Origin of the sequence: Trichococcus patagoniensis (genome assembly GCF_003051085.1) — a bacterium.
In the GTDB taxonomy this organism is placed as follows: Bacteria; Bacillota; Bacilli; order Lactobacillales; family Aerococcaceae; genus Trichococcus; species Trichococcus patagoniensis.
On sequence record NZ_QAOM01000019.1, the window covers coordinates 1 to 57671 of the forward strand.

47 protein-coding genes and 1 CRISPR repeat array (1 of these 48 running past the window's edge) are annotated in these 57671 nt (G+C 48.5%); of the genes, 24 read left to right on the top strand and 23 right to left on the bottom strand.

Translation table 11 applies throughout. The annotated features are described in order from the left end of the window. Window positions 1-180: 180 nt before the first annotated feature. A CRISPR array of direct repeats spans window positions 181-3117; the repeat unit is 36 nt; unit sequence ATTTTAGTTTAGCCGATTTTGTAAGGAAACTATAGC. A gap of 169 nt (window positions 3118-3286) precedes the next feature. Then, window positions 3287-4525, bottom strand: coding sequence for a dicarboxylate/amino acid:cation symporter (locus tag C8U37_RS11700; RefSeq protein ID WP_108033407.1), 1239 nt, complete (start codon window positions 4523-4525; stop codon window positions 3287-3289). A 158-nt stretch (window positions 4526-4683) separates the two neighbouring features. Continuing rightward, complete coding sequence (locus tag C8U37_RS11705) at window positions 4684-4839, bottom strand: type II toxin-antitoxin system CcdA family antitoxin (RefSeq protein WP_425445666.1); 156 nt, start codon at window positions 4837-4839, stop codon at window positions 4684-4686. A gap of 267 nt (window positions 4840-5106) precedes the next feature. On the opposite strand from C8U37_RS11705, the gene C8U37_RS11710 reads away from it, so the two are divergent. The 3 genes from C8U37_RS11710 to C8U37_RS11720 are packed head-to-tail and all read left to right on the top strand — an operon-like array spanning window position 5107 to window position 10296. Next, the gene (locus C8U37_RS11710) at window positions 5107-6900 is read left to right on the top strand and encodes a tellurite resistance TerB C-terminal domain-containing protein (RefSeq protein WP_108033408.1); all 1794 of its coding nucleotides are present in this window, start codon (window positions 5107-5109) and stop codon (window positions 6898-6900) included. Continuing rightward, on the top strand, window positions 6893-8221 hold the full coding sequence (locus tag C8U37_RS11715; protein ID WP_108033409.1) for a BREX system ATP-binding domain-containing protein: 1329 nt from the start codon (window positions 6893-6895) through the stop codon (window positions 8219-8221). Before C8U37_RS11710 ends, C8U37_RS11715 begins: the two co-directional genes overlap by 8 nt. Then, the gene (locus C8U37_RS11720) at window positions 8221-10296 is read left to right on the top strand and encodes a DEAD/DEAH box helicase (protein WP_108033410.1); all 2076 of its coding nucleotides are present in this window, start codon (window positions 8221-8223) and stop codon (window positions 10294-10296) included. Before C8U37_RS11715 ends, C8U37_RS11720 begins: the two co-directional genes overlap by 1 nt. A gap of 292 nt (window positions 10297-10588) precedes the next feature. On the opposite strand, the gene C8U37_RS11725 is transcribed toward C8U37_RS11720, so the two are convergent. After that, window positions 10589-11110 carry a type II toxin-antitoxin system HicB family antitoxin gene (locus tag C8U37_RS11725; protein ID WP_108033411.1) on the bottom strand — a complete coding sequence of 174 codons (522 nt, stop codon included), beginning with the start codon at window positions 11108-11110 and terminating at the stop codon, window positions 10589-10591. 257 nt (window positions 11111-11367) lie between these two features. On the opposite strand from C8U37_RS11725, the gene C8U37_RS11730 reads away from it, so the two are divergent. After that, the gene (locus tag C8U37_RS11730) at window positions 11368-12081 is read left to right on the top strand and encodes a GntR family transcriptional regulator (protein ID WP_108033412.1); all 714 of its coding nucleotides are present in this window, start codon (window positions 11368-11370) and stop codon (window positions 12079-12081) included. Between the two features lie 297 nt (window positions 12082-12378). On the opposite strand, the gene C8U37_RS11735 is transcribed toward C8U37_RS11730, so the two are convergent. Beyond that, complete coding sequence (locus C8U37_RS11735) at window positions 12379-12795, bottom strand: bis(5'-nucleosyl)-tetraphosphatase (protein WP_108033413.1); 417 nt, start codon at window positions 12793-12795, stop codon at window positions 12379-12381. 330 nt (window positions 12796-13125) lie between these two features. On the opposite strand from C8U37_RS11735, the gene C8U37_RS11740 reads away from it, so the two are divergent. Further along, window positions 13126-14439: a uracil-xanthine permease family protein gene (locus C8U37_RS11740; RefSeq protein ID WP_108033414.1), complete on the top strand. Its 1314-nt coding sequence runs from the start codon at window positions 13126-13128 to the stop codon at window positions 14437-14439. A 104-nt stretch (window positions 14440-14543) separates the two neighbouring features. Here C8U37_RS11740 and gloA read toward each other — a convergent pair whose 3' ends face one another. Continuing rightward, window positions 14544-14924 carry a lactoylglutathione lyase gene (gene gloA / locus C8U37_RS11745; protein WP_108033415.1) on the bottom strand — a complete coding sequence of 127 codons (381 nt, stop codon included), beginning with the start codon at window positions 14922-14924 and terminating at the stop codon, window positions 14544-14546. A gap of 207 nt (window positions 14925-15131) precedes the next feature. Continuing rightward, complete coding sequence (guaD, locus tag C8U37_RS11750) at window positions 15132-16502, bottom strand: guanine deaminase (protein ID WP_108033416.1); 1371 nt, start codon at window positions 16500-16502, stop codon at window positions 15132-15134. A 143-nt stretch (window positions 16503-16645) separates the two neighbouring features. On the opposite strand from guaD, the gene C8U37_RS11755 reads away from it, so the two are divergent. From C8U37_RS11755 to C8U37_RS11780, 6 genes are all read left to right on the top strand, one after another. Next, the gene (locus tag C8U37_RS11755) at window positions 16646-17287 is read left to right on the top strand and encodes a pentapeptide repeat-containing protein (protein ID WP_170100282.1); all 642 of its coding nucleotides are present in this window, start codon (window positions 16646-16648) and stop codon (window positions 17285-17287) included. 31 nt (window positions 17288-17318) lie between these two features. Continuing rightward, the gene (locus C8U37_RS11760) at window positions 17319-17978 is read left to right on the top strand and encodes a DUF6198 family protein (RefSeq protein ID WP_108033418.1); all 660 of its coding nucleotides are present in this window, start codon (window positions 17319-17321) and stop codon (window positions 17976-17978) included. 357 nt (window positions 17979-18335) lie between these two features. Then, entirely contained in the window at window positions 18336-19175 is an 840-nt protein-coding gene (gene licT / locus C8U37_RS11765) for a BglG family transcription antiterminator LicT (RefSeq protein ID WP_108033419.1), read from the top strand. 132 nt (window positions 19176-19307) lie between these two features. After that, window positions 19308-21272: a beta-glucoside-specific PTS transporter subunit IIABC gene (locus tag C8U37_RS11770; RefSeq protein WP_108033420.1), complete on the top strand. Its 1965-nt coding sequence runs from the start codon at window positions 19308-19310 to the stop codon at window positions 21270-21272. Between the two features lie 292 nt (window positions 21273-21564). After that, the gene (locus C8U37_RS11775; RefSeq protein WP_108033421.1) at window positions 21565-22983 is read left to right on the top strand and encodes a glycoside hydrolase family 1 protein; all 1419 of its coding nucleotides are present in this window, start codon (window positions 21565-21567) and stop codon (window positions 22981-22983) included. 11 nt (window positions 22984-22994) lie between these two features. Then, a complete protein-coding gene (locus tag C8U37_RS11780) occupies window positions 22995-24404 on the top strand; it encodes a 6-phospho-beta-glucosidase (protein ID WP_108033422.1) in 1410 nt (469 codons plus the stop codon). Between the two features lie 515 nt (window positions 24405-24919). Here C8U37_RS11780 and pdxT read toward each other — a convergent pair. Both pdxT and pdxS read right to left on the bottom strand, forming a co-directional pair. Continuing rightward, a complete protein-coding gene (gene pdxT, locus C8U37_RS11785; protein WP_108033423.1) occupies window positions 24920-25492 on the bottom strand; it encodes a pyridoxal 5'-phosphate synthase glutaminase subunit PdxT in 573 nt (190 codons plus the stop codon). 2 nt (window positions 25493-25494) lie between these two features. After that, window positions 25495-26385: a pyridoxal 5'-phosphate synthase lyase subunit PdxS gene (pdxS, locus tag C8U37_RS11790; RefSeq protein ID WP_108033424.1), complete on the bottom strand. Its 891-nt coding sequence runs from the start codon at window positions 26383-26385 to the stop codon at window positions 25495-25497. 147 nt (window positions 26386-26532) lie between these two features. Here pdxS and C8U37_RS11795 point away from each other — a divergent pair, with 147 nt between their 5' ends. The 4 genes from C8U37_RS11795 (at window position 26533) to C8U37_RS11810 (ending at window position 32237) form a co-directional block, all read left to right on the top strand. Next, window positions 26533-27948 (top strand): aminotransferase-like domain-containing protein, encoded by a 1416-nt coding sequence (locus tag C8U37_RS11795; protein WP_108033425.1) that lies wholly within the window; start codon window positions 26533-26535, stop codon window positions 27946-27948. Between the two features lie 338 nt (window positions 27949-28286). After that, window positions 28287-29681, top strand: coding sequence for an aspartate aminotransferase family protein (locus C8U37_RS11800; RefSeq protein WP_108033426.1), 1395 nt, complete (start codon window positions 28287-28289; stop codon window positions 29679-29681). A gap of 117 nt (window positions 29682-29798) precedes the next feature. Beyond that, complete coding sequence (locus C8U37_RS11805; protein WP_108033427.1) at window positions 29799-30896, top strand: RNA-guided endonuclease InsQ/TnpB family protein; 1098 nt, start codon at window positions 29799-29801, stop codon at window positions 30894-30896. A gap of 174 nt (window positions 30897-31070) precedes the next feature. Continuing rightward, window positions 31071-32237: an iron-containing alcohol dehydrogenase gene (locus tag C8U37_RS11810; RefSeq protein WP_245879833.1), complete on the top strand. Its 1167-nt coding sequence runs from the start codon at window positions 31071-31073 to the stop codon at window positions 32235-32237. A gap of 293 nt (window positions 32238-32530) precedes the next feature. Here C8U37_RS11810 and C8U37_RS11820 read toward each other — a convergent pair whose 3' ends face one another. The 4 genes from C8U37_RS11820 to C8U37_RS11835 all read right to left on the bottom strand — a co-directional run bounded on the left by C8U37_RS11820 (window position 32531) and on the right by C8U37_RS11835 (window position 36805). Beyond that, window positions 32531-33151 carry an HD domain-containing protein gene (locus C8U37_RS11820; RefSeq protein ID WP_108033430.1) on the bottom strand — a complete coding sequence of 207 codons (621 nt, stop codon included), beginning with the start codon at window positions 33149-33151 and terminating at the stop codon, window positions 32531-32533. Window positions 33152-33188: 37 nt separating this feature from the next. Next, on the bottom strand, window positions 33189-33632 hold the full coding sequence (locus tag C8U37_RS11825) for a YaiI/YqxD family protein (protein ID WP_108033431.1): 444 nt from the start codon (window positions 33630-33632) through the stop codon (window positions 33189-33191). Between the two features lie 322 nt (window positions 33633-33954). Further along, window positions 33955-35442 (bottom strand): threonine synthase, encoded by a 1488-nt coding sequence (thrC, locus tag C8U37_RS11830; RefSeq protein ID WP_108033432.1) that lies wholly within the window; start codon window positions 35440-35442, stop codon window positions 33955-33957. Between the two features lie 181 nt (window positions 35443-35623). Continuing rightward, window positions 35624-36805, bottom strand: coding sequence for an acetyl-CoA C-acetyltransferase (locus C8U37_RS11835; protein WP_108033433.1), 1182 nt, complete (start codon window positions 36803-36805; stop codon window positions 35624-35626). A gap of 260 nt (window positions 36806-37065) precedes the next feature. On the opposite strand from C8U37_RS11835, the gene C8U37_RS11840 reads away from it, so the two are divergent. Next, on the top strand, window positions 37066-38238 hold the full coding sequence (locus C8U37_RS11840; protein ID WP_108033452.1) for a hydroxymethylglutaryl-CoA synthase: 1173 nt from the start codon (window positions 37066-37068) through the stop codon (window positions 38236-38238). A gap of 309 nt (window positions 38239-38547) precedes the next feature. On the opposite strand, the gene C8U37_RS11845 is transcribed toward C8U37_RS11840, so the two are convergent. Continuing rightward, window positions 38548-39852, bottom strand: coding sequence for a hydroxymethylglutaryl-CoA reductase, degradative (locus tag C8U37_RS11845; protein WP_108033453.1), 1305 nt, complete (start codon window positions 39850-39852; stop codon window positions 38548-38550). A 144-nt stretch (window positions 39853-39996) separates the two neighbouring features. On the opposite strand from C8U37_RS11845, the gene C8U37_RS11850 reads away from it, so the two are divergent. The 4 genes from C8U37_RS11850 (at window position 39997) to C8U37_RS11865 (ending at window position 43410) form a co-directional block, all read left to right on the top strand. Continuing rightward, a complete protein-coding gene (locus tag C8U37_RS11850) occupies window positions 39997-40533 on the top strand; it encodes an AI-2E family transporter (RefSeq protein WP_245879834.1) in 537 nt (178 codons plus the stop codon). A 229-nt stretch (window positions 40534-40762) separates the two neighbouring features. After that, complete coding sequence (locus C8U37_RS11855; RefSeq protein ID WP_211306227.1) at window positions 40763-40999, top strand: FeoA family protein; 237 nt, start codon at window positions 40763-40765, stop codon at window positions 40997-40999. After that, window positions 40999-43128 (top strand): ferrous iron transport protein B, encoded by a 2130-nt coding sequence (gene feoB / locus C8U37_RS11860; protein ID WP_108033435.1) that lies wholly within the window; start codon window positions 40999-41001, stop codon window positions 43126-43128. The genes C8U37_RS11855 and feoB overlap by 1 nt, the downstream gene beginning before the upstream one ends. Before the next feature lie 18 nt (window positions 43129-43146). After that, window positions 43147-43410: a hypothetical protein gene (locus C8U37_RS11865; RefSeq protein WP_108033436.1), complete on the top strand. Its 264-nt coding sequence runs from the start codon at window positions 43147-43149 to the stop codon at window positions 43408-43410. Between the two features lie 223 nt (window positions 43411-43633). Here the strand turns inward: C8U37_RS11865 and C8U37_RS11870 are convergent, their stop codons facing one another. Next, entirely contained in the window at window positions 43634-44866 is a 1233-nt protein-coding gene (locus tag C8U37_RS11870) for a DUF438 domain-containing protein (RefSeq protein WP_245879835.1), read from the bottom strand. 386 nt (window positions 44867-45252) lie between these two features. Here C8U37_RS11870 and C8U37_RS11880 point away from each other — a divergent pair, with 386 nt between their 5' ends. Then, window positions 45253-45696, top strand: coding sequence for an SRPBCC family protein (locus tag C8U37_RS11880; RefSeq protein WP_170100283.1), 444 nt, complete (start codon window positions 45253-45255; stop codon window positions 45694-45696). Window positions 45697-45901: 205 nt separating this feature from the next. Beyond that, window positions 45902-46414 carry an NAD(+) diphosphatase gene (locus tag C8U37_RS11885; RefSeq protein WP_108033439.1) on the top strand — a complete coding sequence of 171 codons (513 nt, stop codon included), beginning with the start codon at window positions 45902-45904 and terminating at the stop codon, window positions 46412-46414. A 128-nt stretch (window positions 46415-46542) separates the two neighbouring features. On the opposite strand, the gene C8U37_RS11890 is transcribed toward C8U37_RS11885, so the two are convergent. From C8U37_RS11890 to C8U37_RS11920, 7 genes are all read right to left on the bottom strand, one after another. Beyond that, a complete protein-coding gene (locus C8U37_RS11890) occupies window positions 46543-47139 on the bottom strand; it encodes a 50S ribosomal protein L25 (RefSeq protein WP_108033440.1) in 597 nt (198 codons plus the stop codon). Between the two features lie 470 nt (window positions 47140-47609). Further along, entirely contained in the window at window positions 47610-48578 is a 969-nt protein-coding gene (locus C8U37_RS11895; protein WP_108033441.1) for a serine hydrolase, read from the bottom strand. 125 nt (window positions 48579-48703) lie between these two features. Then, a complete protein-coding gene (locus C8U37_RS11900) occupies window positions 48704-50545 on the bottom strand; it encodes a carbohydrate-binding domain-containing protein (protein WP_108033442.1) in 1842 nt (613 codons plus the stop codon). 74 nt (window positions 50546-50619) lie between these two features. After that, the gene (locus tag C8U37_RS11905; RefSeq protein WP_108033443.1) at window positions 50620-51294 is read right to left on the bottom strand and encodes a DUF4956 domain-containing protein; all 675 of its coding nucleotides are present in this window, start codon (window positions 51292-51294) and stop codon (window positions 50620-50622) included. A 25-nt stretch (window positions 51295-51319) separates the two neighbouring features. After that, window positions 51320-52006, bottom strand: a complete 687-nt coding sequence (locus C8U37_RS11910; RefSeq protein WP_108033444.1) for a polyphosphate polymerase domain-containing protein — start codon at window positions 52004-52006, stop codon at window positions 51320-51322. A gap of 434 nt (window positions 52007-52440) precedes the next feature. Continuing rightward, complete coding sequence (locus C8U37_RS11915) at window positions 52441-53859, bottom strand: sensor histidine kinase (RefSeq protein WP_108033445.1); 1419 nt, start codon at window positions 53857-53859, stop codon at window positions 52441-52443. Further along, window positions 53856-54557 carry a response regulator transcription factor gene (locus C8U37_RS11920; RefSeq protein ID WP_108033456.1) on the bottom strand — a complete coding sequence of 234 codons (702 nt, stop codon included), beginning with the start codon at window positions 54555-54557 and terminating at the stop codon, window positions 53856-53858. Before C8U37_RS11920 ends, C8U37_RS11915 begins: the two co-directional genes overlap by 4 nt. A gap of 191 nt (window positions 54558-54748) precedes the next feature. Here C8U37_RS11920 and C8U37_RS11925 point away from each other — a divergent pair, with 191 nt between their 5' ends. Next, entirely contained in the window at window positions 54749-55249 is a 501-nt protein-coding gene (locus C8U37_RS11925; protein ID WP_108033446.1) for a GNAT family N-acetyltransferase, read from the top strand. A 309-nt stretch (window positions 55250-55558) separates the two neighbouring features. Here C8U37_RS11925 and C8U37_RS11930 read toward each other — a convergent pair whose 3' ends face one another. Beyond that, a complete protein-coding gene (locus C8U37_RS11930) occupies window positions 55559-57073 on the bottom strand; it encodes a transposase (RefSeq protein ID WP_108033447.1) in 1515 nt (504 codons plus the stop codon). A gap of 34 nt (window positions 57074-57107) precedes the next feature. Further along, window positions 57108-57518, bottom strand: coding sequence for an IS200/IS605 family transposase (gene tnpA, locus C8U37_RS11935; protein ID WP_108033457.1), 411 nt, complete (start codon window positions 57516-57518; stop codon window positions 57108-57110). A gap of 137 nt (window positions 57519-57655) precedes the next feature. Here tnpA and C8U37_RS11940 point away from each other — a divergent pair, with 137 nt between their 5' ends. Beyond that, window positions 57656-57671, top strand: the 5' end (the start) of a protein-coding gene (locus tag C8U37_RS11940; protein WP_108033448.1) for an EamA family transporter. Its footprint extends 878 nt past the window's final position; 16 of the gene's 894 nt are visible here — the first part of the coding sequence; the start codon lies at window positions 57656-57658; its stop codon lies off the right edge, out of view.

Sequence of the window (57671 nt, forward strand, 5' to 3'; positions counted from 1 at the left end):
GACAAATGAAATCACTCCTTAAAATATCTGGCTTAGTCACCTTTATTTTAACAGAGTATTTCATTTGTCCTTTTTTTTGCACTTTTCACAAAAAAGGTGTTGATGAAATTTACTTCATCAACACCATTTATTATAGAACCAAACTATAGCGATATATGGATGACATGGTTATTTTCGGGCATTTTAGTTTAGCCGATTTTGTAAGGAAACTATAGCTATTAATAATCACTCAAGATCTGTAACTGAATTTTAGTTTAGCCGATTTTGTAAGGAAACTATAGCAAACCATTTAGTATAATAATCCAAAAAAAGATTTTAGTTTAGCCGATTTTGTAAGGAAACTATAGCGCACATTGAATGGCATGGCTGATATTTTTGATTTTAGTTTAGCCGATTTTGTAAGGAAACTATAGCTCTCAATGACTTGGCGCGTCGAATCGGAAGATTTTAGTTTAGCCGATTTTGTAAGGAAACTATAGCGGGTACACCGGGTGAGCAACCCGAGAAAATATTTTAGTTTAGCCGATTTTGTAAGGAAACTATAGCTCGTTAACCGCGCTGCATTGACTAAGCTTGATTTTAGTTTAGCCGATTTTGTAAGGAAACTATAGCTTCGCTTTTGACGCAGAATCAGATATTGTCATTTTAGTTTAGCCGATTTTGTAAGGAAACTATAGCGACCTTGGAACGCGCCTACAGCACGCAGAAATTTTAGTTTAGCCGATTTTGTAAGGAAACTATAGCGTTTGGGGATGTGGACGCGTGGCACTACGGATTTTAGTTTAGCCGATTTTGTAAGGAAACTATAGCACTTAAGGTATAAAAGGTTCTAACACTTTAATTTTAGTTTAGCCGATTTTGTAAGGAAACTATAGCTACAACTCAATGCTTCTAATTACACAACTTATTTTAGTTTAGCCGATTTTGTAAGGAAACTATAGCGATTTGAGTTGCTAGGAAATCCAGCACGCTATTTTAGTTTAGCCGATTTTGTAAGGAAACTATAGCAATGTTGCTGCTGGTGAGCGAGTTGAAATAATTTTAGTTTAGCCGATTTTGTAAGGAAACTATAGCACTGAGACTGCGTACCGTATATTTGATATATTTTAGTTTAGCCGATTTTGTAAGGAAACTATAGCTTTGAATATTAACAAGGCTGTCAGCCATGCATTTTAGTTTAGCCGATTTTGTAAGGAAACTATAGCCCATGATGCAATAACATGATACTCCTGAAAATTTTAGTTTAGCCGATTTTGTAAGGAAACTATAGCCTGGGAGCTGGTCTGCGTTCAGTGAATTGATTTTAGTTTAGCCGATTTTGTAAGGAAACTATAGCCATGGAAAGACAAGTAGGCTATGATGCCAAATTTTAGTTTAGCCGATTTTGTAAGGAAACTATAGCATATCAGAACGTCTCGAAGTCTGAGTATGCATTTTAGTTTAGCCGATTTTGTAAGGAAACTATAGCTAGCACTCACGCTTCCTTTTCTTTGTTTGTATTTTAGTTTAGCCGATTTTGTAAGGAAACTATAGCTGATATCTACAGTATAATATACATTGTCATATTTTAGTTTAGCCGATTTTGTAAGGAAACTATAGCATCTGAAAATGGTGAAGGTTCAGAATTTGCATTTTAGTTTAGCCGATTTTGTAAGGAAACTATAGCAGATATGCCTGTTACTATTAAAGCTCAAAGATTTTAGTTTAGCCGATTTTGTAAGGAAACTATAGCGGGAGTTCCTTGATAAAGAAGAGGCAAGCAATTTTAGTTTAGCCGATTTTGTAAGGAAACTATAGCGCGGATATCTAATAGGAATTCATCCAGAGAATTTTAGTTTAGCCGATTTTGTAAGGAAACTATAGCGCTTAAGCATGAGAACGTTATAAGGCCGTTATTTTAGTTTAGCCGATTTTGTAAGGAAACTATAGCAGAAACGGGCGGCGAGATACTACAGGGGTTATTTTAGTTTAGCCGATTTTGTAAGGAAACTATAGCTGGCAGACCCGGGTACCTGGGGAGAACGGGATTTTAGTTTAGCCGATTTTGTAAGGAAACTATAGCATGATAAAACATTATACAAAATTCCGTATTATTTTAGTTTAGCCGATTTTGTAAGGAAACTATAGCGCGACTACTCGCCTTAGCACTTGCGTTTGTATTTTAGTTTAGCCGATTTTGTAAGGAAACTATAGCCGTCTGCGGTACCAAAGCAGTTGTCGCTGTATTTTAGTTTAGCCGATTTTGTAAGGAAACTATAGCTGCCGATAGCTTCTATCCATTGGGTAGTGAATTTTAGTTTAGCCGATTTTGTAAGGAAACTATAGCCCATCTTTAAAACGTACGGCATATTGATACATTTTAGTTTAGCCGATTTTGTAAGGAAACTATAGCTACGCCTCCTCACTTGTAGCTGACCAGTCATTTTAGTTTAGCCGATTTTGTAAGGAAACTATAGCGGGAGAACGCGGTAGTAGATCACGGCGGGCATTTTAGTTTAGCCGATTTTGTAAGGAAACTATAGCGTAGGCGTTTATCCGTAATCGCCAACACATATTTTAGTTTAGCCGATTTTGTAAGGAAACTATAGCACAAACGCAATTCTTCGTTAGCCACGTCTGATTTTAGTTTAGCCGATTTTGTAAGGAAACTATAGCCGAAGCAACCGGCTCAAGTGTTACTGAACCATTTTAGTTTAGCCGATTTTGTAAGGAAACTATAGCAGCGTCGGCACCAACTCGGATATCGGTTGTATTTTAGTTTAGCCGATTTTGTAAGGAAACTATAGCCCCTACAGGTGTGAAGGTACCTTTGGGGAAATTTTAGTTTAGCCGATTTTGTAAGGAAACTATAGCGTCAATGAAGCGGAACCCGTTTATGATGACATTTTAGTTTAGCCGATTTTGTAAGGAAACTATAGCACGCCTTTATCCTTCAGCTGCGCAATCTGCATTTTAGTTTAGCCGATTTTGTAAGGAAACTATAGCTATGGGTGCGCTTAGAAACCATATCATTTGATTTTAGTTTAGCTGATTTTGTAAGGAAACTATAGCGGTTCATCCGCATAGTACATGTCCAGCCTCATTTTAGTTTAGCCGATTTTGTAAGGAAACTATAGCCTGCATTCTGCATTGCGGCCGATACAGCATCAAGTCTAGAAGTGGGGATATTAAAGAGACCATCCGGACCTCCATCCGCAATACCAAAAACGATAAAGCAGCTCGAAAAAACTAGCCCAATCAAAAAGCCGCCGTGCACATGATGATATGCAAGGCGGCTTTTACTTTATCATACTTCTTGAATGATCCCATGGTTGAAAATATCATAATCGATTGCATCTTCAGTTTTAGCGACAATCAGCGCTGTTGTTGTATCAGCAGTCACATTCAGGATTGTTCTCAACATTCCCACGAACCATTCTACCCCGGCAAAAAGGGCGATACTTTCAATCGGCAAGTTCATTTGCGGAACTACGATAGCCAAAGATACCAAGCCAGCTCCTGGAACAACGGCATTTGCCAAAGAAGCAAGCGCAGCCAAGAATGCAATATAGATGTAGTTCGTCATTGAGTATTCCACACCATAAATCTGAGAGATTGTGATGACGGTGATCGCCATATGCATAGCAGAACCGTTACTGTTAAGGGTCATACCCAAAGGCAATACCAGTTTTGATACACGCTCTTCAATTCCCAATTTTTCACGGGCATCCTTCAACTCAGTCGGCAACGTAACCGCTGAAGATGTTGTAACGAGTGCCATGATTGCGATTTGCGTCATGTTGTATATCAGACGGAAAAAGCTGACCCGGCAGAAAAATGATGTTAATAAGAACCATACAACGAGATAAACTAAAGTTCCTAATGCATAAACGCCTAAGTATTTTAACAATGGTAAGATAACTTGCAATCCCATATTTGCAATTGTCGAAGCGATAAGAGCAAATATACCGACTGGAGCAATAATCATAACCATGCTGATCAAACGCAAAATGATTTTATTGAAACGTTTAACAATGTCTAAAATCGTGTTCTCTTCATCCTCTACTCTCACGTAGCTCAAAGCCGAACCAAATAAAATTGAGAATACAATGACATGAACAATATTTCCTTCAGCCAAAGCTTGCATGATATTCGTAGGGAAGAAATTCAAAATTGTTTCTCCAAATGACATTGCTGCTACTTCAGCCATTTTGAAACCTTCTCCGGAAATCGAAGCACTGTCGATACCTGTACCTGGTTGGAACAACACACCGAACAGTACACCCATCCCACCAGCTAAAACGGAGGATATCAAAAAGATAGTAAATGTTTTAACCCCCATCGTTCCCAGTGTTTTTGGATTTAATTCGCCAACAGCTTCAATAATCTGTCCCATTACCAACAATACAATGGACATTTGGATGAGACGTAGGAACAATGTCCCGATGACGCTTAAAAAGCCGACGTTTTCACCGAAAAGCGAGCCAACCACGACACCCATAATAGTCATGATGACGATTTGGGTTAATAAACTCATTTTCTTCATACTTGCAACCCCTTTTATACGTGATAACATTATTATAAACTTTTTTCAAGCGTTTACATTATATGTCGCGGATAAAATAATAGAAATGTTTAGCCACATTGTACCCTAGTCAAGGGGTTGACTTCTTGTTCATTTTAGAGGTTTTATTTTACCGGTGCTTATCCAGATGCCGTATGCAAAAAGAGTCCAACGAACTGGACTCTTAATTTTTCTTTCAAGGCTTCGGTTAATGTTGCAGAGAAATTGATGCCCGCTTCTTCAGCTTTTTCAGCTAGGTCGACGGGAATCGTGGTGTTCTTTCTGACAACATTCAATTTGTCGATTCATCGAACTACATTTATTTTTCATGTCTTTTCCTTCACACCAATCCTCTAAAATATACGGGAATTTACTCTGAATACTTTTAAATCTCTTCTTTTTGTGACTTATTTCGGACCATATTTTTACGGCTCTTATTTGAACGCAAGGAGAAGTACTCTTAATCTAGCCTGTATAGAACACGCGTTCTTGAATATGCGCGCCATCCGACGTATACTAAGAGGGTATCCTGCACAGTGACTTGGAAAGGGGGAACGTCCAAGATGTTTGAATTCGTAAATAAAATATTCAGAAATAAGCAAATGAGCGACGAGGAAAAATTGTCGATCATCGAATTGGTTAAGAACGAGGAATCTTTCATCAATCCGAGAGATCTCATCGCAAAGCAGACTGCTCCAAAAAAAGCTGTAACGGAAGCAAAAACAGAATTATGGATCAGCTATGTTTCGCCACCCGTGAGATTGAATGACAATTTGACAGGGCAAGTGGAGGAGGCGGTGGGTACTTTATTTGAAAGCCTATGCGCTTTCGTCGACGTCGAACTGAAGAAAAAGCGTAAAAACATCAAGCATGTGAAGCACGATCGTTACTATTATCATGTTTCCGTTTTTGATGAAATCCATCGGCTGGCCAGAGAAGTGGTTTTCTCGTTTTACAGACAGGACAATATGCACCCGGATGCTTATTTTTCCTACGATCTGAAAGCCATGTTGTCCCGGGATATCCAAAAAATCCTTATCCGTGAGGTTGAGGCGTACCGCAATTATTTGCCATCTCCGGATGAGGAGACCAGAAAACGGTTCGGATTGACGCCATTCGGCACCCGAATCGTCTGGTGGGATCCGTCGGGAAGCGTGCGTGACAAGCAGATTTTCGACAGCACCGAAATGGAGCATTTTAATCAGCTTTCGAAAAGAGCGACGCGGTTCACGGAAGTGCCGTCCGTCATGATCCTTTGCTTGTCGAAATACGTGGATCTTTTGCAGATCGTATTGCGTGATCTGGAGGATGGATCCATCAAATGGAAGATTAAACCGAATAATTATTTCCGGAAATATTTCCGACTGCCGTTGGAAGATTGCCGAGTCTGGACGGAAACGTTCCGGCTGCCAATGGATCTGTACATCCTGACTGAAAACACGGTCCGTCGCGAGGTCGAGGGACTTCGCGTGCTGCCTGATGAGGAAAGTCTGCAGACCCTGAAACAATATTTTCCGGATGAAACGTTCCTGAAGATTCAAGATTCTCTGAGCCAGAAAGTTGAGATCGAGCTGGATTATCCGACCATAACAGCCTTGCGGAACGTGAACAAGACCGTCTGGCATGAGGCTGCCAATCTGTTTATCCACCAACCGGTCGAGCAGTTCAGTGGGCTGCTTGGGGAAGTTGCGGATGATCCAGATCTGAAAAAGATTGCCTCGAAGGTGATCAAACAGATCGAGGATCCGGATAAGCGCATGCTGTTTATTTGCTTGATGGAAAAGCAGGCGTTGCCGCTATCAAAAGCGCTGCAAAAAGAACGGGATGTCTTCATTCATCCAACCAGAAAGGCCGATTATCAGCGTTATCTGAGTGACGAAGATCTGTCTATCGAAAGTTTGCCGGAACTTTTGAAGGCATGTGCGCAACCGGCACGCAGAGAAATCAAACTGGACACAGCCTTGATCAGCGCATCGCATTCGGCCCTCGATACGATCATTGATATGGTAGACACTTACCTTAGCGATGAGGAATCTGTAGAGGGGTTGGGTTCGGCCTTCGAGCTGGATTTTGTTGCCGAAATCGAGCTGTCGCCGGCAGTGGCGGAAGAGCCGGAAACCGATCAGGAATCTGAGCATCTGGCATTCCTCAAACATTTGGTGGCAAGCGACGGGATATCTTTGGATGATTTCAAAGAACAGGCAAAAAATAAAGGGAAACTCCATCAGGCATACCTCACTGAGTTGAATGATGTGCTGTATGAAATATTTGATGATCAAGTGCTGGTGGTCAGCCAACAACAGGTCATCATTGAGGAAGATTTTATGGAAGAAATGAGGGAATGGCTCTATGGCTGAAGCTAAGCTGAGAAAGAAGGATGCCCAAACGATTATTGCCTCGCTTGAGGCCGGCGTCGTGCCGGTAAAAGGGGTACAGCACGTTTTGGTGGGCAGAAGCAACGAAGTCAAGGAAATCATCGACACGTTGCAAAATTTGGAAGACGGCAACAGCGATCTGCGTTTTTGGGTAGGCGATTTCGGTTCGGGGAAAAGTTTTGTTTTGCGGACGATCGAATCGTTGGCGCTGCAAAAGAATTTCGTCGTCTCGACGATCGACTTGACTCCGACGCGGCGTTTCTATGATTCCTCCGGGAAAGCGTTGGCGCTATATAATGAAGTCGTCAACAAGATCGTCATCAAGAACAACCGCGACGGGAATGCCATCGAGACCATCGTCCAGCAATGGATCCAGGTGCTGCTCGAGCAGCTTGCCGCGGAAAACGGCCTGACCGTTCCCGCTTTGATGGAAAAGGCCCATTGGAAATTGGTTGAGAACGCCATCCTGAAGACGACGAATTCCTTCTACTCATCCGGGCTTTCCTATGAATTTGGACAAGCACTGATGAAATATTTCGAAGGGATCGCGGACGATAATATGTCCCTGCAGATTGAAGCGATTCGTTGGATCCGCGGGGATATCACGACAAAGACGGAAGCATCCAAGGAACTAGGCATCAAGAACGTCATCAACGATGCAAATTATCTCATTGCGCTGAAGAATCTGGCGGAATTATTCTTGAAAATCGGCTACAAGGGATTTGTCATCAATTTTGATGAATCCGTCAATCTTTATAAATTGCCCCGCTCGCTGACCCGTGAAAAAAATTATGAGATGATCCTCAATCTGTACAACGAAACGAAAACGAATGAGGCAAAAGGCCTGTTCATCAATTTCGGCGCAACGAAGCATACGGTCTATGACGAGCGAAGAGGGTTGGCCAGCTATGGCGCATTGAAAACCCGCTTCGGCAATGAATTGATGAAAAATAAAGACTATGTCAACGTCAACAGCACCGTCATCGATCTGAAGCCGCTGACACCGGAAGAGATCTTTATCCTTTTGACCAAGTTGCTGGAAATTTACAATACGGCTTATCAGACGACGCTGGTGGTGAAGGACAGCGAAATCCAGCAATACATGGAAGATCAGCTGAACCGTCCGGGAGCCGCGGCCTTCTTGACGCCGCGATCGGTCATCAAGGATTACATCGAAATCCTGTCCCTGCAGCGCCAGAATCCGGACTATTCCTTCTCGCATATCCTTGCCGATCGGTTCGGCAGAAAATCCGCCATCGTGGCGAAGGATGCAGATGACCACGATGAAATAGAGGTTTACTGATGCAGGCATTCGACAGTCTCAGCCGCGATATCCAGCAATACATCTATGACAAGGGCTGGCCCAGCCTGACGAACATCCAGAGCGCCGCCATCAAACAGGTCGCCAACACCGAGCATAATCTGATCTTGTCGGCTCCGACGGCTTCGGGAAAAACCGAAGCGGCTTTCATTCCGGCGCTGAACAGTGTCGAAGATTGGGACACGGGGCTGAAGGTGCTGTATGTTTCCCCTTTGAAAGCCCTGATAAACGATCAATTTCAGCGCATCAGTGAGCTTTGTGCATATTTGGATGTGCCGATCACGCGTTGGCATGGTGAAGTTTCCCAGGCGCAGAAAAAGAAAGTTGTGAACCAACCGAAAGGCGTCTTGCTGATCACGCCGGAATCGATCGAGGGGATGCTGGTGAACCGGCCCGGCGAAGCGGAGCACCTTTTTAAAGGAGTGGAGTGGATCATCATCGATGAGCTGCACAGTTTTCTGGGGACGGAGCGGGGGATCCATCTGCAATCGCTGCTGCAGCGGATCAGCCAATTTATGCAGGTTCCTCGTTTCATCGCGATGAGCGCCACTTTGAACAAGACGGATTTCGGCTATGCGAAAGCCTTCTTCGGTAGCCCGCGGGACACGGATATTCTTGTGGATCGTGTGAAAAATGACTTACTCATCACGATCGATTATACGAGCGGCGAGGCCGGTCCGTTCGTCGCAAGGGAATCCTTGGAGGCGATCTATCAATATTCCAAGACGGAAACGATGCTGATTTTTCCGAATTCGCGCAACCGGGTGGAAGAGATCACCCATAAACTCGCAAAGATGGCGAAAAAGCAGAACGCACCCATCCGCTATTTTGCCCATCATTCATCGGTTGATAAGCTTTTGCGTGAAGAAGTGGAATTTTTTGCCAAACACAACGAGGACCAGTTGTTCACGATCACGTGCACTTCCACCTTGGAATTGGGGATAGACATCGGATCGGTGGACAGCGTGGTGCAGTACGGATCGCCTCCGTCCACTTCCTCGTTGAGCCAAAGACTCGGACGCAGCGGTCGGAGGACCCATCAAAGCATTCTGCACATCGTGGAAGACGACACGTGGGAAATGCTGCAGACCTACGCCGCATTGGATCTGCTCGAGCGGGGGGAAATGGATGCCACGGAGATGATCGAGACACCCTACAATGCTTTGGCGCATCAAGTGATGGCGATCCTTTTCCAAAAGGTCAGTATGCCGCTGACGCAATTGTTGCAACTGAACAAGACTTTTCAGGTCTGGTCGGCGATTTCGGACACGGATTTGGCGCTGTTGCTTGATTACATGGTGGAAAAAGAATTCATCGAAATCATGGAGGACGAAGCGATTGTGGGCTTGGAAGGCGAGCGGCTGCTGCGCTCCAGAGATTTCTACGCACTGTTTTTCACGACCAGCGATTTTTCTGTCCATTACCAGCATGAGCGCATCGGCAGTCTGCCGTTCACGCCGGATATCCAGCTCGACAGCAAAATTCTGTTGGCGGGCCGGGTGTGGATCGTGAAAGATATCGATGTCAAGGCAAAGCGCATCCAGGTGGAAATGACGAAAGAAGGCAGGCCCCCGAAATTCATCAGCGACGAGGGTTTTGTTTCCAATGAAGTGCGTGAAAATATGGAGAAACTGCTGCGGACCGGGGATTATCTGACCTTGAACAACGATCAGATTACCCGCGATTTTGATTTTCTGAAGAGCGCACTCTACTACGATGCAGGCAACTATTGGTATGAGGACAACCAGACGAATATCGGCATCGTGACATTCAAAGGGACTAAATTCAATATCGCCTTGTTGCTGCTCATCAAGAGCATTGCCGTGGAGGGCGAAAAATACCAACTGCACGACAAGCACGCCTTGATCACCGGTCCCGACATGAAAAGAATGATGCAACGCCTCACTGACGAGGATGTCTCTTTGGATACCGTCGCGGCCTATCTGGACAGAAACGAAAAAGCCATCGAAGAATTGACGGCCCATCAGAAGTTCATGCAACTGGTTCCCAAATCATTGCGGATCAAGTGGATCCTGAATAACTTCTTTTCGATTTGAATGCGATGGATGGATGGGGAAAGCGGGCACGCTTCCGCATCGCTGTGCTCCGGTGAACGGAGGCTTCGCCGGAGTTGGGCCTGCATTCGAAGTTGTTTCCTCCGACGAGCGAGGCTTTGTCGGAGGTGAGGCTGAAAGTTACCGGTGAACTCCGGTGAGCGGGTGCTTCACCGGAGCAGGGGACTTGCTGAAGTAGCTGTTCTCCGGCTAGCGGCTATAAAATACATAAGCGTAACGCGTAAAAGCCCTGAGATTTTTTCTCAGGGCTTTTACTATTGAAATATATCAGCCATTATTCAAACAATTCCTTGTCGGAGAATGAGCTGAATGGATTATCTACTTGGTTGGATTCGATGACCTCATCAGAGTGGATGAGGTCTCCAAGACCGTCATTAAACCGACTTTCTAATTGGCTATAAAAGAGTTTTTCTTTCAAGGCTTCGGTTAAGGTTGCGGAGAAATTGATGCCGGCTTCTTCGGCTTTTTCAGCCAGATCGACAGGAATCGTTGTATTTTTTCTGATGACCGGTAATTTCACTTTTTTGGCAGCCGCAATAAGATCAATCATAATATAGCTCACAATCGCTTCGGGATTATCGGCTTTGACAGCGGATAAATCGGAGGCTGCCGGAAGCTGCTTTTCATCGTAAAGCATCAACTCCAATGCTTCAGCGCCATTGGCCAGTGCTTCTGGAATGCCAAATCCTTGCGAAATTGCCCCCGGGACATCCGGAAAGGTCACTGTGTATGTTCCTGGGTCATTTTCTGTATCATCGAGAATTGCTGGATAAGCAACATAATGCGTTTCTGCCATATTGATTTCACCCTCTTTAAAAATATTGTAAGACGTTCATTTAAGATCGGGTTGCTTTGCTTCAACGTCTGAGGCATTACTGTTATCTCCTGTTCCTATTCACATTATATACGCGCTATGCAAATGTTCAAAGCAATGATTGCCTTTAATTCAGATTTTGTGTATGCTTAAAATATAGACTTTTTAGTGGGAAATCTACTTAATTTGATCTTGCCCTTAGAAAGCTGGACATACTACGAGAGGTGCAGTGTTAAAATATGCAAAAATATGTCATCATATCCAATGATATTCGGAATAAAATCGTAAAAGGGGAATACGTTGCCAATCAACAGATTCCTTTTGAAAAAGATATGTGTATTCAATACAATGCCAGCAAGATGACGGTCAAAAAAGCGTTGGACATCTTGGTGGCGGAAGGATTGGTAATCAAAAGGAGAGGTTCCGGTACTTTTGTGAAGGACCTGAACCCGGAAGAAATCGAGCGCGTGACGATGGCGAATCAGTTCCGCGGCACGACTGCGCTCAATGCCGGGAAGACGGTCCATAGTAAAATACTGAATTTTTCGATTGTGGAGGTGCCGGAAGAAGCAGCGAAAAAGTTGAATATTTCCCTTGGCAGTTTTGTATATGACATCTATCGCGTGCGCTATGTGGAGGACGAGCCGACCGTGATGGAAAAAATCTACATGCCGATTGATTTGATTCCTGACATTAAAGATAAAAATATCAACGGATCCATTTATGACTATATCGAAAAAGAGCTTCATTTGAAAATACAAAGTGCGCACAGGACGGTTTCTGTCCGCAAAGCGACTGATTTTGAAGCGGAGGAGCTTGGACTTGAAAAGAGTGATCCAGTGGCGGTAGCCGAGCAGGTCGGCTACCTTGATACCGGCAATGCCTTTGAGTTCTCCACTTCTGTTCATCGCTACGATAAATTTGCCGTCGAAATCGTTTTGACGCGTAATTGATCGGAAGCGTTGTAAGTGTAGTTGCAACTTGGCGGCGCGAACTTGAACTTCGGCGAAGCCATCGTTGGCCGGAGAACAGGGGTGGAAATCACCAGCACCTCCGGTAAGGCCGCGTTCGCCGGAGAACAGACGGGAAATCGTCCATAAACTCCGATGAAACGTTGCTAGCCGGAGAAAGATATCGAAAAGCTTCAAGAACTCCGGCGAAGCCGTTGTTCATCGGAGAACTGTAAGTTACCGGAAATTTCAATGCGAAAGGGCCACCTCAGGCTTGAGGTGGCCCTTTCGCATGCAGTGTTAGGCTTTCATACCTTCAATAAAATCAATCGCGGACTGCAGGATGCTTTTGTCGTTGTCATAGGTGATGGCCTGCAGCGCTTCGTTGAAGGGCATCCAGGCGAAGTCGGTGACTTCGGCATCTTGTTTTTCAATCGTTTCTGTGTGGGCGAAGGCGATGAAGTAGACGACTTCTTTGATTACGTCGGGAGCAGGGGAGTAACTGACTGATTTCCGGAATGAGGTGCTGAGGTCGGTGCTCAAGCCGGTTTCTTCCTTGATTTCCCTTAAAGCTGTTTCGACTTCCGTTTCCCCGGTCTCGACATGTCCTTTCGGGAATGCCCAATGGCCGCCATTTTCGTGTTTGATCAGCAGTACTTTTCGGTTCGTATTATCCGGGGAGAGCACGATGGCTCCGCACGATTTTTCTGATTTCATAGTTTAGTCTCCATTCATAGGATTCATTTATTTTATTGTTGCCTTTGAATACAGTATAGCAAATAATTGATCCAAATCGCAGCCGATTCGGATAATGAATCATTTTGCATCATTCGGCATTTTAAATACAAAAAGATGAAAATTCTGTTTAATGTTCGCTTTTATTGGGGTTATAGCGTTAAAATGTGAAGATTCTCATAATGAAAGCCCTTATAATTCGTTATTTACACTTTACAATTGTATGTGATATCGATATAATTTTATTTGTCGTTAATAAACGAATTATATTTTGTTTTGCAATCATTAATGTTCGTTATCAGGAGGAGAAACATGGAAGAGAAAGTACATACGGGCCTGACATACGGGGTAGAGGATAAACCCGATTTAGGCACGACAATCGTTTTAGGATTTCAGAACGTCATCACCGCATTTGGTGGTTTAGTCGCAGTTCCGCTTATCATTGCCGGGATTGCAGGTTTCGGGGTTGAGGATACTGCTTATATGGTCAGCGCAGCGCTTTTGGCTTCGGGTATCGTTTCAATCATTCAATCAAAAGGTTTCGGTCCGAAATGGTTCCGCGTCGGTGCAGGCTTGCCGACGATCATGGGAACTGACTTTGCTTTTGTGGCGCCAGCTGCTTCCGTCATCGGTGCGGGTGGCATCACGGCCTACTTCGGCGGTACGATGTTGGGCGCTTTACTGGAAGTTGGTTTAAGTTATTTCGTAAAACCTTTATTGAAATTTTTCCCGCCGGTCGTGACCGGATCGGTTATCTCCTTGATGGGGATGACGCTGATGTCCGTAGCGATGGGCTGGGCAGGTGGCGGTTTCGGATCTGAAGATTTCGGTAATCCGATGAACATCGGTATCGCAGTGCTCGTGTTCCTCATCATCGCTTTGATCAACCATTACGGACCAAGCAAAATCGCTCCGGCTGCCGTGTTGATCGGTGCCGCAATCGGTTATGTTGTCTGCATTCCGTTGGGTATGGTAGACTTCGGCCAAGTCGTCGCCGCTGAATGGTTCGCTTTACCACAATTTTTCAAATTCGGCGTACCTGATTTCAAACTTGAATACGCGATTCCTTTCGTATCCGGTTATCTGGTAACAGTCATTGAAACAGTCGGTGTTATGCAGACTTTAGGCGCCGTTACGGAAACGAAATTGACGGATGAAAGAATCGCTGCCGGCGTTCGTGCAGATGGTTTCGGATCGTTCATCGCGCCTTTCATCGGTTCCGGCCCTGCCGCAACTTTCAGCCAAAATGCTGGATTGATTCCTTTGACCCGCAATGCTTCCCGTAAAGTAGCCATCATGGGTGGTATCATCATGATCGTGATGAGCCTTTTCCCTAAATTTGCTACTTTGATCTCCATCATGCCGCTACCTGTATTGGGTGGTGCCGGTATCTTGATGTTCGGTACGGTTGCCGCTGCCGGTGTGCAATCACTCTCACGCGTCGAGTTCAACAACCGCAACATGATCATCGTTGCTTCTGCGTTGGGTATCGGTCTGGGTGTTTCCTTTGTTCCGGATACAGTGGCGCAATTGCCAGGTATCTTGAGCGGCTTGTTCTCTTCCGGTATCTCTGCAGGTACGATTGTTGCCTTGGTATTGAACATGATTTTGAAAGAAAAAGTCTAAACATACGCTGCTTGAGCAGCTTGAATGAAAAGAAACACGTAAGCATCCGCTTGGCTGCTTGCGTGTTTCTTTTTATACTATTAATTTTTAGAGTATTCAATAAATTATTTTTCGCGCTTTACTTCAATTCGATAGCCATCAGGGTCCGTCACAAAGAAATAAGTCGGTGTACCCCCTGAAAGTCCTTTTAACTCACCTGTTTCATAAGCAGAAGCTTTACAAACTTCATGCATTTTTTCTAAGTCACTGACAGTCACACCTAAATGACTGAAGCCATTTCCTACATTATATGGCTCGGCATCGTAATTGTAAGTGAGTTCAATTTGTACAGAAGAACCGGGAGAATTCAGATAGATTAAATCAAACTTATCCTCAGGGAATTTTCTATGGCTGGCAACTTCAAAATCAAATAGATCAGTATAGAAGTTTAAAGTAGCGTCAATATCTCTGACACGCAGGCAAATCTCAACGAGTTTTTGGTTCATATTATCATCCTCCAATAGTTTCTTATTTTCATTCTAACATGAATAGGTTACATAGGCATTTTATTCACCCCTATGTTATCTTCTATATTGCTTTCTGATATATCATTAGGCAAAAAGCCTCCGAATCATCAATAATTCGGAGGCTAGCTGGAGTTGCCGCGGCAGCAAACCTAATGCAGCACAACGTAAATTCGACTTGCGACTCATTCACTTCCGTTTGTGTACGCAATCGCCCTGGACCCACACCTCGCGGATGTTTTCCGGGCGGCTCAAGAAGAGGATTTTGTGCAACAGATCTTCCCTCGAAATCCCTTCATCGAACAGCGGAAGTTTGGCGTTCGGCGCGTTTACGTCGATCACTTGGACGTCCCAGGCATAATTTTCTTCCAAGCGCCCGATTGGCAGGCTCAGGCTCTGTCCTCCGCCGGCAGTCGCATAGTAGAACGCCTCGTTAGCGGTAATCCGAGATTGTGGCAGGCCGCGTTCCGTAGAAGGGAGTGACGGATCAACGCCTTCCTCCAGCATCCTCGAAGATATGACAGCCTGGCGGATGTTGTCGAATAGGCTCGGGGAGAAGCCTCCGGAGATGTCTGTGCCCAGCCCGATATCGATTCCCATTGCAGTAAAACGTGCAGCCGGCAGGACACCGTTCGAGAAAAAGACATTCGAAATCGGACAATGCGCAATCGCGGTGCCGGTTTCGGCAAACAAATCAGCATCCTCATCTGAAAGGAAGACGGCATGCGCCATGACTGCTTTGTCCTGCAAAAGGCCCATCTCATGGAGCGCAAAGGTGTCGCTCTTCTGCATCCGCTCACGGACATAGTTGTGTTCCCAATCGCTTTCGCTGCAGTGCGATTGGATATGCGTATTGTATTTTTTTGCCAGTTCACCGAGCCCAGCCAGCGCCTCGTCCGTACAGCTCGGGATGAAGCGGGGCGTCACGACCGGATAGACACCTTGTTTGGTCGTTTTGTCCAATTCCTGAACCAACTGGATGAAACTTTCCGTATCCGCCAATGCGACTTCAGTGCTTTCGTCCCGGTAATATTCCGGATTCTGTTCCCTGTCGTCCATGACCACTTTCCCGACCAACCCGCGTTGACCTTTGTCGGCGCAGATTTGGGCCAACAGATAGCTTGCTTCCTTATGGACGGTCGCAAAATAGAGGGCAGTCGTCGTTCCGTTCGCCAAAAGCGTCACAACGAGATCCTGATAGACTTTGCGGGCGAAATCCAGATCGGAGAATTTCGATTCAAGCGGGAAGGTATAGGTTTCCAGCCAATCATGCAAAGGGATGTCCATGGCAGTGCCGGCCTGCGCCCATTGCGGAGCATGGATGTGCAGATCGATGAACCCCGGCAGGAAATACTGCCCCTCGGCAAGCGATAGGAATGAAGCAGTCCCGCTGTAAGCAGCAACAAGCCTGTCATAATCCGGATCATCGGGGCCTAGAATGCGCCGGATCACTCCTTCAGCATCGAGGCAAAACAGATGATCATCCAGCACGGTCACTTCCTGCGGCGTCCTGCTGGTGAAGGCAGTACCGCGGAATACTTTATCATATTTGTGAGCCATCGTAACTCCCCCTGTCCTGTTCCCTTGCCTCCATTATAGCACTCCGGATTCAAGTCGATAATTTTCAAGCAATGATATCTAAGCGTCATTTTTTCAGGTATACTCAAAGTAAGAAAGCTTAATGTCAGGAAGGAATGTGTGCTGTGCCAGTCAAAATTATAAATCCGGTTTTGCCGATCGAATTGCCCGAAAAGAATTTCGCCGACTGTTTCGATCCGGATGAACCTTATATAGAACATGCGCTTTTCAAAAATACGGCCATCGATTTTGGCCATTCCAGGGGAGTGGAGTTCACCGAAGTCAGATTCCAGAATGTGACTTTCAGCGAAGCGACGGTGAACCAGTTGTACTTGCGGGATGTCATCTTTGAAAGCTGCGATTTCGCCAATGTGCAGCTGGATGAAGTCACTATGAAGCGGGTGCATTTCGTGAATTGCCGGCTCATCGGCACCTCAATGACTGAAGGGGTCTTTGAGGATGTGCGCTTCCGCGAATGCAACCTGCAGATGGCGGCTCTTGGATTCAGCAAGCAGAAGAATGTCCGTTACGAGAGCTGTCGTCTGAATGAGGCCGATTTTTACACATGCAAATTGAAGAAAGTGGATTTTTCCGAATGCGAATTGTCCGGAATCAATTTCACGGGAACACCGTTGAAGGCCATCGACATCAGCAGTTGCCGTTTCGAGCGCATCAGCGTCACGCTGGAGGATCTGAAGGGCGCGATCGTCAGCGAAGAGCAGGCGTTGGCTTTTGTCGTCATGCTCGGGCTGGTCATCAAAAAGTAATAAATGCGAAAGACAAAATAAGGAGGCAGATATGGAGAAAAAAGTGTTCGCAAGTGAAGTGGCATTGGCCATGGGAGTGATGATCAATGCGTTGGCCGTATCGTTGATGATCAAAAGCGAACTTGGGGTATCGACGATTTCATCCGTGCCGGTCGTATTGAATAAGCTGTTTTCGGAGGTGACCATCGGCAGTTGGAATTTCGCTTTTCAAGTAGTCCTTGTCGTGCTGATGGCCGTGATCACCCGGAAGTTTTTGGGGTATGTTCTCTCGGTTGTATTGGCATTGCTCTTCGGCAATTTGATGGATTTCTTTGAAGTGCTTTTTTCGGGCATCATTGCTACTATGCCGCTCCGGATCGTTTTCTTCTTTGCCGGCTTTTTCCTGTTGGCATTCGGAATCAGTCTGATGATGAACTGCAAGCTCCCCGCTCTTCCGTTCGACCTGTTCGTCCGCGAAATGGCCGATCATTTCGGTCTGAGCGTGAAGCAGATGAAAACGGGGTTTGATGTCTTCTGTGTGGTGTTGAGCGTTGTTTTTTCGGTGTTGTTCCTGGAAGGTATCGCTGGTGTCGGGATTGGTACCGTATTCGCTATGCTGTTCACCGGAACCGTTGCGCAGCTTTTCATGGAATGGTTGAACAAGCGCTTCGTTTTCAGGAGAATGCTGGTGTTGGATAGAGAACGCGCATGATATAGCTGCTGCCTTATTGCGAGGCAGCTTTTTTTTCAACAGAAATCAGAATGTCGACCAAAAAGATGAATAAAAGCAAAGAATCCATCTTTGTAGCGCAGAATGCTGCTCCGCAACACACTAGTCATAAAGCTAATAACATCCGTTTTCAAAGAAATGCTGATCCACCAACGTTATAAATGAAAATTAACTTTTATTAAGGAAAGGGCTTGCATCTTTTTATTGGAAGTGCTAACATGTTGTTCATAGGATTGTTACTGCTTGTGCAGGCAAAACCTAAATTGATACGAGATGATGTGCACATCATTTGGTGTTAGTTTAGGTTTTTTTTAATGGAAGGGGGAATGGGGATAATCGATGAAGATTGAAAAAGTCTACAATAACAACGTGGTCTTGGCAAAAGCCGGAGACTCATCCGAAGTCATTGTGATGGGAAAAGGGATTGGGTTTCAGAAACGGACGGGAGACGTTTTCGACAAGTCTTTGATCGAGAAGACCTTCGTCATCCAGGAAAATGATTCAGCCGATCAGCTAAAGGCCATTTATCAGGATTTGCCGCAAGAAGAATCAGATGCCATTTTTAAGATCATTCAAGAGGCCGAAACGAGGCTGAATCATATTTTCCAAGCAAACGTCTATCTGACGCTTGCGGACCACATTCATTACGCTATCCAGCGGACAAAGGAAGGGATTGTTTTGACCAATCCTTTGGCCTTCGAAGTGAAGAAGTTCTATCGACGGGAATACGAGCTCGGCAAAATCGGGTTGGCACTCATCGCGGAACATACCGGTGTCGTGATGGCACCTGATGAAGCGACTTCCATCGCACTGCATTTCGTGAATGCGCAAAAGGAAGGGCAATTGATCGAAGAGACGATGAAAGTGACCCGGATCGTTCAGGACATTCTGAACATCGTCCGCTTGCATTTCGGAGTCGCCTTCGATGAAGAATCGATTTCCTATAATCGATTCTACACCCATCTGCAGTATTTTGCGCAGCGGGTCGTCATGGGTGAAGTTTTCCAGACGGCTCCGGACACATTCTTGTTGGAACAAGTGAAGGCAAACTATCCGAATGCTTACACGTGTGCGAATAAGATCTCGACCTATGTCGGCGGTGCCCACCATTTTCAGGTCGGGAACGACGAACTTGTTTATCTCACGATCCATATCCATCGGGTCGTGCCACAAAAGTGAATATAAAGATGCTCTCAAGAGGATTGTTACTGGTAAGGCAGGCAAAACCTAAGTAGACGGCAGGGAAGCGATTCCCATGCTCTCTATTTAGGTTTTTTTTAATAAAAAATAATAGAAAAAGAGGGATATAACATGAAATATGAAGAATTAGCAAAAGACATTTTGGCTCATGTGGGCGGCAAAGAAAACGTCCGCAGCTTGGCTCACTGCATCACGCGTCTGCGTTTCAAATTGGTTGACGAAAGCAAAGCGGACACGGATTATTTGAAGAAGCTCGAAGGAATCGTTACTGTCATCCAAAGTGGCGGGCAGTATCAAGTCGTAATAGGCAACCATGTACCGGATGTCTACGCAGCAGTCAACGCGGTCGGTGGCTTAAATGGAGGCGGCGAAGTCGATGCTGAAGATGAAGGTCCGAAAGGCAGCTTGTTCAACCAGTTCATCGATATGATTTCGAAGATATTCCAACCAATCCTTGGACCACTAGCAGCGACAGGGATGCTGAAAGGTGTGGCAGCACTTTTGGTGGCCGCGGGTATGTCGACTACTGATGGGGCCTATGTCCTGATTCAAGCAGCGGGTGACGGATTCTTCAACTTCCTGCCGATCTTCCTTGCCTTCACTGCCAGCAAACACTTCAAGATGAACAGCTTTACGGCGATGGCAGTCGCAACCGCAATGGTTTATCCAGGGCTGGTAAATCCTGCCGGAATCGATCCATTGTACACGTTGTTCGCCGGTTCTATCTTTGAATCCCCGATCTACATGACATTCTTCGGATTGCCGATCATCATGATGAGCTATGCCTCATCCGTTGTGCCGATTCTGTTGGCCGTCTTCCTGGGCTCCAAAGTTGAAAAATTCTTGAAGAATGTCATTCCGGATGTCGTGAAATTATTCATGGTGCCTTTTGCAACTTTATTGATCGTCGTTCCATTGACCATCTTGTTTGTCGGACCAATTTCCACATGGGCTGCAACGCTGCTTGGCGCTGGCGTATCATGGGTCTATAACTTGAGCCCAATCGTCGCAGGCGCTGTTTTGGGCGGCGGCTGGCAAGTATTCGTCATGTTCGGTTTGCATTGGGGCTTGGTTCCGATTGCGATCAACAACTTGGCGACACAAGGGTTCGACCAACTGTTGGCTACTGTATTAGGCGTTTCTTTCGCACAGACGGGTGCTATCCTGGCCATCTACTTGAAAACGAAGGAAGCGAAAGTGAAACAATTGAGCATCCCTGCATTCATTTCCGGCTTGTTCGGTGTAACTGAGCCAGCCATCTACGGGATCACATTGCCGATGAAACGTCCTTTCCAATTGAGCTGTATTGCTGGTGCGATCTCCGGTATTGTCGCAGGTATCTTGAAATTGACAGGCTACCGTATGGGTGGTTTGGGTGTATTCTCATTCCCTAGTTATTTGGAAGCGGACGGTTCCATGACCTTCAACTTCTGGGCTTCCATCATCGTATGTGCAGTCGGCCTTGTCGCTGGATTCATCCTTGTCTTCTTCTCAAAAATCCCTGTGCTTTACGGGGAAACTGAAACAGCAACAACTACGACAACTGCAACAACTGCAACAACTTTGGACACAAACGCTGTAGTCGTTGCAGCAATGAAAAAAGACTTGAGCGCAGCTGCTGAAAAAGATTTGGTCGCTAGCCCAATGATCGGCGAAGTGGTTGAATTGTCGGATGTTCCGGATGAAGCTTTCGCAACCGGAGCGCTTGGCAAAGGGATCGCAATCCGTCCGACTGTCGGCGAAGTCTATGCACCCGCAAACGCAACTGTAACGCTCTTGTTCCCGACCCAACATGCGATCGGTTTGACGACTGAAAACGGTACGGAAATCCTGATCCATGTCGGCATGGATACAGTCCAATTGAATGGCGAAGGCTTCACGAGCCATGTGCAACAAGGCGATAAAGTCGTTGCCGGCCAATTGTTGTTGGAATTCGACATCGACTTCATCAAAAAAGCAGGCTACGAAGTCATCACACCGATCATCGTCACCAACAGCAATGATTACCTGGATGTGCTCACGACCAAAGAAGCAACTTTGAACGACGGCGACTATCTGTTGACGGTCATCGCGTAACCGCAAGCTATCCGTGAAATCGGAGTCGATCACAAGCAATATAATTGAATGTAACCCATGTATTCGGGAAATCGATCTCAACCGCAAACAACATTCCCGGATAAAAACCAGATATCCGGGGAAAAGACCTAGACCGCAAGCCAGTCTCCCGAATAAAAACCAGATATTCGGGAATTTGGTTTGTGGTCTCAGGCGCCCGAACCCATTTGGGATAAGTAATTATAATTCAGGGCTGTCCCACGACGAGGCGGACCCAAAAATAAAATAGATGAAGAAGAACAGGAGCGGTCACATGCAAACAGTATTCCCAAAAGGATTTTTATGGGGCGGCGCAACAGCCGCAAACCAATACGAAGGTGCTTATAATGTTGACGGAAAGGGGCTTTCCGTTCAGGACGTAACCCCTCAAGGCGGATTTGGGCCGATCACGGATGGTCCTACACCGGACAACATGAAATTGGAAGGGATCGACTTCTACCACCGTTATAAAGAAGATATCGCATTGTTTGCGGAAATGGGCTTCAAAACATACCGTACTTCCATCGCATGGACACGTATCTTCCCTAATGGTGACGAAACCGAGCCGAATGAAGCTGGCTTGCAGTTCTACGATGACTTGTTCGATGAATTGGCAAAATACGGCATCGAACCGCTGATCACATTGTCCCATTACGAAACACCGCTTCACCTTGCTCGCGAATACGACGGCTGGGTCAACCGCAAAATGATCGGTTTCTACGAAAACTACGTGCGCACGGTCTTCACGCGCTACAAAGACAAAGTCAAATATTGGTTGACGTTCAACGAAATCAACTCGATCATCCACGCGCCATTCATGAGCGGCGGGATTGCGACGGCTCCGGACAAATTATCGAAATCGGATCTGTACCAAGCTTGCCACCATGAATTGGTAGCCAGTGCTTTGGCGACAAAAATAGGCCACGAAATCAATCCGGACTTCCAGATCGGCTGCATGGTCATCGCAATGCCGACTTATCCGTTGACTTCCCATCCTGATGATATCATCGCGGTGATGGAAGCGGATCGCCAAAACTTCTTCTTCTCGGATGTCCATGTTCGCGGCTCATACCCTGGCTACATGAAACGTTATTTCCGTGAAAACGGCATCGCGTTGAACATCACGCCGGAAGACGAAGAAATCCTGAAGAACACTGTTGATTTCGTTTCCTTCAGCTATTACATGAGTTCCACGGAAACGGCGGATCCTACCAAGAGAGCAGCAGGCGAAGGCAATATTTTGGGCGGTATTCATAATCCATACTTGGAGGCTTCCGAGTGGGGCTGGCAGATCGATCCAAAAGGCTTGCGTGTGATCCTGAACACGTTCTGGGATCGTTACCAAAAACCGTTGTTCATCGTCGAAAATGGTTTGGGTGCAGTCGATCAGCTGGTTGAAGGCGAAGATGGTCAAATGACTGTCAACGACGATTACCGCATCAACTACCTGAACGACCACTTGGTGCAAGTCGCTGAAGCAATCGCGGACGGCGTGGACCTGATGGGCTACACGACTTGGGGTTGCATCGACTTGGTCAGCGCATCCACTGCAGAATTGAAAAAACGCTACGGCTTCATCTATGTCGATCGTCACGATGACGGATCCGGCACACTGAACCGTTACAAGAAAAAATCATTCAATTGGTACAAAGAAGTCATTGCAACAAACGGCGCATCTTTGGTAAAGAAATAGGAGGAATTGTCATGTCAGCAGGTAAAGGATTTCCGGAAGGTTTCTTCTGGGGCGGCGCCACAGCCGCGAATCAATTTGAAGGAGGTTGGGATGCCGAAGGAAAAGGTCCGTCGGTCATCGACCAATTGACCTGCTCACGCGATTTTGCGGAGCGCTTCGCCGGTATCGGTGATTATTATCCTTCGCATATCGGTATCGATTTCTACCACCGCTACAAGGAAGACATTGCCTTGTTCGCCGAAATGGGTTTCCGCATGTTCCGCATGTCGATTGCTTGGACAAGGATTTTCCCGCAAGGTGATGAATTGGAACCGAACGAGGCCGGATTGGCGTTTTACGATGACGTCTTCGATGAATTGGCGAAATACGGCATCGAACCATTGGTGACGATCTCGCATTTCGAGATGCCGCAATATCTGGTCGACCACTACGGTGGCTGGGAAAACCGCCAGCTGATCAGCTTCTTTGAAAGATATGCTACAACCTTGTTTGAACGCTACCAAGGCAAAGTCAACTATTGGCTGACCTTCAATGAAATAAACATGGCGACGTTTCTGCCGCAAATCTCGATCGGTTCGAAAGCGGAAGCGGGCGAAAGCCAAGAAGCAGTCATGTACCAAGCATTGCATCACCAGTTCGTGGCCAGCGCTTTGGCGACGAAGGCTGCACGGGCAATCGATCCCGAAAACCGCATCGGCTGCATGATCGCTTATGCACCAGTCTATCCGCTGTCGGCAAAACCGGAAGATGTATGGTCGGCACAACGGAAAGAAGAGGAGAAACTGTTCTTCTCTGACGTCCATGCCCGCGGGTATTATCCGCCGAGCAAACTGGCTTACTTCGCCACGAAGGGCATCAATGTCACCTTCGAGCAAGGCGATGAGGAAATCTTGGCTGCACATACGGTCGATTTCATTTCCTTCAGCTACTATGCTTCCAGCGCCGCTAGCTTTGCGCAATCCGGTGTTCCGGGTGAAGGCAACGCCTTGATGGGTGAAAAGAATCCGTATTTGGCAGAATCGGAGTGGGGCTGGCAAGTTGATCCATTGGGTATTCGCGTGGCCTTGAACACTTTCCATTCCCGTTACCAATTGCCGTTGATGGTAGTTGAAAATGGCCTGGGCGCTGTGGATGAAATCGTCGACGGCAAAATCCATGATGATTACCGCATTTCCTACTTGCGCGACCATGTCAAAGCCATGCGCGATGCGATCGTACTGGACGGCGTGGATCTGGTCGCCTACACCTCTTGGGGCTGCATCGATCTGGTTTCGGCCGGTACCGGCGAGATGGCGAAACGCTACGGTTACATCCATGTGGACCGCGATAACGACGGTTCAGGCAGCTTGGATCGCCTGAAGAAGGATTCCTTCTACTGGTACCAAAAAGCCATCGCCAGCAACGGCGAAGATTTGGATTAACAAATGCAAAATCCCCTGTATCACGCAAGAGCGTGAGGCAGGGGATTTTTTTGGTATTATTTAGTACAGCATTTGGTGAGGTTGTCCGATAACTTCGTGGAATCGGACAAGTAGGCGCCAGCAGAGGCTGAACTTGTCCGATACCGGAAAGAAATCGGACAACTAGATCCCGGTAATGGTCGAGCTTGTCCGATAACGCTTGTTTATCGGACAAGTTTGTGTCGGTGTTGTCTGCGGTTGTCCGATATGTTGGATGAATCGGACAAGTAGGCGCCAGCAGAGGCTGAACATGTCCGATACCGGAAAGAAATCGGACAACTAGATCCCGGTAATGGTCGAGCTTGTCCGATAACGCTTGTTTATCGGACATGTTTGTCTCGGAGTTGTCTGCGGTTGTCCGATACTAAGCAGGAATCGGACAAGTAGGTGCCAGCAGAGGCTGAAGTTGTCCGATACCGAAAAGAAATCGGACAAGCTCGGCCCCGCTAAGGGTAACGTTGTCCGATAACATTACCTTATCCGACTTTCTTCAAAAAATACGCGAATACCGAAAGATCATCCGTCAATTCCGGATGGAAAGCAGTGACCAGCACTTGATCATTTTCTGCTGCTACAATCTTTCCGTCGATGCTGGCCAACATCCGCACTCCTACGCCGAATGAGCGGATATAAGGCGCGCGGATGAAGACGGCTTCCACCGGCTCAACGATGCCTTCAAAAGGCAGCAGCGCTTCGAAACTGTCGACCTGGCGGCCGAAGCCGTTGCGTTCGACTTCGATGTCGATGAAGCCGAGCCGCAATTCATCAGGTGCATGGCTACGGTCGGTGCTGCAGAGGATCAGCCCGGCACAGGTACCGAAAATCGCTTTTCCGGCAGCATAAAAGGCCCGCAAAGGCTCTTCCAATCGCTGTTCGCGAATCAGGCGACCGATTGCCGTCGATTCGCCGCCAGGGATGATTAGCCCGTCCAGGCCTTCCAGATCGGCAGGCGTCTTCACGGCTACGGCAGCAACGCCCAATTTAGTCAGCGCCTGCAGGTGCTCCGTGACGGCTCCCTGCAAGGCCAAAACACCGATTTTTTTCGTCATGCTTACCAGCCTCTTTCCTGCATGCGTTCGGAAGCGTGCAGGGTGCTGATGTCGATCCCCTTCATCGGTTCGCCCAAGCCTTTGGACAGTTCAGCCAACAAGGCATAATCTTCATAATTGGTTGTCGCGCGGACGATGGCGCGGGCGAATTTTTCTGGGTTCTCGGCTTTGAAGATGCCGGATCCGACGAAGACGCCATCCGCACCCAGGCTCATCATCAAGGCTGCGTCGGCAGGTGTTGCGACACCACCGGCAGCAAAGTTCACGACCGGTAATTTCCCGAGCAGTTTGATTTCCTTGACCAGTTCGTAAGGGGCTCCGATTTCCTTGGCGAATGTCATCAGTTCATCGTCCGATTTCGTTATCAATTGGCGGATTTGGCCGTTGACTTTGCGCATATGGCGGACGGCTTCCACGATGTTACCGGTCCCCGGCTCGCCTTTCGTACGCAGCATCGAAGCTCCTTCACCGATGCGGCGCAAGGCTTCACCCAGATCGCGACAGCCGCAAACGAAAGGAACCGTATAGTCCGATTTCAAGAGGTGAAACTCTTCATCAGCCGGAGTCAGCACTTCACTCTCGTCGATATAGTCGACACCCATCGCTTCCAGGATGCGCGCTTCGGTGATGTGACCGATGCGGGCTTTCGCCATGACGGGAATGCTCACAGCGTTCATCACTGCCTCGACGATGGAGGGATCCGCCATCCGCGCGACCCCGCCGGCTGCGCGGATATCCGAGGGCACGCGCTCCAAAGCCATGACCGCTACGGCACCAGCCGCTTCAGCGATTCTTGCCTGCTCCGCGTTCACGACATCCATGATGACGCCACCTTTTTGCATTTGGGCCATCCCACGTTTTACTTTTTCTGAACCGATGATTTTTGTTGTCATAAATAATCCTCCTTGAATTAGATGATAAATAGATTAAAGAATGGTTAAATCATAAGCCCTTTTTCCAATAACACCTACATCCAATTGGACTGTTTCCGAACCAACCAATTTGGTGTATAATGAGTTAAAACTAGGGAGAGTGAAGGAATGACGGAATGGAGACTGGACCAGGATAGGGGCATGCCGCTCTATCAACAGCTGATGCAGCTGATCGAAGAGAAGATAAAAGCCGGAGATTTGGTCCCCGGCCGGGCCTTGCCGGCGGAACGCAAGTTGGCGGAGGAACTGCAGGTCAACCGCTCGACCGTCATCCGGGCACTGGAAGAGCTGACGACGCAGGGGATCCTCATCCGCAAAAGGGGCAGCGGGACGTTCGTGAATCCGAATAAATGGGGGATGCAGACAAGGCCAACCATCAACTGGCGGACTTCCTTGACGCCGGATAGTCTTTCGGGGGACACCCCTTATCAAAGAAACGTCAAACAACTGTCGTCGCAGCACCGATCACGCGAAATCCTGGATTTGGGGAATGGGGATTTGCCGAAGGACCTCTTGCCGGAGCTAAAGATCCCGGATATTTCGCTGGGTGACATGTTGCATGGGGAAGCGACATTCATCCGGGAGAACCGAGGGATCAAGGCGACGAGGGAAAGTGTCCAAAAACACCTCCAGACCGCGTACGGGATGACTGTCCCGCTTGAGGAAATCTTCATCACTTCGGGGACCCAGCAATCCTTGTTTTTGATCACGCAAGGGCTGTTGAAGCCGGGCGATGCGATCGGTATCGAAGCGCCTTCTTATTTCTATTCATTGCGATTATTTCAGGCTGCCGGTCTGCGGATTATTCCGATTCCGATGGATGGCGAGGGCATGACCGTCAAGGGTCTCCAAGAAGTTTCCTTGCAGTACCCTCTGAAGATGATTTTTCTGAATCCGATTTTCCAGAATCCGACAGGAACGGTCATGAGCCCGGAGCGGAAACAGGCCATCCTTGATTATTGTTTGCTGAAACGCATCCCGATTGTGGAGGATGATGCATACGGCAGCTTTGTTTTTGATGAAACAGTCGATAATCGTCCGTTGAAAAGCTTGGATAAACGGCAGCAAGTCCTGTATCTGGGGTCCTTGTCCAAGTTTGCCGGTCAGCATATCCGGATCGGCTGGATGGTAGGGCCTGCCGCGATTATCCGGGAATTGGCCGACATCCGCGATCAGATCGACTCCGGATTGAGTTTCTTGCCGCAGCTGCTGGCAGAGCATTATTTGGCGAGCGAAATGGCTGCCCATCTTCCCGTTATCGTCGCGGCTTTGAGGGAGCGCGCTGAAAGACTGCAAACGTGGCTCAGAAACAGATACGGAACGGAAATCAGTTTTGAACCGTCAAAAGGCGGCTTCCACCTTTATTGCTGTTTTCCGAATAAAACCGATGCTGAAATGGATGAATTGCTTCAGCAATTGTTGGAAGAAAAAGTGATTGTGAAGGAAGGCATCCAGTTCGGTGACCGGAAAAATGCGCTCCGTTTCAGTTTCGGACATTTTGTGGAGCGGGAAACAACAATATGAGCCCAATTTGCTGCGGCCATTTTTACATTTCTTCACCCATTTGCTGCGCAATATCCTTAAAATGGAATGAAAATAAAAATAAATCAAATTTCATGTCAGGAAACCTCCCGTAAAGATAACGGGAGGTTTTTTTGCTTGAAATCCTATATGTATCATAGTTTTTCCTGGTTATTACAACCCTATTTCCGAAGTGATGTGAACGAAGCTGACATCGCATAACAGAAAAGGTCCTATCCGGTGTCATGAAATGTTTTCGGTTTGAGTGATAAATCTATATAATCAAAACATCGAAGTCACAAAAGATATCACAAGTATGCATGAAAAGGGGAGCGAGCGTCATGACAGGAACAACATCATTAACAGAAACAGAATTGAGATATCAATTACCGGAAATCATCACGGAAACATTGCCTGGGGAAAAGGCAGCAGCCATTCTTGCACGGAGATCGGAAGCGATCCCTGCCTCTTTGACATGCGTCTATCCGGTTGCGATAGGGAAGGCTGAGGGCGCCATCATCGAGGACGTTGACGGCAACCGCTTTTTGGATTGGGTCGGGGGCGTAGGTGTTCTGAATATCGGACACCGTCACCCGAAAGTCGTGGAAGCAGTCAAGCAACAGGAAAATGATTATTTTCATGCGATGATCAATATCCTTACGAGTGAAAAATATATTACATTAGCTGAAAAAATGAACGATATCGTGCCGGTGAAGGGCTTCAAAAAGCGGACGTTCTTTGCGAACAGCGGTGCCGAAGCGATCGAAAATGGCGTAAAGGTAGCCAGAGCCTACACGAAACGTCCGAATGTCATCGTATTCTCAGGCGCCTTCCATGGACGAACACTTTTGACGACCCACATGACCGCGAAAAAGGCCAATTCGATCGGCTTAGGGCCGTTCCCGGATGGGATATTCCGTGTGGATTATCCGAATCTTTACCGCAAACCTGCCTACTACACGGATGATGAGGCAGTGGCCTACTACATCGAACGCATCAAACGCGCCTTTGATGAGTTGACGCCGGCCAGCCAAGTCGCTGCCATCGTGTTCGAGCCGGTGCAGGGCGAGGGCGGCTTCATCCCGGCTCCGATCGAATGGGTCAAAGCAGTCCGCCAGATCTGTGACGAGAATGGCATCATGATGATGACGGATGAAGTGCAGACCGGATTCGGGCGCACTGGAAAACTGTTTGCCTCCTCCTACTACGAAGAAGCCGGCTGCGCTCCGGATATCCTGTGTACGGCAAAATCGATTGCAGGCGGATTCCCGCTCAGCGCCATCGTTGCCCGTGATGAGATCTTCAAAGGGATGACCGGCGGATTGATCGGCGGCACCTTCGGAGGCAATTCGGTATCTTGTGCGGCGGCGCTTGCGACGATAAAAGTCATCGAAGACGAAAAACTCTGCGACCGTTCATTGGAACTGGGTGCAGCCTACACTGCCCGTGTTGAAGAATGGCAACAGCAATACAAAGAAATCGGCGATGTGCGCGGTTTGGGCGGGATGATCGGGGTTGAATTCATCAAAGACCGACTTACCAAAGAACCTGCTTCGGAATTGGTGAACGCGCTGATCCAACAATGCGTCCAGAACGGCTTGATCATCGAAAATGCAGGCACCTACGGCAATGTGGTCCGGTTCCTGGCTCCTTTGGTCACGACGGATGAGCAGCTGGAAGCCGGCCTTGCGATTATGGGCGATGCAATCGATGCATTGTGCACAAAGTTAGCATAACTATCTGAAACTAATGGGGCTTTAAACAGTCAATAAAAATCTCCTCAAATGCATGCAAATCTTTTGTTTTTGATCCCGTTTCCTCTATACTTTGCGTATAGAAAGGGATGATCTGAGATGATGCTGACTAAGAAGGTCCGTTTGATTGTGACAGATGAAACTTCCAAACTCTACCAAGCGGCGGGCGTTGCTCGCTGGGCCTACAACTACACGATCCGGATGCAGGAAATGAATCACCGCTTCGGCGGGACATTCATCAACGACAATGAGCTGCGCAAGCACATCACCAAGATGAAGAAGCGCAAGAAATATGCTTGGCTGAACGACGTGTCCAACAATGTCGTCAAACAAGCGGTCAAGGATGCCTGCAAAGCCTACAAAGCCTTCTTCAATGGGCAAGCTCAGCATCCCCGGTTCAAGACCAAACGCCGCTCCACGCCGAGTTTCTACAATGACTGCGGCAAGCTGAAAGTGAAAGGCAATCGCGTCCTGTTGGAGAAAATCGGTTGGGTGAAGACCAACGAACCGTTGCCCGTGGACTGCAAATACTACAACCCGCGTATCAAGTTCGACGGTAAATATTGGTATCTGACGGTCGGCGTCGAAGTGACTCCGAAAATCGTCGAATTGGACGATCGGATTGTTGGGGTGGATGTCGGTGTCAAGGAGTTGGCTGTCACCTCCGATGGCATCTTTTACAACAATATCAACAAAACAGCCTCCGTGAGGAAAGCGGAGAAACGCCTCAAGAGATTGCAGCGGCGTGCAAGCAGAAAATACAAGAAAGGAACGCCTAAATCTAAACATCTCCTAAAACTAGAAGCTAAAATCCGAAAGCAACACAGACGCTTAGCCAACATCCGAACCAATCATGTCCATCAAGCAACGGCGGAGATCGTGAAATCCAAACCCTCCCGCATTGTGGTGGAAACGCTGAACATCCGCGGCATGATGAAGAACAAGCATTTGGCTAAGGCGGTCGCAAATCAGAAACTCTTTTTCTTCAAACAATGCCTGCAATACAAATGCGAACTGCATGGCATTGAATTTGTGGAAGCGGACCAATGGTTCCCGAGCTCCAAGTTGTGCAACAACTGCGGAACGCTCAAAAAGGACCTGAAACGCAGTGACAGAATTTACCACTGCGCGTGCGGTCACCATTGCGACAGGGATCTGAACGCAAGCTACAATCTGAGGGATTACCAAGCAGTCTAATGGTAGCTCGGATATGTACGATTCGTTGCATCGGAATTTACGCCCTCGGAGTGCTGCAACAAACGAAAGTAGTCCGTCAGGACCAAATCGGGCACGAAGAACAGGGAAGCAAACATAAACTAGTTTTAGTTAGATTTATGGCAACGAAATACTATGTCACCGTCAGCTGAAATCATGGATTTTGAATTCTATAATCCTGTCCGGATCGCGTTCGGACGGGATCAGGTCAAAAAAATCGACAAGTTTGTGCCTAAAGATGCAAAAGTATTGATTACCTATGGAGGCGGCAGCGCCAAACGCTCAGGCACCTTCGACCGTGTCGTGGAGGCTCTGGGCGACAGGGAATGGGGCGAGTTCGGCGGCATTCCGGCGAATCCGGTCTTTGAATACCTCATGGATGCTGTGGAGAAAATCAAAACGGAAGGCTTCACTTTCCTGATTGCCGTGGGTGGCGGATCGGTCATCGACGGAACGAAATTCATCGCGGCCGCCAGCCTGTTCGAAGGCAATCCAATCGACATCTTCGCAAGCGGTGTCGGCAAAGGGCTGCCGGTCGAAAAGGCGATGCCTTTCGGGACAGTGTTGACGATTCCGGCGACTTCCTCGGAAATGAACCCGATCACCGTAGTCAGCTTTGAGGAACTGCAGGCAAAGGTGAGCATCAAAAATGAGTATCTGTTCCCGACTTTTTCGATTCTGGAACCCGAATTGACTTACACTTTGCCGAAGAGGCAATTGGCGAACGGCCTCTCCGATTCCTTTGTCCATGTCATGGAGAACTACTTGACCTATCCGGTCGGTGCGAAACTGCAGGATCGCTGGTCCGAAGGCATCCTGCACACGTTCATCGAAATCGGCCAGGAAGTCCTGGCGGATGAAGAAATAGATTACAACACGCGGGCGAACTTCATGTGGACAGTGACCAACGGCTTCAACGGATTCACGGCTTCCGGCGTACCGGGAGATTGGTCCAGCCATGCCTTGGGCTACGAAATCACCGCTTTGAACGGGACCGATCATGCCCGTACGCTTTCGGTCATTCTGCCTGCTACCATGAAAGTGCGCAAAAAGGAAAAATGGGATAAGCTACTTCAGTACGCAGAGCGCGTTTGGGGCGCCGATGCCGGCGATGAAGAGGCGCGGATCGATTTTGGCATCCACAAAACAGAGGAATTCTTTCGTTCGTTGGAAATGCCGACCCGATTCAGTGAAATCGGCATCGAAGCAACGGACATCGACTATATGGTCGAGCAACTGGCAGTCCACAAGCGCGACCGCCTTTCGGAACGCGCTGACCAGACTTTGGATATCAGCCGAAAAATCTACGAAATGGCTTTATAGGTGTTGAACAGACAAAAAGCCTGGGCTGTACCGGAATTGGATTGATGCTGAAATAACCCGCCAAAACCACCTTAATGGGGAAAATTAGTTGAAATCGCACTCAGAAAACCTGCCGAAACCACTTTGGCGGGGAAAGACGTCCGTGGAAAACGCGAGATTCCCCGTCAAAACCATTTTGGCGGGGAATCTCGCCACGATCTCGAACCCCGGACCAAATAACCAGACAATGATTCCACAGAACGCGAAAAGACTGGGCTGGCTCAATTGAGCCAGCCCAGTCTTTTCGCGGTTTTTCAGTGGCCATCCCACTCGGAATGGAAGTCCTTCAGGAACTGTTCCATCCGCTCGTGGCGGGCGAGCGCTTTTTGTTTGCCGGCTTCCGTGTGCATGCCGTCCTTCAGCAGGAGCAATTTTTCGTGGAAATGGCCGATTGTATCGCTGTCCGGATCATCGCTGTGCTCGGGAACATAAAGCGGCCGGTCTTTGTGCCCGCCGTAGGCAAATGCGCGCGCGATGCCGATGGCGCCGATGGCATCCAAGCGGTCGGCGTCCTGCACGATCCGGCCTTCGATCGTTTCCAACACATGCTTGTTTTTCCCTTGCTTGAAGGACATGTTGTTCACAATGTAGATGACCTGGTCAATGACGGAATCACTTAACTCGAAAGGCCGGAGGATGTCGGTGATGATGGCTTCGCGGTCGGCATCGGTGTAGCCGAATTTGTGGTCGGCGACATCATGGAGAAGAGCCACCAAGCCGATGATGAGCCGATTGCCGTTTCCTTCCGCTTCAGCGATGTCCATGGACGTGTTGTAGACCCGCAGCGTATGCCACCAATCATGCCCCGTAGCTTCGTTCCTCAACTTGTCCGCGACGATATGTTTCACATCTTCGATAATGATTTCATTGCGCATCCTGATGCACCTCTTTCTTGATTCTGTTAGGATTCCATTAGGTTTCTTGCAGCTTGGAAATGAGCAGTTTCCGGAATGCATGCCGGTCAGCATCCGTAAATGGCTTCGGACCTTTCGTGCGTTTGCCGCTTTTGCGGACCATCGCGCTCATGTAGCGGTCCTCAAGCAGCCGTTCCATATTGCTGTTGTCATAGGCGAAACCTTTATGATGGAGCACGGTCAGCCCCTTCGGTAAAGCGAGAGAGGCCAAGCCATAGTCCTGCGTAACAAGCAGATCGCCTCGGTGCGCGAGCTGGATGATCTTGAAATCGGCTGCGTCCGCTCCGGAATCGACGTATACGGTATTCACACCAGCAGGGAGCGGGGCATTGGAATAGTGGGCAAAGCTGGTGACGATCGTGACCGGTATATCGCGTTTGATGGCTTCTTCGATGATGATGTCTTTTACGGGACAAGCATCCCCGTCGATCAGTATGTTCATTTAGCGCCTCGATTCTATTTCTTTCTGATTCCATTTTACCAAAAAACGGCGCGGATTTCTTGATGATGTGTGTGCTTAGTCGGAGAAACGAAAAAAATGTTACCGGCAACTCCGGCCAAGAGCGGTTGGCCGGAGTTAAGAGTGAAGTTCCACCGCTGACTCCGACCAGAAGCGGTTGACCGGAGTAGAGCGCATCTTTGCATCCTCAGCTCCGGCGAAGACCGGCTTCACCGGAGCACAGAACGAAACACCGCCCAAAGCGCACAAAAAGCCGACGACCGGAAAATGTTCCGGTCGTCGGCTAAGCTTTAAACATTTACAATCAATTCAAACCCAAAATAGTTTCGACGCTCTGCTGCATTTCGTCGGAAGCGACAACGGTGTTGTGGCGAACTTCCGCATGCAATAATTCTTCGATTGCTGCTGGGAAAGCGACTCCGCTCAATTCTCTCAGGCGGTCCAACATTTCCTCCATGGAATCATCTGAAAACTCAGGATCGATGGCATTCAGGACGGCTTGCGGGAATTTATAAGGGCTAGCAGTCGACGCGATGATGATTGGTGTGTGATCATCGGTTTCGGCCACATAAGCGTTGGCAACATGCGCCGCCACAGCCGTATGCGGATCGATGACATAGCCATCAGCATGGTAAAGTGCAGCAATCTGTGCCGTCACTTCTTCTTCCTTCGCGTAGTCCGCGTAGAAGTCTTTCGCTTTTTCCTGCATCGCTTCCGTCACTTCGTAGCGACCGATTTCCTTCAAGTCGTTCATGAAAGTTTGGACAGCTTCCGCGCTTTCGTCGGCCATCAGATACAGCAGGCGTTCCAGGTTGCTGGAAACCAGGATATCCATCGATGGGGATGTCGTCAAAATGAAGTCGCGGTTGCGGTCATAAGCGCCGGTCTCGAAGAAATCGACCAGGACTTTGTTTTCGTTTGAAGCGATGATCAATTTTTGGATCGGCAAGCCCATTTGTTTCGCGAAGTAGGCAGCCAGGATATTCCCGAAGTTGCCGGTAGGGACAACGACGTTCATCGGTTCGCCAGCAGCGATAGCGCCTTGTTTTACCATTTGGCCGTAAGCATAGACATAGTAGACCACTTGCGGGATCAGACGGCCGATGTTGATGGAGTTGGCGGAGGAGAATTGGAATCCTGCTGCATCCAAACGTGCCGCCAAGTCTGCGTTTCCGAACATGTTTTTGACGTTCGTCTGGGCATCATCGAAGTTTCCGTCGATGGCAACGACAGAAGTGTTAGCGCCTTTTTGCGTCACCATCTGTTTTTCCTGTATGGCGCTGACGCCGTTTTTTGGGTAGAACACGATGATGCGCGTGTTCGGCACATCCGCAAATCCGTCAAGCGCCGCTTTGCCGGTATCGCCGGAAGTAGCTGTCAGGATCACGATTTCTTTTGTGCTGCCGTTCTTTTTGGCGGAAGTCGTCATCAAGTGCGGTAGGATCGAAAGGGCCATGTCCTTGAACGCGATGGTCGGTCCATGGAATAATTCCAGGTAGTGGTTTCCGCCGGCTTTCACCAACGGGACGATGCTGGAGTCGTCAAATTTGTCATCGTAGGCAGCGTTGACGCAATGTTTCAATTCTTCTTCAGTGAAGTCGTCAAAAAATTTCTGCATCACTTCGTAGGCTAATTCTTGGTAAGTCATGTCGGCTAGGCGATCCAATGCGATGTCCAAAGCCGGAATGTGATCGGGTACGTACAATCCGCCGTCTGGCGCTATCCCTTGTAATATTGCTTGTGAAGCCGTCAGTGTTTTTTCTGCATTTCGTGTGCTGTGATAGGTCGTCACGGATTCAGTCTCCTCTGCATTATTGTCATTTTTAAATTAAAAATTTCTCATAAAGAGTATGCCACATTTTCGTTGAAAACTCAACAGCATATCGATGCAATTACCGTTCCGAAGCGCTTTTTTATGAAAAACCTCCCCAGGTTGATGAAAAGCTCAACTCCCCGGGAAGGTCCTGCTTTGACTAAGGCCGTTCGATAATCATTGCGATGCCCATTCCGCCACCGATGCAAAGGGAGGCGAGACCGAGCTTAGTATCCGTCCGTTTCAGTGCATGCAACAAGGTAACCAAAATCCGTGATCCGGAAGCGCCGATGGGATGACCCAAAGCGATGGCGCCTCCGCTGATGTTGACTTTTTCCTCAGGCAAGCCCAAATTCCTGATTACGGCGATGCTCTGCGAAGCGAAGGCTTCATTCAATTCGAAGAGGTCGATGTCCTCCACGCGCAGCCCGGACTTGTCCAATACTTGGTGGATGGCGTAGTAAGGCGCGTAACCCATGATGGCAGGGTCGATACCGGTTTCGGCATAACCTTTGATTGTGGCCAGATAAGGGATGCCTTTCGCTTCGGCTTCCGACTTCGGCATCAGCACCAAGGCAGCCGCTCCGTCGTTGATCCCGGATGCGTTCCCGGCAGTCACCGTGCCGTTCTTTTGGAAGGCTGGCCTTAATTTGCCCAAACTCTCCATAGTGACATCTTTGCGGATATATTCATCATCATCCACCACCGTCTGCTGATCCCTGCGGTCTGTGAGGATGACAGGCGCGATTTCTTCCTTGAAGTAGCCTGCATCTTGCGCGATGGCGGCTTTCTGTTGCGAGCGCAGCGCGAACGCGTCCTGTTGTTCGCGGCTGACCTGGAATCTTTCCGCTACCGTTTCGGCCGTGATGCCCATGTGCTGCTGGTCGAAGGCATCCGTCAGACCGTCGTGCACGAGGCTGTCGACGGCGCTGATATCGCCAAGTTTGCTGCCCCAACGTTGATTCGGCAACAAGTAGGGAGCCTGCGACATGCTTTCGGTGCCGCCGACGACCACCGTGCGGGCGTCGCCGAGACGGATGGCTTGGCTCGCCAGGATGATCGCTTTCAATCCGGAGCCGCAGACTTCATTGATCGTCATGGCGGTTTTTTCGTAGGGGATTCCGGCAGCAACCGCGATTTGGCGTGCCGTGTTCTGGCCGATGCCAGCCTGAAGGACATTTCCGAAAATGACGGAATCCACTTCTTCAGGGGCTAGACCAGCCCGATTCAACGCCGCTTCTGTGGCCGTTTTTCCCAGTCCGACTGCGCTACAATTTTTGAGGCTGCCTCCGAATGAACCGATTGGGGTTCTGGCAGCACTGACAATTACGACTTCTTCCATAGAATAGCTCCTTTTTTGTAATATTTTGGGTAGGGTTGGATACTTCGACCTTTGATGCTTCTTATTTTACGCGATGCAGTGCTGATAATGATATAAGAATTCGTAAAGAATTACAAATGAAAAGCAATTTTTGGATAAGCGTTTTGTAAGATATCTTTAATTTGAAAGGCCAACAGTTGTTTTTTTGACCGGTCTGGTCTATCATTTGGGATGACGAGCTTCAAATATGTTATAGATACAAACAGTAAGGGGTAATGGATGTGAAGATTGGGATAGATAAGATTGGCTTTTATGCGCCGCACTTCTTTGTGGATATGGAAAAATTGGCGGAGGCCAGGGGAGTGGATCCGGCCAAGTATACAATCGGCATCGGGCAAGAAAAAATGGCGGTTGCCCCCATCACACAGGATGCGGTGACACTGGCGGCGAACGCCGCATTGCGGATTGTGGATAAGGAAGACTTGGAGAAAATTGATTTGGTCATTTTCGGGACGGAATCTGGGATCGACAATTCCAAATCAGGGGCCGTCTACGTGCACGATCTGCTGGGGATCCAGGAACATGCCCGCTGCATCGAATTGAAGCAAGCGTGCTACGCAGCGACTGCCGGCATCCAATTGGCGAAAGGGCATGTCGCTTTGAATCCGGAAAGCCGGGTTTTGGTGCTCGGGTCGGACATTTCCCGCTACGGAATCGGCACGGCCGGTGAAGTGACGCAAGGTGCCGGCGCTGTGGCCATGATCATCCGTGCGGAACCGCGCATCCTCGTATTGGAGAATGAGAACAGCTATCTGACTGCCGATGTGATGGATTTTTGGAGACCCATCTATTCGGAAATGGCTTTTGTCGATGGAAAATATTCGAATGAGCAATACATTTCGTTCTTCATAAATGCCTGGGAAGATTTCAAAGCGAAGTATGGTGCCACGTTGGCGGATTTTGAAGCCATCTGTTTCCATCTGCCTTACACGAAGATGGGCATGAAAGCTTTGCGCGAAGTGCTTGATCAGGGTTCCGAAGTGGACCGCGACCGTCTGACGGCACATTACCAAACCAGCACGATCTACAACAGGATCGTCGGCAACATCTACACGGGTTCGTTGTACCTGAGCCTGTTGTCTTTGTTGGAGCTTTCCGACGACCTGAAGGCGGGCGACAAAATCGGCCTCTTCAGTTACGGATCCGGCGCGGTCGGCGAGTTCTTCACGGGTACGCTGCAGGAAGGTTTCAAAGCGGTTTTGGCAGCTGCCGAGCACGGTAAGATGTTCGCCGGCCGCAAAGAAGTGACCGTCAAAGAATATGAAGAGCTCTTTTCGCATGTTTTGCCGGTCGATGGCTCAAACATCGAGCTGGATGTGGACGCGGATCCCGCGACCATCTGCATCGAAGGGATGGAAGACAACAAACGCATCTATCTGAACAAAACCCGATGAATGTTAAATGAAAACAGCAAGCCGGCAGCCAGTATTCTGGTTGCCGGCTTGCTGTTTTGTTTTTTTGTGTTTTCGGTGATGGTTCGAGCGTGCGATCGATCATTCGAGTGAGCGTTCGCCGGAGAAAAATGGAGTTCAGCCTCGTCAACTCCGGTGAGCGGGTCTTCGCAGGAGGAAACCGGTATTCGGCTTCGTCAACTCCGGTGAGCGACTCTTCATCGGAGCAAACAGTGATCAATCCTAGTCAACTCCTACGAAGCAAGCTTTCACCGGAGCTGGCGGCCAACCCGGCCAACCCGGGTTGGCTGATCAGCTTTTCCGGATTCGTTCCAACAGATCCTGCGCTGTCGCCAGATTCATGTTTTTTTCAGCTTTCAAGCGCGCGGACAGCTGTTCGATTTCGTCTCCGGTTGCGCCTGCGCTGATCGCAAGCGAGCGCGAGTGCAGGCCCATATGTCCTTTCTGGATGCCTTCCGTCACCAGCGCTTTGATGGCCGAGAAGTTCTGCGCCAGCCCGACCGAGACGATGATGGATTCCAGCTCGGCCGCTGATTGGTAGCCGAGGATTTCTTTCGTCATTTTCGCAGCGGGATGGAAGTTGATCGATCCGCCCACAGCTCCAATCGGCAATGGCAACGTCAGACTTCCGAGCAGATCCCCGTTTTCCGCTTTTTTCCAAGTTGTCAGTGACCGGTACTGTCCGCTGTGGGAGGCATAAGCATGAGCACCGGCAGAAATGGCGCGCCAATCGTTTCCGGATGCCAGTACGATGGCGTCGATGCCGTTCATGATGCCTTTGTTGTTGGTGACGGCGCGGTAAGGATCGACGTAAGCAAACTGATACGCTTCGATCAGTCGGTCGCGCACTTCTTCACCGGAGTATACACCTTTGGTCAGAAGTGCAGCCGGTATCCGGCACTCGGCGGTCGCCAAGCAGTCGGTCGCGTAATTGGTCAGGATTCCCATCAAAGCTTCGCCCCCGGTCAAACTCTCCAGGTAAGGGATGACGCCTTCCATCATCGTATTGATGATGTTGGCCCCCATCGCCTCCAACGTTTCGACATGCAGATGGACGACAAAAAACGAGGGGATCCCTTCAACATCATCTGCAAGCAGAATCCTAGCGCTGACGCGGCGGGCTCCGCCGCCACGCTTCACGATGGAGGGATGGGCAGCATTGGCAACCTTCAGGATCTCTTCCTGATGCGAAAGAATCAGCTGTTCCGCAGCAACGCTATCTGGTACATTTTTCAAGGCGACTTGGCCGATCATGATCCGTTCCTGGATTGTGGTCCGGAAACCGCCCGCTTTAGCGATCAGTTTCGCACCGGCACTGGCCGCAGCGATGACGGAAGGCTCTTCGATGGCCATCGGGACGGCATATTCTTTCCCGTCAATCAAAAAATTCAAGGCGACACCGTAGGGCAAGTCATACGTGCTCAATTGGTTTTCGATCATATTGTCGGCGATTTCCTGCGGCAACCGCAATCCTGCCTGCAAGTTGGCTGTCGCTTCTTCATCCAGGATGCCAGCCGACTTTAAGGCAGTGATCCTTTCGGCTGGGGTTTTATCGTAAAATTTCTGAAGATGTTTGGATTCCATTTTATGCTCCATTTCCCAAGTGTTTTCACGTGTAATCAATGTCTGTTTCCTATATCATTTTATCATAGTACTATCCTGATGGCATCCGCCATCAGTCGCTTTGCGCAGAGGACGAAAGAATCCGACCAATGCCCGATGACTGGCAGGCGCACAGGTGTGTATAATGAGTTCATCCATAGAAAGAGAGTGATCGTATTGGAAACAATCAGCTATTATATCAAGGAAATCATCAACGCAACCGGAAAAGGGTTGAAAGGGTATCTCATATCGGCCGTCAAGCTTGCTGCTATCAGCTTTGTCCTGTTGTGCATCGGGTTCCTGTACTTCGGCGTCGATTTTTGGTTCCTGAAAGCGCTGGGGATCGCGGTTTTCGATCTTATTCCGATTCTGGGAAGTGGGATGGTGATGATCCCTTGGGCGGTGATCCATCTGCTGCTCGGGAACACAACGTTGGCTTGGCAAATTGGACTGCTGTACATCATTCTTGTGGTTGTCCGTCAGATTGCCGAACCGTTCATTACCGGCAAGGAAATTGGCATCCGGCCGCTGTACACGTTTCTGGCGACGGTCGTCTGCATCCTCTTGTTCGGGCCGCTTGGAGCCGTTCTAGGGGCAGTGGTCGCCGTCGTGATCAAAGCCGTTTTGGAAGTATCGAGTGTCAGCCACAACAATTATGACAAACATCGTCGCTGAGAAGTGCCGATATTTCACAAGCTCGGGAGAATCTGATTTCTTCCGGGCTTTTTTATTTTTTTGTGTGCGTGTTTACGGAATCCATCAGATTGTTTACGATAAAAAATAAGTAAAAATGCACGAATTGTCTTGACCTGGAGGAGTCTATGCCTTAAGCTAGGACTTAATGAGAATGGTTCTCAATTAGTGTCGGAAAATTACTATCGCTGAAGGAATGGAGGGGACGATTTTGACGAATGTAAGGGACTTGCCGATCGGTGTGACTGCAATTGTGAACAAGATAACAGGACAGGGCGCTACCCGCAGAAGACTCATGGATATGGGGATCACGAAGGGCACTGGCATTTATGTCAGAAAAGTCGCTCCATTAGGCGATCCCATCCAAGTGATGGTGCGCGGCTACGAATTATCGATACGCAAAAAAGATGCCGAAATGATTGAAGTTACGTTCGGGGAGGAAAACTGATGGGGAAAACCATAGCGCTGGTCGGAAATCCTAATAGCGGAAAAACGACCTTATTCAACCATTTGACAGGCTCCACCCAACGCGTCGGCAACTGGCCGGGGGTTACGGTCGAACAGAAAGCCGGCACATTGCTGCATGACGGCGAGACGCAGGTCATTGATCTGCCGGGCATCTATTCGCTTTCCCCATACACAATCGAGGAAATCGTCACGCGCGATTATTTGACACTGGATGCACCGGATCTGATCATCAATATCGTCGATGCCTCCAACTTGGAGCGGAATCTTTACCTGACTACCCAATTGATGGAATTGGATCTGCCGATTGTTGTCGTTCTGAACATGATGGACATCGTCGAGAAACGGGGCGATCAGCTGGACGTCGCCGGATTGTCGCGCGCGTTCGGATTGCCGTTCGTAACGATTTCGGCTCTGAAGGAAAGCGGATTGGAAGAGTTGTTCAAGGCCATCGCTGAACCGATATCTGTAGCTGAACCGATTACATACAGTATCGTCGTGGAAAGCATCCTGGATACGATCGAAGAAATTATTGCTCCATTGGTTCCGAAAAAATTGCGTTGTTACTACAGCATCAAACTTTTCGAAAGGGACGGACAAACTTCTGGAAAACTTGCGATTCCTGAGGACGGTCAGACAGTTATGGAAGGCCTGCTCAGCCGTTATGAAAAGGAATTGGACGACGACTCCGAAGCAATCCTGATCAACGAACGCTATAAATTCGTGACGAAAATTACGCGCCAAATGCTCGTGAAAAATAGCGACAAAGCTTCTTTCTCGGTCATGATCGATCACATCGTAACGAACCGCTGGCTTGGGTTGCCGATTTTCGTTCTGATCATGTATGCTGTCTACTACTTCGCCATCACAACTGTGGGGACGTGGGGGACCGATTGGGTAAACGATGTGTTGTTCGGAAGCATCGTGCCAGGTGCCGTACAAAGTTTTTTCGACAGCATCGACATCCATCCAGCAGTCAGCAGCCTTGTGGTTGATGGTGCCATCGGAGGGGTGGGCGCAGTTCTGGGCTTCCTGCCGCAGATGGCCGCCTTGTTCCTCTGCTTGACCTTGCTCGAGGACAGCGGCTATATGGCCCGCGTCGCTTTCGTGATGGACAGGGTTTTCCGCGGCTTCGGACTTTCAGGGAAATCATTCATTCCGTTGTTGATCGGCTCCGGCTGTTCTGTACCGGGCATCCAGGCTTCCCGCACGATCGAGAATCTCCAGGATCGCCGTATGACGATCCTGACCACTTCGTTCATCCCTTGTGGTGCGAAGTTGCCGGTCATCGCCTTGATTGCCAACGCCATTTTCGGCGGGGCATCGTGGGTTGCACTATCGATGTATCTCTTGGGGATTTCTACGGTAATCTTGTCCGGCGTGTTGCTGCGGAAAACGGCCATTTTTGCCGGTGAAGCGTCACCGTTCGTGATGGAATTGCCGATGTACCATTGGCCGCAGTGGAAAAGCATTTTCCGCGCAGTATGGGCCCGTTGTTTGGCCTTCGTCAAAAATGCGGGAACTGTAATTTTCCTCAGCTCCAGCTTTATTTGGTTTTTATCTTCTTTCAACTGGCAACTGCGGATGACTGCCGAAAGCGAGCAAAGCATCCTGGCCAAAATCGGCAGTGCAGTTGCTGTTTTCTTCGCGCCATTGGGCTTCGGCTCTTGGCAAGCGACGGTGGCGACCATCCAAGGTTTGATTGCGAAGGAAAATGTTGTCGGCACATTTGGTGTGCTGATGAACACAACCGGTTCGGAGGCGGAGGTAGCAGCCGCATTCAGCACACTGTTCAACCCGGTCAGCGCAGTATCGTTCCTTGTGTTCAATATGATCTGCATGCCGTGTTTCGCGGCTGTCGGAGCGATGCGCACCGAATTCGGCAGCGCTAAATGGACGCTTTTCGGCGTCTTGTATCAAACTACTTTGGCTTATGTCTTGGCCTTCATCATCAATCAGCTCGGATCCGTTATTGTGTTGGGCACGCCATTCGGGGCGGGAGCCAGCATAGCGGCTGCATCAACTGCTATATTGATGTTCTTGGTCCTAAGGCCCGCGCCTAAAAAAGCTTCGCCGATGTGGGGCAGCTTGGCGAAACCGATGGTCAAATAGGAAGAGGGGGAATAACCTATGAATGTTCAATCTTGGATTGTTTTGTTGTTGTTTATGACCTTGATGGGGTACATTTTATTCCGTCAAATCCGTTTGATCGCGAGCGGCAAAAAGAAATGCAACGCCTGCACGGTAACGGTTTGTCCGATGAATGAGCCTGTACCGGCTGCTGCGGAGGCCGACTGTATTGCCGGAAACGCGATGATGGTGCACCTCGGCGTTACAAAAGAGGGTCCGAGGGTTGAAAAGCACTGCCCGACTTCACAAGTCATCAAAGATTAGCCTAAACAACCGAAAAAGCCGACGCATCCTTTGACTGATGCGTCGGCTTTTTATCTTGGAATGCGACAGTGATGGGCGCGAACTCCGGTGAAGGCCACACTCACCGGAGCACCGGAGTTGATTGCCATTCCAACTCCGGTTAAGCTGCGCTCGTCGGAGTTGAGAACCAGTTTCGCGCGCCAACTCCGATGAAACAACACTCACCGGAGTTCAGGAACATTCTTCAGTCGGACAGCTTGCGTTTGGCTCCCGTCAGCTCCCGGATGGATTTGGCGTCCTGCACATACTCCAGTGTGCCCAGATACACGCCGTTTTCATCACGGAGCGCGAGATAGGTCACGACGACGAACTTCCCGAATTCTTCATACCACATCATTTCTTTGTCTTTTTTGCCCGATTTCAGGTCCGCAACCAGTTGCTTCATGAACGCAACGCTTTTCGGCGGATGGCAGTTCTCGGCGTGCCGTCCCAAGGCGGATTTTGTCCGCATGAAAATTTTTTCTTCCGGTCCGTTGTTGTAGTATTTTACGGTATCCTCTGCGTCGATGAAGGTCAGCTCCAACGGCAAAGCATTCAATAGATTCTCAAGCTCCTTCATCGTGAGGTAGCCGGTGCCGAAAGCGAGATTGCCTTCAGGAACGGTGCCCATCTCTTCCGTTGGTTCCGGACCTACGCGCTCGGGCTTCCATTCCGCCTCCGGATGGACGATGCAATAGCCGATTTCCTCCGATTCGTCCGCGACCTTCAGCCAATCCTCTTCGGTGAAGGAATCGGATACCATCGGCAACAAGATATCCTCCTCTTTGATGAACATTTCTTTCATTTCCTGGCGCAGCGTTTCGAAAATGATCTTGATGTTATCGAGCTGTGCCGTTTCGAGCATCTGTCTGAGTTTCTTGTACAGTCCCCGGATTTCGTCGTCCACGCCCCACATCACTTTCGGCGGGGCGGTCATGCCATAGCGCTCCATGATGGGGAAAATGGCGTATTCTTTGCGCGCATAGTGTTTGTCGAAACCCCAGAGAAGATCCACCTGCTTCAAAAGCCCTGCTTTGAGATCAGGGTCCGGCTGCTCCAGATAACTTTCCAAAAGACGGGTGATGCGGTCGAACGTCGCTTCGAGGGCCACGTTTTCTTCCTTCAGCACCCGGATCGGATGACCGGGTTTTTCGCTCTCACTGGATATGGTCTGCGCAAAAGTAACAGCATCCGCGAACAGGGCGGCATGGATGCTGCAAAGCCGCTGGATATCCTCGACTGCGATGCCTTGTTCGATCAGCCTCCGCTCCATCATCGAAATTTCGAGGGCACTGACCGTCGCAAAATGTTCCTTGAATTCCTTTTTGATCTGTTCGTAGTCTTCGCCTGCATGAAGACGCAGAATCAGATCCTTCAATAAGCCTTGACGGCGCTCCATCTCTTCCTCTCGAGCACCTTTGGTATTCGATCCGCCCATCATGATCCCCTCGCTTTTCGATAGTTTTAATTTCTATCCGTTTGACCTGTTGGACCGCAGTAATCGCCAAAAATATCCATCCGAATCTATCATCTTCATTGTAATGCGAACACTTACTCAGGACAAACTGGACGATCCGAAAAGCAGCGATATTCTTGCAAATTCTTGCAAAAAAAACGCCAACAACCTTAAAAAACAGGGGGCCGTTTTTGGAAATTTTGGTTTGTGGGCGTATAATGAAGACGAGTAAGAAATCTGTCGGATTTTTCCGGCAAAGCTCGTCATTGCAACAGTCCCGTTTCAACAATACCTTTCCGCAGCCATCCGTAAATGCAATCCTGAAAGCAGAAAAAGCAATGCCTGAATTTATGAGAGGAGCAACAGTAATGGCTACTTTTGAAAAAACCATCTTCATCAACGCCCCAGTCGAAAAAGTCTATCAGTACACAATGAATCCCGAGAATTGGTCGCACTTCTACAATGGTCTTGCCGAACCGGAAAGCATCAGCGGCAAAGGCGAGGTGGGCACGATCGTAAAATCGAGCTATTCCATGATGGGCATCCATTTCCCAATCACAATCGAAGTGACGGAAAGCAATATCACTGCTGATGGCGCAACTTGGGCAGGGAACATCACCGGGAGTTTTCCAACTAAGCAAATTAGCCGCTATGTCGCAAAAGATAATGGAACCGAGCTGACGTTCGACATCGACAGCGTGCCGCCTGAAACGCTGTTCACCAAAATCCTTGACAAACTGGTGACGGACAAAATGGAAGAAAACTCCACCCAACACACACTGGAAAACATCAAAGCCATCTGCGAATCCTGAGAACAACCACGAGAACCGGCCATTCGTCTTTTCGAATGGCCGGTTCTATTTTTTTGCCAGGATTACAAAAAATGAATTGAAAGCGGAAAGGACATGCTATAATAATCCTTATTGCCCGGGAGTTGAAATGCAAATATTGAAAAGATATCGGCAATTTTGGAATCGGAACTGGGCGGACTCGGTATCGGAAAAGGAGTACAAAAAGATGAATTATTGCATGGAATGCGGAACAGAACTTGAAGGGAAATATCTGGAAAATGAAGGGATGATTCCTTATTGTAAGGGTTGCGAGGGATATCGATTCCCGGTATTCAACACAGCCGTGAGCATGATCATCTTGAATCAAGCGCAGAATAAAATTTTGTTGATCAAGCAGTACGGCGGGACGGATTACATCCTCTGCGCGGGCTATCTGAATAAGGGCGAAAACGCTGAACAAGCGGCAGCTCGTGAAATCGCTGAAGAGCTCGGAATTGAGGTAATCGACTGGCACTACAACAAAAGCGAATATTTTGAGAAAACCAACACGCTGATGCTGAATTTTTCTTGTACCGTCGCGAACGAGCGTCTCGATGGCATGACCGATGAAGTCGATCAGGCGGAATGGTTTTCCATCGAAGATGCACGGTTGAACATCAAAAACGGCAGTCTGGCTCAGCGGTTCCTGGAAAACTATTTGGAAAAAAGTCACGGGCGGGAGCAGTGTCATGCTGACTAAGGTTCGTACGCAGGCAAGGCAAGGGCTGAATTTGTGATAGAATACAAAAAAAGTTTCGGTTTTGGATGCCCAAAACCGAAACTTTTTTTGTTTTTATAGGAAACATAAACGTGGTGAAGTTTGATATGTTATTCAGTGACTTTTTCAGCTTCTTCGGTTGGAGCTTCTGCCTCTTCAACCTCTTCGGCTACTGGAGCAGAAAGGACAACAACTGCTTCTTCTAGGTCGGTAAGGACTGAAATGTCAGCATCGACTTTGATATCGGCAACTGTTAAAGTATCACCAATGGTCATTTCAGTAACAGCGATTTGGAATTCGGTAGGGACATTGGTAGCTTCCGTTTCAATTTCCAATTCGTTCAATGTTTGGGTCAAGACACCTTCTTTGACGTCTTCACTACCGACCAAGTGGATCGGAACAGTCATCGTCAATTTTTGACCTTTTGTGATTACTTGCAATTCGACGTTTTGGATTTCGTTCTTCAGGGCAGCCTGTTGGATGTCCTTAAGGATGACTTGCGTCGTTTTTCCGCCGGATATGCTGACTTCAAAAATCGCATTTTTACCTAATTGCTTGAGCACTTCGTCAAAATCTTTTGCATCAAGTAATACTGGAGTTGCTTCAACATCTTTACCATAGATGACTGCAGTCAGTTTCTTGTCCAATCGTGCACGCTTTGCTGCAGATGAGCCAACTTTTTCGCGTTTCTCTACTTGTAATTTCATATGTTTTCCTCCTGGAAGTATACCTGTACTGGCTTGGATTTGAGCTGGCTATTAAAAAATATAACATCAGCAAATAGATAGTACCTCTATAGCATACCGCAACTCGGGGCAGATAGCTAATGATAAGCCTTTTGCTGCTGTTTTAATACGGAGTGGATACTCGAAGTGGATGCTCGGACCAAGAGGATCCCGCTGCTCTGCTCCGGTGGACGGAGGCTTCGGCGGAGTTCGCCCCACATTTTGTTTACGTTCTCCGATGAGGGTAGCTTCGCCGGAGAAGCTGCCGAAAGTTACCGGTTTACTCCGGTGAGCGGGGGCCACACCGGAGCTACGGACAGATTCCGGGTCACGCTCCTCCGACTAGCGGGCAGCTCGCTCCTTGGTAATGAGGCGTAAGTTGTAACAGTGGAACAAAAGAAGAATGAGCTACCTCATACCACGGTTGCTCCTTCTTCTTTTTGTCTGAATCCTTATTGTGCATATAGATAGGTCATTACGGCAGACCCGAGGCTTTCGAAGACAGGTGTTGCATCGTTGGTCGCATCCTGCCAACCGTCCGTCAATATAGCCACGATATATGTCTGACCGTCCAATGTCAGGATGCCTGCATCGTGGGAGACATAGTCAAGTAAGCCGGTTTTGTGGGCAAAAGTGACACCTTCGTCCAAGCCGGTATTGAGGGCGTAGACCAACTGCTGATCGGCCAGTAACCCCAGAAAGTAAGCAGTGCTGGATTCTGAAAGCAAATCCCCATCCAGCAGGCGTTCCAATAAGAAAGCCACTTCGGCGGGTGTCGTTTCCAAGTCGCCGTTGTAATAGACACCGTCGGATTCCAGGTAGGGGTGGAAGTTTGTGGAAACGAAGCCTTGTTCATGGATGAAGGCTTCGATGTTGTCCCATCCGATCAAATAGGCGAGTTCCTTGGCGGTTTCGTTGTCGGAAACAGTGATGGTGCTTGTCAGATAGTCAGCTACCGTTGCGCCATCCGCCATTTGGTCCTGCAAGGAGATCGTGCCGGCATCGACTTGCGTAAGAATGGCGTATGTCAGAAATAATTTGTAGAGGCTGGCACTGGTGAAGATGCGCGATTCATTGGTCGTAACCGCCTCGCCGGTTTGCTCATTGATCAGGACGAAGCCGATTTGATTGGGATAGGCTGCATTCATTTCATCCACTTTTGCCGCCAATTCTTCTCCGGAAGAGGACAAGATCGTGCTGCTTTGGAGGATTTCATTCGCTTCAGCCAAACTTTCTTCATCGGCTTCCTGCATTTCCTCAACATCGTACGCAAGATCATGAGCCACTGTTTGTGCGGATGCAGCACTTTCTCCATCTTGGCTGATTGCTAAGTCCCACAAAAGGATCGTGACGCATCCCGCTAGGAATACGGTGGATAGGATAAGCGCATTTTTCTTTTTTAGTCTTTTTCTTTTTTTCATTTTAAGTACACCTACTCCGGATAATCATTTTTAGGATAGCTGAAATCGTTATGGCGAGGAAGAAGAGCGTTCCTCACCGTGCTATTTTTTTCAGCCGTGGATGGCTGAAAAGAAGCGAAATGTATTTATTTAGCAAAGCCGCCCATCTGGCCACCACTCGCTTCAGTCGTTGCGCTGACCTCAACAGTGGATGAACCGCCGCTGAAGGATGTATCTTCGTAGATGCCGTTTGTTGAGTCGCCGGAAACTGTGCCGCCGGTTGTGATCGTGTACGCAGAGCCGTTGACCAGGGCAGGACTGGAGAATACCAAGGACTGGGCCGTTGTGGAAGCCTCGAAAGTCATGATCACTTCTCCGTCCGGACCGGTGATCTGGATGGCTTCTTCCGCAGCCAATGGCAGGGACGACGTGAACAGGAAGCTTTGTGCTGAGGTCGAAGAAGGGCTCATCGCCATGCCGGAGCTGCCGACCCCGATCAGGGTACCGCCGTTCATGTTGAACGTGCTATCGTAATCCAATGTACCATTCATGCTATTGGTCGGACCGCTGACGATCACGGTACCATCGTTCATTTCGATGCTGCCGTTGCTGTCGAGTCCATCGCCACTTGCGTTTACCACAAGCGTTCCACCGTTGATGCTCAAGAGGCCCGCTCCTTCTGCAGTGGAGGTGAACGTGTTTTCGCCAGGACGTCCACTGACGGCTGAAGCGTCGTTTCCGCCTGCAGCATTGATGCCATCGTCAGATGTCGTCAATGTGATGTCTCCGCCGTTCAGAGTGATTTCAGTAGCTTCGATACCTTCATAACTTTGATTGATATTAATGGTTCCGTCATCGATTGTCAAGGTGTTATCGGCGTGGATGCCATCATCCCCGGATGCAATCGTGAAGTCCCCGCCAGTGATTTGGATGGAATCATTCGTGTGGAGCGCGTCATCGGAAGTATCCAAAATGAATGTCCCGCCGGAAATAGTCAATGCTCCTGTGGCTTTCAAACCTTTGGCGCTGGTCGTTTCCTCAGCAGTAGTGATAGTTGCTTCTGCAACAGGTGCTGCCCAAGTTCCCCATGCTTCGCTCTCTGTGCTGCTGTTCGCGCTCCCGCCGCCGGTTGTGATCGTAAAGTCGCCACCAAGTATCTGCAGATCGGTTGCGGCTTGGATGCCGTCAGAAGCTGCCGTAATCGCGAAGGTGCCGGATTCAATCGTCAAAGTGCCTTTGCCTTCTTCTTCCTCATTGGTCGATTGCAGTCCATCGCCGCCAGCATCAATCGTGAAGGTACCGGAACTGATGAAGAGCGAATCGCTTCCTTTGATTGCATCGCCGACAGAAGTGATTTCATAGGTGCCTTCTGCGATGGTCACATCATCTTTCCCTTTGATGGCATGAGCATAATTGGCATCGACGACCAACGTTCCCGTTCCGTTCAGGATAAGGTCGGATTTGCTGAATAGGGTCGCATCGGGCTCGTCTTCACTTTCTTCGAAGGTATAGGTTTCCCCATCACTTAAAGTGTTGGTCGTGCCTTCAGCCAAAGTGATGGTCGCGGAGTTGGCGCTTTTAACGTAGATGGCGGCTCCTGTGGAATTCGTGATGGTAGCCCCATCGAGAACGATCTGGACATCGGCTTCATCGACTGTTTCGACACGGACTTGGCCTTCGCTCAGGGTTCCGCTGAGGATATACGTGCCTGGTTGCGTGATGGTCAGGATGGAACCGTCAGCAGCGGCTCCGGATCCATCGACTGTGATGGTCTGATCGGAAAAACTGATGGCTGTGCTGTTGCTTTCTGAATAGCTGGAGTCTGATACAAGGGTGGATTCCACTGTCGCCTCAGTGTTCGAAACGGCGCTGGATGTTGCAGTGGTGCTTGCTTCAGTCGAGCAAGCGGTCAGTAAGGCAAGGGTGCCTGATAATGCGAGCATTTGCGTTAGGGGTTTATTCTTTAGATTCATTATAGTATTTTTCATGGGTTAATTCTCCTGTTCTGGTTTGGTTTTTATGATAATTTTGTATAATATCCAGCGGGCTTGCTCCGCTTTTCTTATCCTGCTTGGTTGCCGTTGTAGCTGACCAAAGTGGCGTTCTGGACGCCTTCGATGGCGCTCAATTCGTTCATGAAGCTTGTTTCGTTGTTTTTGACTTTTACTTCATAGATCAATTCCGGTTGACCGTCCGTGATGCTCTTGGATTTTACGATGACTTTGCCGAAACGGTTTTTGATGATTTCGGTAGCCTGCAATTCAGCATTCTCATTCTCCAGCTGCAGCATCAAAATGTAAGGGGCCGAAGAATCGACTTTTCCTGTCAGCACGAGCAGGATGACAGTTATGAACGCAGATCCGAGAAAAGCCAGAGAATACAAGCCAGCTCCCAGGATGATGCCGACACTGATCGACCAGAAAAGGAAGACTAAATCAAGCGGCTCCTTGATGGCGGTTCGGAAGCGGACGATGGAAAGGGCACCGACCATACCTAGGGAAAGGACAACGTTGGAAGTTACGGCCAGGATGACGAAAGTGGTCAGGACCGAGAGCAGCACCAACGATGTGTTGAAGGGTTTCGAATACATGACGCCGGCATAGGTCTTTTTATAGATGAAGAAGATGAACAAACCGATGAAGAGCGCCGATAGCAGGGAAACTGAAGCCGCCGCTAGGGAAAAATCGGCCGTTTCTTCCAAAAAACTATTTTTTAAGATATCTGTAAATGTTGTCATTTCAATATTCCTCCTGGACAATAACTTATATTTGATTTAAATGTCTTCCAATTACGTATTTTGAATGTGATGTGCTGTTGGTTTCTTCTGTCTGCACCAGACTTTGGATCCATTCCGGCAGATAATTGTCGAATTTGACCTCCAGTACGCAGTCAATCCCGGGTTCCCTTATGCCGATACGGCCATCGTGGAAGAAGGAGGATACTTGTGTGCTGGCGTGCATATCGAAATCCAGGGTGATGCGCGTGTTCCCGGGGGCATAGGCGAAAGCCTCCCGTTCGTAGGTGATGATCACTTTTGGTTCCATGCATTGGCTTTTGCACTTCGCATAGAATTCCTGGAGCAAGGGATGGCTGGCATCAGCAAGGCAGTCATATTTTTTTTGGATAAGCCGGTCGGCCATTTCTTTTGTGATGCTGGCGCTCTGTTTGTAACCGACTGCGCCGTCCTTGACCTTTTTTTCGAGGCGGATAAAGGAACTGTCATTGTTGTAATAACGGATCCGGAATTTTTCGCGGTAGCTGCGGCCATCCTCTTTGTCCCAATAAGCATCATCATAGATCGTGTCAAAATAGAGACTCCTGATGCTGTAACTGTTGCCTACTGAATTCTCATCATGTTTCAGGAATTTTCTCAGCCGACTTGTCAGGATGACTTTGTTCTTTTGGGAAATTTCGTGTTTGAATTCGTTGCGGTAGCAGATTTCGCTCATAACGCTCAACCTCGTTTCTTGTTTCTCTTGATGTCCTTATTCTATGCCGATTCGGGAAACAATTCTCCGTAAACAGGGCAGAGAGTTGTTGCAAAAATGGAGCAAAATGAGCGGAAAGGTGCGTAAGGTTGAAAGAGTGCCGAATCCCACTGCAAAAAAAGACCGAAACGCTGGCCTATGGGGGCGGGCAGCATTTCGGTCCATGTTTTAACATATAGGAATTCATAAAATTTTTCAGAGTGAAAAGTGCATCACCATTGGTGTTTTACAGGCTTGCAAAATGTTTCATGCACCTAAAATGATGTCCAGCTTCACGGGTTAGCCCTTCGGAAATTAGATAAATCTGTCCTATTGCGCTCTTCGATGCTCAGTCGGAAAGATTTCCTAAATTTCTTTCAGGGCTGAACGAACCCGTTCAGCTTTTCTTATTTATTTTAAGTGTTTTGTTGCGGCAGGATGATTGTGAAAGTCGTTCCCTTTGCGGAGGACATGACTTCGATGCGGCCGCCGTAGGTCTGCACGATCGATTGGACGATGGAGAGCCCGATGCCGTGCACGCCTTTGTTGCCTTTGTAGAAGCGGTCGAAGATGTGTGGCAAGTCGGCTTTCGAAATCGGTTCGCCATCGTTATAGATGGTGATCATGATCCGGTTGTCGATCTCCTTGCAGCCCAAACGGATGATGCCTTTTGCATAACGCAGGGCGTTGGAGATGAGATTCTGGAAGGCCCGTTCAAAATCCCGTTCATCATAATGGAACAGGACTGGGGCTTTCTGGAAGTCGAAGAGCACTTGCAGATTTTTTTGATCGCTGACGCTGGCGTAGCGTTCAGCGGTGTAGGACAATGTTTCCCGGATGTCGTTCGTACTGGTCAAACGGTCCGAGGAACGAGTTTCCAGGCGGGACAGGTAGAGGATATCCTCTACAAGCGTGCCCAATTTGTCTGTCTCGTTTTTGATGGCGCTGGCGCCTTTTTTATCATCGATGATGCCGACTTCGATGCCTTCTGCGTTTGTCTTGATGATCTGCAACGGTGTCCGCAATTCGTGCGAAGCATTCTGGAAAAAAGTGCGTTGGTCGGCATCGTACAACTTGAGCTTTTTGGTGGTTTCATTCATGGTCGTCTTCAGTTCATGGAGCTCAAGGTCGACGAACTCTTCGTCGATCGTCTGGTAATTCCCGTCCCCGATTTCTTTCGCGAAGAGGGCCAATGTCTGCAACGGTTTCGTGATTCTGGAAACGAGCACGTAGATGATCGCCGCGATGGTCAGCAGACCGATCAGCATGATGATCAACAGGATTTGGTTCAGGTTCTGTTCGAAGACGTACAGATCGGACATATTCAGATAGAATACCGCATAGGTCCCTGCCTCTTCGACGTTGGGTGCGATGGAATAGTAGTAGAGATTGTCTTCCAGTTCCAATTTCCCATCGGTGGTCTGATCCAACTGAATGTTGGAACTTTCCAGGCCGGAAACGAAATTCGTCAGGGCATCATCCTCACTGAAGCCTGTATCCTGTATCTGTGGAAACAGAATTTCAAAATCGTCGGAGATGATCGTTTTCTTGACGCTGGATGCGAAGGCCGTGTGCGGTTCAGGATTTTTGTCCCTTGGCTCATCCACAGCGGGTGCATCCGATGCAGCGGGAGCAGTATCCAATTTTTTTTCCTCATTGAAAGGCCGCTCAATGTAATTTTGCCGCGACTCGACGAGCAAGGATGTTGCTGTAGTTTCGATATACTGCGTGAAGAATAAATTGAACACAAAATAAATGAGGGTAAAGACGATCGCCAATAGAACCGTGACGGTCGTCAGAAGCCGGATCTTCAAACTTTTTTTTGCTGTTTTCATTCGGAAGGCGACTCCTTCACAGTGAAGCCGAATCCCCAGACCGTCTCGATCTCGACTGTGGAACCGGCCAGTTTTTTGCGCAGGCGTCTGACCGTATCATCGCAGGCCCGCGTCTCGATGTCCTTGCCGTAGCCCCAAATAGAATCCAAAAGTTCATCCCTTGAAACGGCACGGTTTTTGTTTTCGATAAGATAAACGAACACATTGTATTCATTCGGAGTCAGGTTGAGCAGGGAATCATTTTGTTTGACGGACATGGCGGCCAGATCGATCTCGATATCGCCGATCCGCAGCGTCGCTTCTTCCTGACGGGAAGGCATGCGTTCCTGATCCATCTTGATGCGGCGCAGCATCGCTTTCACGCGCATATTCAGGGCGATGGCGCTGAATGGTTTCGTGAAATAATCATCGCTGCCCAGGTTAATGCCCGTCGCGTAATCCATGTCGCTGTCTTTTGCGGTCAGGATGATGATCGGCACCGAACTGATGTCGCGGATTTTCTTTGTGATTTCGAATCCGCTCGATCCTGGCATCATCACATCCAGGATGACCAAGTCCGGTTGTTTGTTGAGGAAAGCTTCGTACAGGAGATCGCCGTTGGGGAAATCCGAGACCGCATAGCCCTCGCTCTCCAAAAATGTCTTCACGGTCAAACGGATGCCATCCTCATCTTCGGCAATATATATTTCTTCATTCATAATGTTGTCCACCCCATTCTTGTATCCAGTATAACCGATTTTTTTTGGAAAGATTACGAAAAACTGCGGCAATCCTGCAGAAATTGCTGTCTCTGCTGAAAATAGATGCACAACTGACTGGCGAACTGGTAGAATAGCGTATAGTCCTTATTGGATCAGACTGTGAATAATGATTTTTGGAGGAATAAACAATGACCCTTACACATAGAAACGCAACCTTGGATGACGTGGAAGAAATCGTCGCCATCTACAACCAGACTATCCCCAGCCGGATGGTGACGGCCGATCTGGAGCCGGTGACCGTCAAACAGAAAATGGGCTGGTTCCTGGACCATTCACCCAGCTACAGACCTATCTGGGTTTTTGAAGAGGACGGGAAGATCTGCGCCTGGTTGAGCTTCCAGGCTTTCCACGAGCGCGCCGCCTATGACAAGACGGCTGAGTTGAGCATCTATATCCATGAAGATTACCGCGGCAAAAAACTGGGCACCCAAATTATGGAAATCGCTTTGGCGGCCTGCGAAGAATTGGATATAACCAATCTGGTCTGCCTCATCTTCGGCCACAATGAGCCTAGCATCGGACTGATGAAAAAATTTGGCTTCGAACAGTGGGGATATTTACCGAGAGTGGCCGAACTTGACGGCATCGAACGGGATTTGGTTTACCTGGGCAAAAGGGTACGCGACTGAGCCGGATATATTCCGTGTCGCTTATGATTAGTCTGTTAATATATTGTTGACATTGCTTAATTTTTATTTCAATCTCTATCTATCCGGTATAATTAGTAACTGACTGCTCCCCATGGATAAATCCAGGGGGTTCCAAGGGCGGTTGGGACGTCACGGACCGTACTGGCGATATTTCCACAAAAGTGGAGATGTCGTTTTTCTATTTCCGTTCTATTTCCAATAGCCCGTAGACTTTCTCAACAAGGCGCCTAGTGGCACCATTCACGTTGAAGGCTCGCAGCTGAACCTTTGGGTTGTTATATGCAGTTGTTAAGCAAATTGAAAGTCTCGCAGTCCGAAATTACGGGACTGGCGTTCGGTTGATTGGCAGAGCACCTGGATGCAGGTGTCGTGGTGTGTCATGAAAGTGGCGAACGTCGTGCTACATTTTGTGCGGTCAGTTTCGTTGCATGTCGGTTGGCTGTTTTTCAGGAGGAACGCACTGTACAGGTCCCGTTGGACAAGCTGCCCGCCAACAAAGGCCGTACGTTCATCACGTGTCTTCTTAATGTAGGTATCGTTTACGTGGTTATACTGGCTAGCACGGAATTTAAAGGTATCCACCTCTTTGAGGGCGCCCCCTTCTTGGGGTGCTTTTTGCTTTACGATACCGACCAACATAGCCGGCGCATGATAGCCGATGGACTTGCCGTAGCGACCCTTACGATTGAATCGCCCATCCGTATTGACCGTGGTCTCTTTGGCCCGCCTCATCAATGCGCGAAAATCCATGGCCTCCACATAAACCTGATTACCCAGTGCCAGGATGGCATTGGCGGTTTTGTTGTGCGCTTCCTTTAAGGCCATCGCCCGACGACGGTAGAGGTTCTTCAAGCGAAACATTATTTTCATATAGTTCTTGCTCCGTATCCAGGCCAACTTGACACCCCGCTTGACGGTGCCGTCAACATTAAAGTTGGCGGGGTTCGTTGCGCGGCGACTCCGGTCCAGTTTTCGTTGCAACAGATGAATCGCGCGATCATAGGACTTCCCTTCTGGAAACAATTCCTTCAAGATGACGCCGTCATCACCTGCCACCGCCACCGTAGAGATGCCGATATCGATACCCACTTCCGCATTCGGAGCAGGTTGTCGGCGGGGCATACCTGTGTTATTGTTGCGTTTCACTGGCGGGATGCCTTCCAATACCAACTGCAGAAAGTACTGATTGCCGCCATTGAATGCCTTACGTACGATGCGGCAGTATTTCACCCGGTGCAAGGCAAGAGATTCCTGAATGAATCGGTCATTGGCTCGGATATTGACGGGCAGAACCAGCCCTTTCCACTCCAAACGGTCGCCTTTGAAGCGCAAGCCCGCAGCGTTCGACTTGCCCTCCAACGATTCCAGCTGTCCGAACTTTTTGAAGTGTACTTTTTTGCCTTTGCCATACAGAAGGGAGGACACACTTGTCCAAACTGTAGAAGCGATTTTCTGTGCTGTGAAGCTGTCGATATGCTTCTTGTACGCCTCGCGCATCCGTCCGATGTAAGCATGCAAAGCGTATTCCGTCATACCGAAGGTCTTTTGGATCGTTTGCAACTCCTTGTTGCACGCGGTCTCACCTTTCTTGTCCTTTGCTTTGATTGCCGAGCGGCGTTCTGCCAGCACATCTTGGTAGCGACGGTTCTTATACAATTCTGTCAGCTGCGTACGCGCATGGTATAAAACTTTGTTATACAGCTTTTCTGCGATTTTGAAACGCTTATCCAGTATTGCTTGTTCATTTTGATACGTGACCAGTCGCATCTCTACGACAAATGAAGCTGTTTTGCTTTTAGCCATACGTGTTCCTCCTTTCCTGATGATTGCTTTGCATCTACTGGCGTTGTGAGGTCTTTTGGCTTTGGATGTATTGCTTGATCATTTCAAACGGTGCACCACCCACTGTGGAAACGAAATAGCTGTTCGACCAAAGAGTGGGTAGCTTTGTCGTCAGTTCCTTAAACTCCTGCCTCAGCATGCGGGAAGACGTTCCCTTGATGCGTTTGACTGCTTTGTGAACCCCGAATTGTGGGTCTATATCCAATAGGAGGTGAACGTGGTCTGGCATGATCTCCATTTCCTGAATTTCGACGGATAGAGCGGTGCACGTTTCTACAATGAGCTCCTTTAAGCGTGCCGCTACTGGTCCAACAAGGACCTTTCGCCGATATTTTGGACACCATACAACATGGTAGGTACAAGAATAAGTGATGTTATTATTTGATTTATATTTTTTATTTTCCATATACGAATTATACAACGTGTGTTCATATAACACAACTAAGTGCACGTCGTATATCCCCATAGCTGAAGCAAGGGGCTTTACGACGCTCTTTCGGTAAGTAAGTTTTTTGAAATTATTTTTATAAAGGATGGATGGATATGTGGTTTTTGTTTG

Bases quoted from the DNA above. Each gene is read 5' to 3' on its own strand.
- C8U37_RS11885 (WP_108033439.1), top strand. From the start codon at position 45,902: ATGAATTATTGCATGGAATGCGGAACAGAACTTGAAGGGAAATATCTG.
- C8U37_RS11710 (WP_108033408.1), top strand. From the start codon at position 5,107: ATGTTTGAATTCGTAAATAAAATATTCAGAAATAAGCAAATGAGCGAC.
- C8U37_RS11805 (WP_108033427.1), top strand. From the start codon at position 29,799: ATGATGCTGACTAAGAAGGTCCGTTTGATTGTGACAGATGAAACTTCC.
- C8U37_RS11865 (WP_108033436.1), top strand. From the start codon at position 43,147: ATGAATGTTCAATCTTGGATTGTTTTGTTGTTGTTTATGACCTTGATG.
- C8U37_RS11715 (WP_108033409.1), top strand. From the start codon at position 6,893: ATGGCTGAAGCTAAGCTGAGAAAGAAGGATGCCCAAACGATTATTGCC.
- C8U37_RS11775 (WP_108033421.1), top strand. From the start codon at position 21,565: ATGCAAACAGTATTCCCAAAAGGATTTTTATGGGGCGGCGCAACAGCC.
- C8U37_RS11735 (WP_108033413.1), bottom strand. From the start codon at position 12,795: ATGAAATCAGAAAAATCGTGCGGAGCCATCGTGCTCTCCCCGGATAAT.
- C8U37_RS11760 (WP_108033418.1), top strand. From the start codon at position 17,319: ATGGAGAAAAAAGTGTTCGCAAGTGAAGTGGCATTGGCCATGGGAGTG.
- C8U37_RS11915 (WP_108033445.1), bottom strand. From the start codon at position 53,859: ATGAAAACAGCAAAAAAAAGTTTGAAGATCCGGCTTCTGACGACCGTC.
- C8U37_RS11920 (WP_108033456.1), bottom strand. From the start codon at position 54,557: ATGAATGAAGAAATATATATTGCCGAAGATGAGGATGGCATCCGTTTG.
- C8U37_RS11725 (WP_108033411.1), bottom strand. From the start codon at position 11,110: ATGGCAGAAACGCATTATGTTGCTTATCCAGCAATTCTCGATGATACA.
- C8U37_RS11800 (WP_108033426.1), top strand. From the start codon at position 28,287: ATGACAGGAACAACATCATTAACAGAAACAGAATTGAGATATCAATTA.
- C8U37_RS11825 (WP_108033431.1), bottom strand. From the start codon at position 33,632: ATGAACATACTGATCGACGGGGATGCTTGTCCCGTAAAAGACATCATC.
- tnpA (WP_108033457.1), bottom strand. From the start codon at position 57,518: ATGGAAAATAAAAAATATAAATCAAATAATAACATCACTTATTCTTGT.
- C8U37_RS11905 (WP_108033443.1), bottom strand. From the start codon at position 51,294: ATGACAACATTTACAGATATCTTAAAAAATAGTTTTTTGGAAGAAACG.
- C8U37_RS11720 (WP_108033410.1), top strand. From the start codon at position 8,221: ATGCAGGCATTCGACAGTCTCAGCCGCGATATCCAGCAATACATCTAT.
- C8U37_RS11925 (WP_108033446.1), top strand. From the start codon at position 54,749: ATGACCCTTACACATAGAAACGCAACCTTGGATGACGTGGAAGAAATC.
- C8U37_RS11780 (WP_108033422.1), top strand. From the start codon at position 22,995: ATGTCAGCAGGTAAAGGATTTCCGGAAGGTTTCTTCTGGGGCGGCGCC.
- C8U37_RS11795 (WP_108033425.1), top strand. From the start codon at position 26,533: ATGACGGAATGGAGACTGGACCAGGATAGGGGCATGCCGCTCTATCAA.
- C8U37_RS11730 (WP_108033412.1), top strand. From the start codon at position 11,368: ATGCAAAAATATGTCATCATATCCAATGATATTCGGAATAAAATCGTA.
- C8U37_RS11700 (WP_108033407.1), bottom strand. From the start codon at position 4,525: ATGAAGAAAATGAGTTTATTAACCCAAATCGTCATCATGACTATTATG.
- C8U37_RS11930 (WP_108033447.1), bottom strand. From the start codon at position 57,073: ATGGCTAAAAGCAAAACAGCTTCATTTGTCGTAGAGATGCGACTGGTC.
- C8U37_RS11770 (WP_108033420.1), top strand. From the start codon at position 19,308: ATGAAATATGAAGAATTAGCAAAAGACATTTTGGCTCATGTGGGCGGC.
- C8U37_RS11845 (WP_108033453.1), bottom strand. From the start codon at position 39,852: ATGGAGCATAAAATGGAATCCAAACATCTTCAGAAATTTTACGATAAA.
- C8U37_RS11740 (WP_108033414.1), top strand. From the start codon at position 13,126: ATGGAAGAGAAAGTACATACGGGCCTGACATACGGGGTAGAGGATAAA.
- C8U37_RS11820 (WP_108033430.1), bottom strand. From the start codon at position 33,151: ATGCGCAATGAAATCATTATCGAAGATGTGAAACATATCGTCGCGGAC.
- pdxT (WP_108033423.1), bottom strand. From the start codon at position 25,492: ATGACGAAAAAAATCGGTGTTTTGGCCTTGCAGGGAGCCGTCACGGAG.
- C8U37_RS11870 (WP_245879835.1), bottom strand. From the start codon at position 44,866: ATGGGCGGATCGAATACCAAAGGTGCTCGAGAGGAAGAGATGGAGCGC.
- feoB (WP_108033435.1), top strand. From the start codon at position 40,999: ATGGGGAAAACCATAGCGCTGGTCGGAAATCCTAATAGCGGAAAAACG.
- C8U37_RS11810 (WP_245879833.1), top strand. From the start codon at position 31,071: ATGGATTTTGAATTCTATAATCCTGTCCGGATCGCGTTCGGACGGGAT.
- pdxS (WP_108033424.1), bottom strand. From the start codon at position 26,385: ATGACAACAAAAATCATCGGTTCAGAAAAAGTAAAACGTGGGATGGCC.
- C8U37_RS11900 (WP_108033442.1), bottom strand. From the start codon at position 50,545: ATGAAAAATACTATAATGAATCTAAAGAATAAACCCCTAACGCAAATG.
- C8U37_RS11835 (WP_108033433.1), bottom strand. From the start codon at position 36,805: ATGGAAGAAGTCGTAATTGTCAGTGCTGCCAGAACCCCAATCGGTTCA.
- C8U37_RS11890 (WP_108033440.1), bottom strand. From the start codon at position 47,139: ATGAAATTACAAGTAGAGAAACGCGAAAAAGTTGGCTCATCTGCAGCA.
- gloA (WP_108033415.1), bottom strand. From the start codon at position 14,924: ATGAACCAAAAACTCGTTGAGATTTGCCTGCGTGTCAGAGATATTGAC.
- C8U37_RS11910 (WP_108033444.1), bottom strand. From the start codon at position 52,006: ATGAGCGAAATCTGCTACCGCAACGAATTCAAACACGAAATTTCCCAA.
- C8U37_RS11880 (WP_170100283.1), top strand. From the start codon at position 45,253: ATGGCTACTTTTGAAAAAACCATCTTCATCAACGCCCCAGTCGAAAAA.
- C8U37_RS11895 (WP_108033441.1), bottom strand. From the start codon at position 48,578: ATGAAAAAAAGAAAAAGACTAAAAAAGAAAAATGCGCTTATCCTATCC.
- guaD (WP_108033416.1), bottom strand. From the start codon at position 16,502: ATGGCTCACAAATATGATAAAGTATTCCGCGGTACTGCCTTCACCAGC.
- licT (WP_108033419.1), top strand. From the start codon at position 18,336: ATGAAGATTGAAAAAGTCTACAATAACAACGTGGTCTTGGCAAAAGCC.